The sequence below is a fragment of the Meiothermus cerbereus DSM 11376 genome, assembly GCF_000620065.1.
GTDB lineage: Bacteria > Deinococcota > Deinococci > Deinococcales > Thermaceae > Meiothermus > Meiothermus cerbereus.
Map to the genome: position 1 here is coordinate 1 of NZ_JHVI01000026.1, position 51,956 is coordinate 51,956.

Consider the following 51,956-nt stretch of genomic DNA (forward strand, 5'->3'; position numbering starts at 1 on the left):
AGTTTCAGCAGGAGGTGGACCCAGAGGGGCGGAAGGTTCTGGTGCTGCTTTTGGACAACGCAGGCTGGCACCGGGCCAAAGACCTCCAGGTACCGCCCGGTCTGCTGCTGCTGCACTTACCGCCCTACACCCCCGAGCTCTCCCCGGCAGAGCCGGTGGTGCCTTTGCTGCGGGAAGCGGTGGCCAATGAGAGTTTCCCCAGCTTGGAGGCTTTGCAAGAGCGTCTGGCAGAGCGGTGTGTCTATCTCCAGGAGCACCCCGAGGTCATCCGGGGGGTGGCGGGGTTCGGGTGGATTCCTGAAGAATGACTATCTATCTAAGGTTGGTACAAGATGCCCAGGATGGTGATCACAATGATCAGTTCAATCACGCTCATTCCGCACGCACGCTTCACAAGACCCCCTTATCCAACGCAGCCGGTGTCTGAGGGCTACCCACCTCGATTACAACACCACCCCCTGCCCACTCCCTGCGGACAACCTACCGCTTCACTGGGGTTGTGCAAGTGACCTATAACCCAAAAACTGTGTCCAGGACAAGGGAAAAAACAACATTTGATTAACAGCAATCTGGCGTCGGGCAAAGCGAAATTGCACCCTGGATGGCTTTAGAAATTAACAAACCACCCCCCCAACTGGGGGATTCCGCAGGGCTACTGAAATAACGCCCCAGGTTTGACAAACACACCCATCCACCCGCTACCCTAAAGCTCATGACCTACGGCGACTGGGCCCTGCTGCAAGACCGGCGGGGCCGCACTTATTTGTTTCGCTTGCAGGAAGGCGCTACCTTCAACTATCACCGAGGTTCTATCCGCCACGAGGCCATCGTGCAGGCCGGGGCCGGCCAGAAAATTGCCACCCCCCAGGGAGAGCTGTTTACCATCCACCGCCCCACCCTGGAAGACTACGTGCTCCACATGCCCCGCGAGGCCACCCCCACCTACCCCAAGGATGCCGCCACCATTTGCTTTCTGCTCGACCTGGCCCCAGGTATGCGGGTGCTGGAGGCGGGCTCGGGTTCGGGCGGCCTGACCCTGTACTTGGCGCGTGCCGTGGGCCCAACCGGCCAGGTCTGGAGCTACGAAGCCCGCCCGCGACACCTCGAGCGGGCCAAACGCAACCTGAGCGGGTTTGAAGACTGGGGCAACGTCACCTGGGTAGAAGCCGACCTGGCCCAGGCCGAGCTGCCCCCTAGTGCCTTCGACGGCATCGCGCTAGATCTAATGGAACCCTGGACGGTGCTAGATTCCATCACCCCGGCACTCAAGATAGACCGCTTTCTGGCCTGCTACCTGCCCAACCTCACCCAGGTCATTGCGCTCCTGGAGCACCTCCAAACCCAGGGCCTGCCCTATCTGCTCGAGCGCACCCTGGAGGTACAGCACCGCGAGTGGGATCTGCGCCCCCCCATCGCCCATCCCAAGTTTCAGCAGGTGGGGCATACGGCCTTTCTGGTGCAGCTCAGACGGGTGGAGGGCTGACGGTGAAGCTCAACGGTGCAGCCTAGAGATTACGGTTTAACTCAAGGTTTGGTTGCGTCTTTCGGGAAAAGCCTGGCTATGCCCTTGCAGCGCCTGTTATGTGCGACGCTGAAACTCGACCGAAGGCCTGCCTTCAAGAAGACCCGCAACGGAGATGTCTTCGTCGATTTTGGGCCAGTGAATGCCTTCTCCATTACCCAGCAACTCATACTCGGCGCGCTCTTGCGGGTCGGCTTTTGCTAGCCGAGGAAACCAAACGATAGGTACAGCCAAGCGGCGGCCGTCAGACAGTGTGACGATCAGTTCGTCCTCGGTACACTCGACAGCGCTGGCAAGAATAGGTTTAGCGGCCAAAGAACTCATTCCACGCCTCCTCAATCGCAACCCTGTTCTCCTCTACAAGCCTGAACAACTTCGAGAGCTCCTGCGCCGAAAAGCCACTGCTGCTGGCATAGGCCACAGGTTTAAGCCAGAACTTTGCCAAAGCGCGGTCTCGCTGAACATGGATATGGGCGGGCTCGTCATTCTCGTTGGCGTAGAAGAAAAACCGATAAGGGCCGAGTCGCAAGACCGTAGGCACACATTCATCTTAGCGCATATCAGTTGGGTTCCGCGGCGGGCTGCAAGCGTAAGTCTCGAGCCCCCAAGTGTCTTCACCACCTATACTTGGCCGTGGTGGGGAGGCTTGAATGGAAGGTTTACTGATCCATGCGGTGGTGCGCGAAATAGCCGGGCACCTGCCCTTGCGCAGCCTGGGCTGGGCTTTTCCCGACGAGGGTACGGCGGCCCTGCTGCTGGAGGGCCTGGGCAACCTGGTGCTGCGCTATCGCCCGCCCCATCCCTTGCTGACGCTGGAGCCGGGCCGCCTCGAGGGCCAAGCCAAAACCCCCTTCCAGCGCCTCCTGGAGGCCCGTTGCAAGGGGCGCTTGCTCAAAATGGAGCAGCTCAAGCTCGACCGGGTGGTCATGCTGGAGTTTGAGGGCGAAAAGGGTTTTGTGGACACCGCCCCTACCCGGCTGGTATTCGAGCTGACCGGTCGCAACGCCAACCTGATCCTTTGCGACCAGGAAGGGCAGATTGTGGGCCTCGACCGGCCCGTTACCTCGGCGGTCAATCGCTTCCGGGAGCTCAGGCCTGGCCTACCCTATACCCCGCCTCCCCCCTACCAGAAGCTCGACCCCCGCACCTTGCAGGCAGAGGAACTCGAGCCCTTTGTGGGTCAAACCCTCTCGCAGCTCATCAAAAACCTGGACGGGGTGGGCAAGGAGCTGGGGGCCGAACTGGCCCGCCGGGCCCAGCTCAGCCCCCAAACCCCGCTCAACCCCGAACATCTGCCGCTTATCCACAGGGTTATCCACAGCCTGGTGGAGCAGCCCGGCCTGCAAACCCAGCTCACCGAAGAGCTGCGGCAAGCCTGGGAGCAGGAAGAGACCGAGGCCCTGCGCAAGCCCCTGCGCGAGGCCCTGCGCCGCCAGCTCAAAACCCTAAAGGCCCGCCTGCAGGACTACACCCGGGCCTGGGAGCGGCTAGAGGAAGCCCAGCGGCTGCGTCATTGGGCCGACCTGCTGATGGCCTACGGGCACAGCCTGCCGCCAGGGCCGGTGGCTCGGCTCGAGGACTTTTCCGGCCAGCCGGTGGAAATTCCTCTGGAAGCGGGCCTTTCGCCCATCCAGAACGCCAGCAACTTCTACGCACGGGCCAAGCGGCTGGAGGCCAACGCCGAAAAGGCCCTCGAGCTGATTCCGGCCACCGAGGCCCAGATCGCGGGGCTCGAGCGCGACTTAGACCAGCTCGAGCAACTCCCCCGCCAGACCTTGCTGGAGCAAAACCGCAAAATCAAGGCCAAAGGCCCCCAGGTGGGGCTTCGCTGCAAAAGCCCCGGTGGCTTTGAGGTCTGGGTGGGCCGCAACAGCAAGGAAAACGACCTCCTGACCCGCATGGCCCACTCCGAAGACCTGTGGTTCCACGCCCAGGGCCTCCCCGGTTCGCACGTAATCCTGCGCACCCAGGGCCAGGCCACCAGCCTGTCCGACCTGCTCTTTGCGGCCCAATTGGCCGCTTATTACTCCAAAGCCAGGGGCGAAAAAAACGTGGCGGTGGACTATACCGCCAAAAAGCACGTCTGGCGGCCCCGCAAGGCGGCCCCCGGCCAGGTGCTCTACACCCAGGGCAGGACGCTTTTTGTGGATGCTGAGCTTCCGGACAGTTGAGTGTGGTGGCTTTGCATTTGGCTAGACTGCTTAGTGCTCTGGCAACTTAATTCCTGGGATGGATTTAGCTCCTCTAATACCAGATTCGGTTAGTTCGTCACCGTTCGGTGACGAACTAACCCGACCGAAGGGATACGCTTTCTTCGCCGAGCGCAGCGAGGGGTGTGCTCTAGGATTCAAAAAGATAGCCTCTTAGCGCTTTTTGTTTGAAGATTATCTTTTTGAATCCGGTATAATATCTGGGAGTTGCTTTGAGCGCCTCATTTGGGGGACTTCGTTGCACATCACTTTTTAACTTACCAGACTGCTTAGGGAGAAATCCCAGCCTCATCCTCGGCGCGAACCCGCAACCAACGGGCCGCCAAGGGCAGGGTGGTTCCCTGAACCAGCACCGAGAACAACACCACAAAGAAGGTCACGTTGAAAATCTTTTGTGCCGATTCAACCCCGGCCAACAAGGGAAAGGTAGCCAGTACGATGGGAATGGCCCCACGCAAGCCCACCCAGGAAACAAAAGCTTTCTCGTTGAAGGCGAAGCGCCGGCTGGGTAGGCTGAGGAAAACCGCCACAGGCCGGGCCACCAGCATCAGAAAGAGTGCCAGCAAAATGGCCCCTACCGCCACCGAGGGGAGTTGGGAGGGAAAAACCAGCAGACCCAGGGTGAGGAACATCCCAATCTCCATCAGCCAGGTGTTACCTTCGTGAAAGGCCAATAGCGCCGTCTTGCGGGGAAAGTCGCTGTTGCCCACCACCACCCCCGCCACATAAGCCGCCAAAAAACCACTGCCACCCAGCACGGCGGTGAGCGAAAACACCAGGAGCATCAGCGCAACCGACAAAACCGCATACAGCCCATCGAAGCTAAGCCGGATGTTTTTCAAGGCCCAAGCCGCCGCTCGCCCCAGGCCATACCCCAGTAACAAGCCCAACAGCATCTGCTGGACAAACATGGGCAGAATCTGCCAAGCGTTCATCTCGGGGCGGGTCAGGAGGGCGGTCAGGCCGATGGTAAGAAACACCGCCATGGGGTCGTTGGTGCCCGACTCGAACTCAAGCAAAGGCCGCAGATGCTTGCGCAGGCGCACCGCCCGCTCGCGCAGTACGCCAAAAACCGCGCTGGCATCGGTACTGGAAACAATGGCTCCCAATAGAAGGGCCTCGAGCCAGCCCCAGCTCAGGGCCCAGTAGGCAAATGCCCCGGTCAGCAGCATGGTTAGCAATACCCCAAAGGTGGCCAAGGATAAGCCAGCCCCCAGTACTGGGCGTACCGTGTTCCAGCGACTGAGGAGTCCGCCCGAATAAAGGATGAAGATAAGCGCCACCGTACCTACGAGCTGAGCAGCGTAGTAGTTATCGAACCAAATCCCTCCTGGCCCATCGCTCCCGGCCAGCATCCCGATAACCAGAAACAACAGCAGTCCCGGCACCCCAAGCCGCCCCCCGAGCTTGGTGGCCAGCACGCTGAGGAGCAGCAGAGTGGCGGCAACTAGCAGAAGGGTCTCTGGTCTCGGCAAATACACCTCCACATACCCCGGCAAAACCGCGGGGAACGCTGGTACTTCGGTGCGTGAAGCACCCCGGCTTCAGTATGCAGTTAAGCCAGCCCCAAAGCAGGGCCTCAGTGCCCAATTCGGGTGTGCAGGTCGCCGATGCCCTCGATGGCCACTTCCACGAGGTCGCCGGGCTTCAGCTCGCCCACCCCCTCGGGGGTGCCGGTGAGCACCACGTCGCCGGGTTCCAGGGTCATGAAACTGCTGATGTAGGAGAGGATTTTGGCCACCGGGAAGATCATCAGGCTGGTGTGGGCCTCCTGGCGCAGCTCGCCGTTTATATAGGTGCGCAGGGTGGTGTTTTGCGGATCGAGCGAGGTTACCAGCCAGGGCCCCAGGGGGCAGAACTTGTCGGCAGACTTGGCCCGCACCCATTGCAGGTCGGTTTTTTGCTTGTCGCGGGCGGTGACGTCCAGGGCGCAGGTATAGCCCAGCACGTGCTCGAGGGCCTCGCTTTCGGGCACGTTCTTCATGCGGCTCTCAATCACCACCGCCAGCTCCCCTTCGTAGTGCAGCAGGTTGGTGAAGCTGGGGTAAGGCACCGCATCGCCGGACTGCTCGGGGCGGGCCGGGTTGGCGGGGTGGGCCAGGGCATTGGGGGCTTTCAAGAAGAGCCCCGGCTCTTTGGGAAGGTCGCCGCCAAAATCGTGGCCCATTTCGCGGATGTGATCGAGGTAATTGCGGCCAACACACACAATCTTGCTGGGTGTGGCCGGGGCCAGCAGGGTCACACCCCCCAGATCAAAATGACGGCCCGTGGGGTTGCCCGCCGGGCCGTCGGTTTCGTGAATCAACTCGCCTTCCAGTATGCCCCACTGACCTGCGTCAAACCGTACAAGCTTCATAGTGGCTCAAGTATACCGCTGATCGCAATTCCTGCCTTGGGACGTTTGGCTCAGGCTCATACCCCATTGGCCCCACCCATCCAGGGGAAAGTCCCATCCAGTCGGCGGCTTCTACCCTCGAGGTCACAAAACGCCTCGCAGGTGAAGTGTTAGAGTCTAAATAAGCAACCCCGAGGTTTGCCTCGAGGAAAGTACGAGAGGAGCAGATATGAGCGCACTTTTACTCTGGATTCTGGGCGTTCTGGGTGTACTGATTTTGCTCTGGGGCCTGACCCGCCTGCAAAAGGGCGGGCTGGCCTGGATGGGCCTTGGTTTGCTACTGGGCCTGGCTGGGCTGGGTGGGGCCTGGCTGCACCAGCAGTATGGCACCTCGGTCTTCTGGGGGCTGGGAATGCTGGGTGTTCTTTTGCTGGTCTGGGCCCTGCTCAACCTCAGGAGCCGCCTGGCCGGCTGGACAGCCACTCTGGCCGTGCTGTTGGCGCTAACTGGCTTTGGCAGCATCGTACTCCTAAACAGCAGCAGCCCCAACCTGCTCACCTCGGGCGCCATCTCTGACCCACTAAGTGGCTTCCGCACCAACCCCACTGCCCCTACCTCGTCCGACACCCCTGGGGCTGCGCCCGTTCAGCCGTCGGAGCCCAGTCCAACCCCTGCCAGCCCCGAAACCACCTCGCCTGCACCCGGATCTAGCATCCCTCAACCCTCGCCTGAACCCTCGCCACCACCCTCCGAACCCAGCCCTGCCCTGCCTGCCCCTACCCCACCCTCACCGTCGGCTGTTACTGGAAGCGTACGCGAGCTCGAGCCCACCTGCCCCTGCCTTCTCAACGTACAGGTGAAGGCGCCCAACCCCACGGTGCGGATTTTGCAGGGCACCACCGAGATTGCCAGCAGCAGGCTCGAGCGCTCGAGCTTCTTGCTCGAGGCCGGCGACTACACCCTCCAGGTCGAGGCCCCCGGCTACCGCACCTTTAGTGTGCTGATTAATGTACCCCGCAACCAAAACCTGGAAGTAGAGCTCGCACAATAAGCCCCCCAACCAGCCTCCGGCTTGTGGAAGCTGCCAAAAAGCCGCCGCCCCGGCAGGGCAGGTATGGCGTGAAGCCGACCGGGTGGGTTGCCAGAACGGGCCTTTCACGCATCGCTTGCACATTACACTACACCTCAGTATGGTGTAGATATTGTGGGTGAAGTGAGTACACTCTGGCAAACCTACCTCGAGGCCCTGCGCCCCCACCTGAGCGGGCGGGACCATCGGGGCAAAAAAGGCAGCCTGCGCTGGCTGGAAGCCGCGGTGGCCGAGCGGGGCGGGCGGGCGGGCACCGTTCGCAATATTCTGTACAAAGACCTGGGCAGCCCCGAAGAGAAGCTGCGATTGTTTGAAGTTATTTGCGACCTGTACACCGAGTCGGGCCTGGAGGCCCCCAGCCTGCCCTCGGAGCTGGCCCTCGAGTCGGCCCGGCGGGCTTTGGGGCGCGACAAACGCAGGTTGTTCCGCCGTTTTGTGCGGGCGCTGGAACAGGGCGACAAACCCCAGATGGTGGTGGTGGGGGGCGCTGCTACCGGCAAAGGCGTGCTGCTGGCTGCGGTAGAGCGGGCTGTACCGGGCTGTCTGATGGTGAACCTGGGGGGCGAGCTGGCCCAGCACCTGCACCCCCTGGCCGAAAAACTGGGACTGGAGCTCGAGGGCATCCTCTCCCAGCTCTCCCCTACCCAGCCCTATGCCCTGCAGGCCGCCCTGCAAGACGAGCTGCGCAACGAGCTGGCTCGAGCTCTTAACACCTTTGGCAGGCCTCTGCTTTTGCGGGCCGAAAAAGAAGGGCAGATTGGCGGCCTGAGCCTGCGCGATGCCCAGGGCAACCCGGTAGGTCTAGCGGCCTGGGTCGAACCCCTGCTACGCCGCCTAACCATCCCTTTTTTGGCCGGGCTTTCCGAACCTCCGCCCAACCTGGCCTGGCACCCGCTGTCGGCCCCCAGCCGGGCCGAGGCCCGCCGCTACGTGAAAGACCGCCTGCCCGACCTGCCTCCCGAGCGGGTGGAAGCCCTAGTCAACCAGGCCGGGCGCAACTTTGCCGAACTTTCGCGGCTGGTCTTGTTGGAAGCCGCCCAGACCGAAGGCAGCACCCCCGCGGCCCTGGCCGGCTACAACCTGGCCCAGGACACCACCCTGCGCCCCATTCTGTACGCATTGGCCGTTCTCTCGCCCGAAGCCGACCCCGGTGTACCGGTAGCCCTGCTGGAAAAGGCCATTAACAAAAGCCTCGAGCGCCTCTCCCAGGCCGAGCGCGCCCTCCTGACCCCTATGGGCGAGGGCCGGGTACGCCCGGCTTTGCGCAGCCTGCTGCCCGAGGTGCCCGAAAAAGAGGCCCGCAAGCTGCACGCACTGGCCCTGGATTTTTTCAAGGGCGACCTGTTTCGCCTGCTGCACCACGCCCGCGGGGCCCAACGGCTGGACAAACTGCTCGAGCTGCTCTCACAAGACCCCAGCCGGCTGTCGCTCTTGCCCACCCTGTGGGCCGAGTCGCAAAACTGGCCCCTGCCAGAGCGCGAGAAACTAGCCATGACGGTGGTGCGCTACCGTGCCGTGCTGGGCCAGTATGCCCACCCCGAGGCCCTGGAGGCCCTCGAGCTGCTCTTTGCCTCCAGCGACCTCGCCACCCAGTCCTGGGCCAGGGTCAAAGCCGCCGAGGCACGGGTAGACGCCGGGGATTTCCATGCCGCCCTGACCCTGCTACCCCCTCCCGAGACACTTTCGGGCGAAATTGCAGCCGAGGGGCTTTTGGTCTGGGCCGCGGTCGAGCGCTGGCAGGGCGATTACGCCCAGGCCGAAGCCTACGTCCAGCAGGCCCTTTCACTGCCCATCCCGCCCTTTCTGGCCGACCGGGTAAGGCTGTGGCAGGGCCTGGTCGCTAAGGATGCCGGCCGCTTTGACGAGGCCCTGGAGGCTTTGCGCCAGGTCTCGCACGACCCTTTGCTGGTGGGACGGGCCCGCTACCAGTCAGGCGACCTGCTGCTGCGCACGGGGCGGGTCTACGAGGCCGAGGCCCAGATGCGGCAGGGCCTGGAAGCCCTGGAGTCTTCGGGGGCACCGCCAGAAGAGGTGGCCCGGGTACGGGCCCGCTTCGGTACTGCCCTGCGGCGCATTGGCAATTTTGCAGAAGCCGAGAAATATCTGTATCGCTCTATTCACGAAGCCTCCGACGCATTTGTCCGGGCCCGCGCCATGAGCGAAGCCAGTGTGCTCGAGCTGGCCCGGGGCCGCCCGCTGGAGGCCCTGAACCTGCTGGCCGAGGCCGAGGCTTATCTGCGCGACGTGCGCGAACGCCCCGAGGAAGCCCACTACCGCCACCGCCGCACCCTCTACCGCATTGCCGTGGCCTACTGGGTGCGGGCCAGCGGGCTGCCGTATCTACCCCCTTATATGGGGGGACAAAAAGCCCCCCAGAGCGAAAAAATTCTGCGTGAACTGCGTCAGGAGCTGCTCACCAAGAAGCTTCCCGGCGACCGCTACATCGCCTTAGGCATAGACATCGCCCTCAAGCTCTCCTTGCTGATGCCTGCCGACCAGGCCGAGGCCATGATGCAAGGCTGCTTAGAGCAGAGCGACCCCTACTTCCAGGCCCAGGCCCGCCTGGGCTACGCCGAAACGCTGGCCCGGCAGGAGAAGTGGGCCGAGGCCCTGGCCCAGGTGGTGCAGATTGGGGACTTGCAAGACCCCGGTGTACAGGGCTGGAAGCTGGGCCTGGAAACCCAGGCCCTGTTGGGCCTGGGGCAGGAGGAAGCCGCCTGGAAAAAGCTCCAGTCCTGCGCAGGGCTACCTGTCCCCTACCGCGCCCAGCTGGGCCGGGTGCTGGGGAAAATCTGGCCGCCCGAGGCGCTGCGTCAGCGGCTAAAAACCCAGTCGCCTCTGGCCCTCGACGACTGCCTGGCCTTGCATTTGAGCAAGTTCGCATAGAAAGCCCCGCAGGGCCGTGTTGAACGCCCTGGGGTTCTCCAGGTTGGCCAGATGACCGGCCTCGGGGATGATGAGCATGCGGCTGTCTGGTATCTGGGCGGCCATCAGCCGGGCCTCGGCAGGTGGGGTCAGGGTGTCCTCTTCGCCCACCAGCACCAGGGCCGGAACCGAGATACTGGAGAGCAACGGTACTGAATCGGTCCGGTAGGCTAGGGCCTCGAGGCTCTTGGCCACACGGCTGGGGTCGGCCTCGAGCTGGGCCTGCCGTACCCAGGCCACCAGCTCGGGGCGGCGGGCATGGGTGGTAGCCCCCAGGTGCCCCCCCAGGGTGGCCTGGGGGAAGAAAGGCATACCCTCCTTGCGCACACGCTCGGCCTGCTCCAAGCGCATGCGGACGCCCTCGGGGGTGTCGGGGGTGGCCCGGGTGTCGGCCAACACCATCCCCGCAAAACGCTCGGGCTCGAGGTTCCAGAGCCTAAAAATGAGGTATCCCCCCATGGAAAGCCCCACAAACACTGCCTTCTGCCAGCCACGCGCGTCCATCTCGACCAGCACGTGCGCGGCTGCTTTTTCTAGGCTCTCAAAACCCAGGATATCGGGCAGTAAAACGGGGTGGCCCTCGAGGAGTTTTAGCTGCGCCTCCCACATGGCCGGGCTATAGGGAAAAGCATGGAGTAAGACTACCGGAACGGACATACCTAAAGCATAGCGAAAAGGGCAGGGTCAGGTTTCCCTCTCTAAAGCCTTCAGGGAGGCCTGGTACAGTTTATCGATGTCGGTCTCCCCTGTTTCGAGCTGGTGGTCGTAGGCGGCCTGAAGCATCCGGCTGAAGATCTTGCCAGGCTGGTGTCCCCGCTCAATTAGGTGGCGACCTAGCAAAATGGGCTTTACCGGTATGGGCTGGGGTTCAAAAAACTTCCAGGACTCTTTGGGCCGACGCTCGGCTCCGTCCGCTTCATAAAGGGCTTTCAGGGCAGGCAAATGCGGCCCGGCCTGGGCCTGAAACTTGCGGATGGCCTGAGGGGTGGGCCTGGCAAAGACCGGCACCATGTGTAAAGCGGTGGTAACCACCAGCTCGTCCCGCAGGTGGTTGGGCAGGCGCAGGTCGCGGGCAATGCGGGGGATCAGGGCTGCACCCACCCGCTCATGGCCGTGAAAGCTGTACCAGCCCTCGGGCCTCCATTGGGCGGTATCTTTTTTGCCGATATCGTGCAGCAGGGCGTGCCAGCGATAGGGGGGCGCGGCCCGATCCACCACCTGCAACACATGGGTCAGCACGTCCCCTTCGGGGTGCCAGCGGGGGTTTTGCAAGAGCAGGTGAGTATCTTCGAATTCGGGGATAAGCCGCTGAAGAATATCGAGATCGTATAAGTAGCGCAGGAACCGGCTAGGAACACCGTTCTCAAAAGCCTTGTTGAACTCCGCCGTAACCCGCTCGATGGCTACGTGGGAAAGCACCTCTGGCGCAGCTTCACGGGCGGCCTGTAGGGTGGCCGGTTCTATCTTAAAGCCATAGCGGGCAACAAAGCGACCGGCCCGGATAACCCGCAGATAGTCCTCACGAAAGCGCCGGCGAGGTTCGCCCACGGCCCTGATCAGGCCGGCCTCGAGGTCCTGCTGTCCCCCATAGGGGTCAATCACCCGACCTGAAGCGTTCATGGCGATAGCCCCGATGGTGAAATCACGCCGGGACAGGTCTTCCTCGATGCTTTTGCCCCAGGCCACCCGGGCCCTGCGACCAAAGGTTTCCACGTCGCGGCGAAAGGTGGTGACCTCGTAGGGGTGGTGGTCAATCAGGATTGTTACGGTACCATGTTCGATTCCGGTGGGAATGGCCTCGAGGCCATGGGCTTTGGCCAGGCGCATCACCTCCTCCGGGGGCGCTGAAGTGGCAAAATCCAGGTCTTCGGGCTTCTGGCCCATCAAAATATCGCGCACCGCACCCCCCACCAAGTAGAGGTCGGGCAAAAAAGAAAGCTTTTGCAGTATGGGGCGAAATTCCATAGACCTTCAACGCATATCTTCGACAGGCCAGTCCGCTGGCTACTCTACCAGTGATTTTCCTTTGCGCCATCCGTCGGCGCTCAAGCCCACCCCGCCAGCAGGTCGTCCACCGGCATGGCCGGGAAAGCCCCCCGCAGCCCGCCCAGCACAAAGGTCTCTTCTTCCAGGATACCCGGCCAGTCGCGCAACAGCTCGGCAAAGTTTTCCTCTGGCCCGGCCTGGGAAGCATGGGCCAACACGGCCGCCCGGATGGTCTCGGCATAGGGGCGGACATCTACCCTTACCGCCACCGAGCTGGCCGAAACCCCGTAGCGGTCGGGGTCGAAGCGGGTCTGGGCCAGCCGCTCTTTTGAACGCACGGGGAAGAACAGGCGCAAAGGTGGTGCCGCCATGCGGTTGCCCGCCCGCCAGAAAGCGCCCAGGGTGGCGCGGTGAAGGTGGATGTGGTCGGCATGGCCGTAATAACCATGCGGGTCGAACCCAATGACCACCTGCGGTTCTATCCGGATCAGGTGGTTCAGAAGGGTATCTTCGATCTGCTGTAAGTCCTGGTGGATAAAGCCCGCAGGGTTGGCCAGGGCCACCTCGAGCGGATAGCCTGAGTCCTGGTAGTTCAAAAAGATGGGTGGGCGTATCCCCAGGATGGCGCAGGCGGCCTCGAGCTCCTTCTGGCGCAGCTTACCCAGGGCCTCGCCTTTAGGGTATAGCGCAGCGTCAATGGCCGGGTGCCGGATGCGACCCTGCTCCCCGCGCGTAGCGCAAATCAGGTAAACTTCGTGCCCTAAAGCGGCATATTTGGCAAGGGTTCCCGCACAGAAAAACGATTCGTCGTCGGGGTGGGCGAAGATGGCGAGTAGACGCATACAGGCCCCAGTCTAAAATACCGGCTTCACAGAGATGCCTATCCACCGCGCCTGGGCCAGGCGCCTTCCCTGCGGCCGGGTTTATCTGCGCCCACACCCAGGCTTTTTGCACACAGCCTTCGGCCAAAACCAAAACGTTGCGGGTCTTTGACCCGCCTATGACCCCTGGGCACGCAGCTTGAAGCGCTGGATCTTCCCAGTGGTGGTCATGGGAAGCTCCTCCACAAAGTGGATGGCTCGAGGACAGGCATACTGCCCGACCCGGTTACACACCTCCTGCTGCAGGGCCTGCACCAGCCGCTCGTCCGCATTTTGCCCTGGGTGCAGCTTGACATAAGCCACCACCCGTTGGCCCCGTTCGGGGTCGGGCTGGCCCACCACCGCCGCCATCGCCACCGCGGGGTGCCGGAGCAGGGCCTCCTCTACCTCGAAGGGGCTGATGCGATAAGCGGCAGCCTTGATGAGGTCGTCCTTGCGGGCTTTGAACCAGAAGTAACCCTCTTCGTCCCGCACCGCCAGGTCGCCGGTGCGAAGATAAGGCCCGATGAACTTCTCGCGCGTAGCCGCTGGGTTGTTCCAGTATTGCAAAAAGGCCACCGGGTCGGGAGTCTTCAGGGCCACCTCCCCGACCTCGCCGGGGGGTAGCGGGTTGCCTTCCTCGTCAATTACCACCACCTGATGCCCCGGATAGGGCTTCCCCATCGAGCCAGGGCGGATGGGGTCCACCCTATAGCTATTCCCGATCAGCAGGTTGGCCTCGGTCTGGCCGTAGAATTCGTTCACCAGAAGGCCAAAGTTCTCCCGTGACCACGCCTGTAGCTCCTCACCCAAGGGCTCACCGCCGGCGTGGATGCTTTTTAGCTGGGGCAGCTTGGCAATCGGCCCCAGCCCACGCAACAGCTTGAGCGCAGTAGGGAAAAGAAAGGTGTGGGTCACCCCTTGCTGGCGCATCAGCGCGAGGGCCTCCTCTGGGTCGAAGCGGCTGGCCCGGTAGGCTACCACGGTGTAACCGTAAAACCAGGCCGGAAACAGCACGTCCAGGAGACCACCGATCCAGGCCCAGTCGGCGGGGGACCAGTAGACCGCCTCGCTTTCGGGGAAGTTTGAGTAGAGGTAAAAGCCCGGCAGGTGCCCCAGAAGCGCCCGCTGGGCCAGCAAGGCGCCTTTGGGTTTGCCGGTGGTGCCGGAGGTGTAGATCAAGATGGCCGGGGCCTCGGATGGTGTGGGGGTGGGAAGGAAGTGGGCCGAGGCAGCCTGGGCGAGGGCCAGCAGTTCGTCGGCGTAGATCACCCTCATCCCTTCTGGCAGGGCCTCCTGAAGGGCCTCGAGCACCGCCCGCTCGGCTATCAGATAGCGTGCACCGGAATGCTCGAGGCGGTACTGCAGGGCATCCTGCCCAAACAGGGTGGAGAGCGGCAAGGCGATGGCCCCCAGCTTGTACACCGCCAGGTGCGCCAGGGCGCACTCGAGGGACTGGCGCATCAGAAGCCCCACCCGCTCACCGTCCTTCACCCCCAACCCCCTTAGCGCGTTTGCCAGCCGGTTCGACCACTCCCGCAGCTCACCGTAACGAACCCGCCGCCCACCGGCTTCGATCAGGGCAATTCGGCTTTGGTGGGCTATCGCGACCCGGTCTACCGTATCGGTCGCCAGGTTGAAGCGCGGCCCGATGGTCCAGCGAAACTTCCGGGCCAGCTCGTCCCGTGGGAGAGGCTCGAGCTGGTAGTGAGTAGGTTCAACCCCCATAAAAACCCCCGATTCCCTTCCCTGGAGGCCTGCACCTCCCAGTCTTACCTGCTGTACTCAGGCAACGACCAGCCAGCCCCCGTGGAAAAGGTCTGTCGTAATTTTACCCTCACCACAGGCCACACCGGACTTGAAAAGGTAATCTTCAAACAAAAGACCTTATGAGGCTATCTTTTTGAATCCTACGGTTGCTGAGCTGGTCGAAGCAGAGCACACCCCTCGCTGCGCTCGGCGAAAGCAGCGTATCCCTTCCAAGGGGCGGTATCGCCCCCCGCGATGCGGATAACTTCGGTCGGGTTAAGTTGCGCCAGGGTAGATTGGCAAAACCCGCGGTATGAGTCTATGCGTACCTGGCGCAATTCCTAAAGCGATCTTTCAGAACAGCATCTTGCATTTCAACTATGGAGATACTTGGTTCGCCACCAAAGGGTGTCGAACTAGCCGAATCTGGTATTACCATAGCCAGTGCTTCAGGTGGGGGCCCCAGCAAAAAACCTCATGACGCCCTATGCCGTACTCTGCTCCTGATGCGCGAGGGCAAGCAGGCTATTATCGACTACCTGGGGGAGGTGGGCTACCTGGAAAACGAAGCTTTCTGGAAGGTGGCACAGGCCCTGGTCGAGGTAGGGCAAAGCAGCGAGGAAGGCCGAAGCCTCCAGGAGCTGCTCTCGGTGCGCCAGGGCTTGCCCAAGCCCAGCAGCGTGCAGCTTTTGTAACTACACCTTCACCTTACGCAGTTCCAAAAGCCCCTTCACCGGGTGTTTGCGGTCTATTTCCTGAATCAGGCGCAGCATATACACCACCGCTGCTGCGTCCCAGGCCTGGGGCCTACAGGAGGCCGGATACGGCACCGGCGGCTCTCCTTCGTGCTTGGGGTAGCCCCCCACCAGCTCCGGCAGGCGCCAGTCGGGCTGGGTCATGGCCAGGCGGAAGAGGCCCTCCATGGCCTGCAGGGCTTCTTCATAAAAGCCATAGCGCACCAGCCCCCCGATAAACAAGGCGTTGTCGTGCGGCCAGACCGAGCCGTTGTGGTACGAGAGCGGGTTGTAGCGCACCTCGCCCGCGCCCAGGGTACGCACCCCCCAGCCGCTATAAAGCGCCTCGGAAAACAGGGTCTCGACCAGTTGGGGCGCCACCTCCGCCGGTACGATGCCGCTCCATAGCAGGTGGCCGGGGTTGGAGGTGAGGATGGCCATGGGTCGTTTTTCACCGTCCAGGCCAGCCGCATAGGTGTTCAGTTCGGGCAGCCAGAAGGCCTGGTGGAAGCGGGCCTTGAGGGCCTGGGCTTTGGCCTCCCAGCGCGAGGCCCGCTCGTGCTCGCCCAGCACCCGGTAAAACTCCGCCGCCCCCTGATAGGCCATATAGGCATAGCCCTGCACCTCGCACACCGCAATGGCCCCCTGGGCCAGCGAGCCGTCCTGGTGGCTCTGGGAGTCGAAGGAGTCTTTCCAGGACTGCACCAGATGGCCCTTCTGGGTGTTGGGGGCATACTCCAGAAAGCCGTCCCGATCGGGGTCGGCGTAGTCGGTCATCCAGGCCAGGGCAGCCTCCCAGTTGGGTTGCAACTGGCGCACAAAGGCCATATCGCCGGTATCTTTCCAATACTGGTGCAGCAAAATGACGAAGAGCGGGGTGGCGTCTACGGTGCCGTAGTAGCGGGCAAAAGGCACCTTGCCGGTGCGCGAAAGCTCTCCCTGGCGCATCTCGTGGAGGATTTTGCCGGGGGTCTCGTCCAGAAAGGGGTTCACCTCGCGGCCCTGGTATTTGGCGAGGTAGGAGAGCACCCCTCGGGTCACATCGTTGGCCCAGGGCTGCATCATATAGGCCGTAAGCAGCGAGTCGCGGCCAAAAGGGCATACATACCAGGGAATCCCCGCTGCGGGAAAAAGCCCTTCAGGCAGCGAAAACAGCAGGGCCCGCAGGTCAGCAATGGCCTGTTCCAGAACCTGCTGGCTGCCCTCACGCTCCATCCGCAAGGGGAAGCGCTGCTGCCATTCTTGGTAGCTGGGCAGGGGCGGGGTGTGGGGCTCAAAGGGGCTCTCGAAACGGGCTTGCAGGCGCAGGCTGGCCTTCTCTTTAGGGGCCAGGGTCAAACGCCAGCGATAGGCCTCGCTGGGCAGGGGCTCGAAGCGCAGGTGGGTCGCCAGTTTCAGGCCGTCCTCGGCGGTGTACGAGAGGCCCTCCACCCGCCGCTCCACCTTGTGCCAGCCCTTGGCCTCGAAGAGGTCGGCAAAGTCGGCCTCGAGGCTGAGCGCAATCTCCAGGGTCTGGGCTTCCAGGGAGGTGTTCTCGAACTCCAGTCGTTCTCGGAACCCGCCCCGCTCCATCTGCAACTCCCGCCGCACCCCCACCACCTGGTCGGGGCCCTTAATCCAGCTCCAGTGCTGCACCAGCCGGTCGGGGCGCGGACTTTGTGAGAGCAGCAAGCTAAAACCTGGCAGCTTCCAGATGTAGCTCGAGAGGTAACGGGTATCGTGTCGGTAGAAACCCTGCTCCCCTCCTTCTACCAGGCCTAGGTCGGACAAAACTGCGTAAGTATCGTCTTCTTTGAGCGGAAGCATCGAAAACCTCGTCTACAGGGGGCCAGGTGTCTTCAGCTCGGCAACTCCATGGCGCAGGCTTACCTCCATCGAGCAGCCCAGCCAAGCGCAACACAAAAAACCCTTCTTCATCTGTTTGCCTGCGGGGTTGGCCTCATCCCTTGAGCGCACTGGTGGAGACGCCCTCCACAAAGTAGCGCTGGAATACCACAAACAAGATGATAATAGGGATCATGGTCAGAAAGGCGCTGGCCAGCATCAAACCCCAATCACCCGCCACCCCATAGGCGCTGCGAAAGAAAGAAAGGCCCAGCGGCAGGGTGTAGCTGGCCTGCTGGCCCGAGAGCACCACCGCCGCCTTAAAGAACTCGTTCCACATGCCCTGAAAGGTCAGGATGGTCAGGGCCCCTAAAGCCGGCGTGGCCATAGGCAGGATAATGCGAAAGAAGGTGGTGATGGGGGTCGCACCGTCAATGAGGGCCGCCTCCTCGATCTCGCGGGGGATAGACTCAAAAAACTGCTTCATGATAAACACCGCCCCTGCCCCCACTGCGCTCCACACAATCATGCCCCACAGATTCCCCAGCAAGCCCAGGTCGCGCAGCACTAAGTAGTTGGAGATGAAGGTAGCCTGACTGGGCACAGTCATGGTAAAGACAATGAAAGCAAACAGGTAATTCTTACCCGGCAGGTACATCCGGGCCAGGGCATAGCCCCCCAGCGAAGCAAAAAGTAAGGTGGTAAACACCACCGCGACGCAAACAAAAAAGGTATTGGCCGTCCAGCGCAGAAAGAAGCTGGCCCCAGTGTTGGGGTCGCGGGCCTCATTGAAGACCCGCACATAGTTGCGGAACACGTAGCCAATAAGGCCCGGGGTAACGCTGTCCCAGCTAGCCACCCTTCCCCGGCGCTCGAGGCGGTTGGGCTCGAGGGTAGCCGCATAGTACTGCTGGCCCCGCGGGGCCTCGATATCCAGGGGTAGCCGGGGAACTACCGGTAGGTTGGCAGCCCCTTCAAGTTTGGGATAGGTGATGCTAAAGCCATAGGTCACAACCTGCCCTGGTCTGCCCTGTAGCACCATCGGCCGCCGTCGCAGCTCCTCTACCGCCGAAACCTGGGCAAACTGCGCGGCCTGCACCTCATCGAAAATGGCCCCCAGGCCGGCCCCAGCCCTTCGAACAGGTACCACAACGGTGGGTTTTTCGGGCTCCTGGTCTTCGGGCACAAAGTAGCTCACCTCAAAAGGAATACGGGCCCCCGGAGCAAACCCACCCGTCCAGGGGTTGCCCCCCCCAAGCTGGCCCAGCCGCCAGGCGGCCACCCAGTTTTTGGACTGGGTCTGGGCAAAACTGTAGCGGAAGGGCCACTCCAGCGGGTTATCCTTCAGGCTGCCCAGAAAGGCCACATAAAAAGGCCCAATGAAGAAGACCCCTAAAGCCAGCATGGTGCCGTACACCCAGCCCGCCCGGGCCCAGCGCTGGCGGGCCTGGTAGTGTTCGCTTATCTTGTGAACCTTCAAAGGTCGCGTTGCCATCCACCACCCCCTAGTGGGCCTTCTCCGAGATGCCCAGAGCCCGCTGCAAGAACACAATGGCGAAGGTCAGACCGGCCAGAATCAGGGCCGCTGCCGAGGCCAGACCCACCTTGCCCTCCCCACTAAAAACGTTGTTGTAGACGTAGTAAGCCAGCACGATGATGGAGTCCAGCGGGGCTGCGTCACCCATCAGGGCCACCTGGTCAAACATCTGCAGGGTGCCGATCAGCGAAAGGGTAATCACCAGAAATGTGACCGGGCGCAGCATGGGCACAGTCACGTTAAAAAACTGCTGCAAGGGGGTTGCGCCGTCAATGGCGGCGGCCTCGTAGAGGCTTTTTGGAATGTCCTGCAGGCCCGCCAGAAAGATGAGCATCAGGGTGGGAATGGTGGTGAAGGTGTTCAGGATGATGATGCTCCAAAGCGGGATGGGAATACCCAAAAAGCGGTCGGGGTTGGTGAGCCAGGTAAACTCGGGCGGACGGGCCTCGAGCGGCCGTACCAGCCCCAGTCCTACCAGCCCCCAGGTCAGGGCCAGTGCCACCAGCAGCGAGATGGTAGCCAGGGCCGGGTCGAGCCAGGCTAAAGGCACCCCCCGCCACCGCTCCCAGCCCACCTGCACCACCTGGGCCAGCATGAATACGCCCAAAAAGGTAAACAGCACCGGGCTTACCGAACCCAGGTAGCCCAGAAAGGTGTTCAGGAAGCCGGTTTTCTGGAAAAACCAAATAGCGATTACCGTAACGGCTGCCGAAGAGAGCACGCTGGGGATGTAGTAGACCGTGCGAAAGAAGGTGATGCCCCGCAGCCGCTGGTTGAGCACCGCAGCCAGGGCCAGGGCCAAAAAGGTCTGAATGGTCGTGACCACCAGCATAAAGCTGATGGAGTGGGTGAGGGCCGCCATAAAGCGAGGCTCACGGAACAGCTCGACAAAGTTGGCCAGCCCCACAAAACGACTGGACTGCCCAATCAAGGTGGCGTCGGTAAAGCTAAAGCCCACCGTACGCACAAAGGCAAACACAAAGAAAATGCCCAGGTGAATAAGAAACGGAGCCAGAAACAAAAGCGCATACAGCGCTTCGGTTCGTTGGGCGCGACGCATACATTCCCCCTAGGGGAATGGAGCAGGGCAGCCCCTGCTCCATCCCGTCAAACCGCCTAGCGCACGATGCGGTTTAGCTCGGCCTGGGCATCGGCGATGGCCTGATCAATCGACTTCTTACCACTTATTACCGCCTGCAGGGCCTCGTTAATGGGGCGCATCCAGTTGCCCCCATCCAGCGCGCCAAACTTGAAGGGCAGCACCGCCCCGCCTACGCTGGTCGAACCCTGGAAGACCACCCGGTTGAGCTCGTTCTCCTTGCCCGGGCGCTGGAAGATGGGGCTGTTGGCCAGGGCACTGCGGCTGGGAAGGGCCAGGCCGCGGGAGAGAATCCAGTTCTGGGCTTCAGGGCTGGTTAGCTGGCGCAACACTTTGGCTGCGGCTTCCTTGTTTCTGGAGGCTGCGTTCATGCTCCACGAAACGGTAAAGATGAAGTTGCCCCGCTGCTTGGTAACCGGGTCGAGGGGGATAAAGGTGGTGCCATAGCGCATGTTGGGGGCTTTGTCGCGCAAGAAGCCGCCAATCCAGGCCCCCTCGATGGCTACTGCCGCCTTTTCGGCCCCAAAGCAGCCGCCCGTCCAGCCCTCACCCAGATCCTGGGCGTATTTGCCGGCCCCGTCCTTGACCAGGCTGGTGTACCACTCGAAGGCCCGGCGGAAGTTGGCGTCCAGCACGGTGCGACCCTGGGCGTTAAAAGGACGCCAGCCCGTGGCATGGGCGAAGGCCCCAAAGCGGGCATAATCGGCCACTACGCAAAGCCCGGCCACGTCCTTGAGGGCGCCTTGCACACGCTTTAGCTTATCTTTGAAGGTCTCCCAGGTGTCGGTCTGGTTGGGGTAGGGCACCTTGGCCTCGTCGAAGAGGTCTTTGTTGAATTGCACAGCCAGGGTGTTGAAGTCCTTGGGCAGACCGTAGACGTTGCCGCGCAGGGTAAAGGCGTTAAGCAGGTTGCGATTGAAAACGGCCAGTTCTTGCGGGGTGAAGTACTTGTTCAAAGGCTCGACCCGACCCGAAGCAAACAGCGGCTCCGACCAGAAGATGTCCACATAAAAGAGGTCGGCAGCCGTACCGGCCGAAAGTGCGTTGAGCAGGGTGGCCCGGTAATCACCCTCGATGCCCTGGTACTCGGCCCGAATGCCTTCTTTTTCCAGCGCCGGGTTCACAATCTCCCGAACCAGGCTGCTGAGGATTGCGGTATCGTTGCCGCCGAAGCCCTGTAGCTTTACTACCGTTTGCGCTGAGGCCAGGCTCAGCCAAGCCAGGGCCAGAATTGCCAGTATCTTCTTCATGGGTTCCTCCTAAAAACATCTCGCCATTTGCCGATTCAACCAGTAATGTGTCGCCTAGCCTCCCACCTCCTTCAAGCAGGTTGTGCCCCGCACCACCAGGCGCACCGGCACCCGCACCCCATAGGGGCGAACCCCCGTCAGGGCTTCCTTGAGCAGGCGTGCGGCGGTACGGGCAATTTCTGCGATGTCCTGCCGCACGGTGGTGAGTTGTTCGCCCACCTCGGGCAGGTCGTCGTAGCCCACCAGCGAGACGTCCTGCGGCACCCGCTGGCCCAGATCTTCCAGTGCAGCCAGCGCACCCACCGCCATCTCGTCGGAAGCAGCAAAAAGGGCGCTGAAGCGCAGGCCCCCCTCCCAGGCCTTGCGAACCACCCGGTAAGCGGTAAGGGTAGAGAAGTCGCCGTCTAGGACCAGCTCGGGACGGTAAGGCACCTGGTAGGCCTCGAGGGCCTGTCGGTAACCGCGCAGCCGTTCCCGTCCGGCCTGGTGCTGGGGCTGGCCGGTGAGGTGGGCAACCTCACGGTGGCCTAGCTCGAGCAGGTGGCGGGTGGCTGCATAAGCCCCCCCTTCGTCGTCCGGCGCCACCCAGAAAGCCCCTGGGTATACCCCAACCAACACGTGGGGCGTGCCGGCCTGGGCCAGGGCCTCCAGGCGGGGGTCGTGGTCGTGGGCGCCCAGCAGGATGTAGCCTTTTGCTGGCCGCAAAGGCAACCCCGCGGGATCGGTGGGGGTCTCCTCCAGGCGCAGCCCCGCCTGCCAGAGCGCTTCGGAGAGGTGCTCAAACAACAGCACGAAGTAAGGGATGTAGCGCCGCACCCCAGGGGCCAGCAGAATACCCACCGTGTCGCCTTTGCCAGTAAGCTCCCGGGCAGCCTGCATGGGCACGTAGCCCAGACGTGCCACCACCTCGAGCACCCGTGTCCGGGTCTCGGGGTGTACCCCCGGTCGCTGGTTCAACACCCGGCTGACCGTGCCGGTAGATACCCCGGCCAGGCGGGCCACGTCTTGAATGGTGGGGGTTTGTTGGTTCTCCATAGATCTAATTTTGTAATCGCTTACAGATTTTCGTTTATAATAAACACAGCCTATGAGACTGTCAATACAGCGATAATATCTTGATATGGCGTGAGCTACTGGGAAGATTTTTGTAATCGTTTACAACACCTCTGTTTTTCCATCGCCATCCACCCTGCCTGCAGCTTTTGCACCACGCCACCAGGGGCTGCCTGATAAGATGGGGCCGACATGAAAGGACTCATTCTTGCCGCTGGACGAGGCACCCGGCTTCGCCCCCTAACCCACACACGCCCCAAGCCGGTTATTCGGCTGGCGGGCAAACCCATCATTCGGTATGCGGTAGACAATCTGCTCGAGGCTGGTATTGCCGAGGTGGGGGTGGTGGTCTCCCCCGACACCATAGAGGACATTAAACTGGCCCTCAAAGACTGTTTGGGTGTACAGATTACCTACATTGTTCAGGAGGAAGCCCTGGGTATAGCCCACGCGGTCGGCACCGCCAGGGAGTGGCTAGGACAGAGTCCCTTTGTGCTGTATCTGGGTGATAACCTCTTCCAAAGGGGCATCAAACCCTTTGTGGACGCGTATAGGCCCGGCCTGGGCGCCGTTATCGCCCTGGTGCGGGTGCCTGACCCCAGGCAGTTTGGGGTAGCTGTGCTGGAGGAAGGGCGCATCAAGCAACTGCTCGAAAAGCCCAAAGAACCCCCCTCCGACCTGGCGGTGGCCGGGGTTTATGTCTTTGGCCCCGTCATTATGGAGATAATTGCCAACCTCGAGCCCAGCGCCCGGGGCGAGTACGAGATCACTGATGCCATCCAGGCCCTGGTAGACCAGGGTCACACTGTGCTGGGGCAGGAAATTAGCGGCTGGTGGAAGGACACCGGACGCCCTGCCGACCTGCTGGATGCCAATCGGCTCTTGCTGGTAGAACAAAAAAGTCCTACCCCGGTTATCGAAGGACAGGTGTACGAGAGCCAGGTTACCGGCAGGGTGGTTATCGCCAAGGGCGCGGTGGTCAAAAATAGCACCATCCTGGGCCCGGTTCACATAGCCCCAAACGCCATTATCGAGGGAGCTTACATTGGGCCTTTCACCTCCGTGGGCCCCAACGCCATCGTCCGACAGGCCGAGGTGGAGTACTCCATTCTGGAAGACGGCGCAGTGGTGGAGGATGTACCGCTACGGCTGCACGAGTGCATCCTGGGCGTAGGGGCCAGGGTAACGCGTCGCCATGGCCTGCCCAAAGCCCACAAGCTGGTGTTGGGTGATTTGAGCAGCCTCGAGCTGGCCTGATATGAACCCCGTCTGAAGCTTTCTGTTTAGGGCAACTCTGGGCGCCGCTTCCGGTGGGGCCCCAGCAAAAAAAGCAAATCACAGACATTTCTTATGACGTCTTTAACCTTGCTTGCACACCGCTTTGACATGTGCGGGGTATAGTCGCAGGTGGAGGTGGTTTATGTGGCCGTTTGGAAAGTCATTGTCCGCTCGAGTTCAGGATGCCATTAACCAGTGGCCCCCCCTGCAGGGACTGGGCCTCACCATTGAAGAAAAAGGGGGAAATGTCCGTATTACCGGCGCAGTGCCCCGTCAGCCGCACCTGGCCCTTCTGCAGAGCACGGTGGAGGGTGTCAAAGGGGTTAAATCGGTGGATCTGAGCGGGGTAATTGTTGCCCAGCAAGAGGTTTCCGAGGCCGCAATCGCCGCCGAAGAGGAGGTCATCCGCAAGGCCACCGAGGCCAGCAAGCTAGCCAAAAAGGTGCTCGCCACCCTGGAAGCCAACAACGAGCTCAAGGACGACCCCATCGCGGTGCTGCAAAAAGGCAGCGGGGTGGTGCTGCAAGGCGCGGTGGACAGCCAGCACGAGTTCAACCTGGCCGTCCAGCTTGCTAAACAGGCCGGGGCCACCGAAGTAGACGCCAGCGGGCTGAAGGTGGTCGAGGGCGCTAAAGCCAGGTTTGCCGCCGAGCAGGGTGGGGTCAACATCCCCGACGAGTGGTACACCGTGCAGCCCGGCGACACCCTCTCGGGCATTGCCCTCAAGTTTTATGGTGATGCCTCCCGCGAGAGCTACATGAAAATAGCCCGGGCCAACAACATCGCCAACCCCGACCTGATCCGGGTGGGACAGAAACTGCAAATCCCCCGATAGGGCGCTCTTCACAAATATTGAGCTGTTCACTTGTTGGCTTTGTCCGGCACAGCACAGTTGCCTCCCGGATGGGAGGCAAGGTCTGTGAAGAGTGCGATAAAACTTGGTTGCTACAAGCCCCCGTCTGGGGGCTTTTTTTGTTGGCGGCCTGACCTACCGGCCCTCCCGGTATCGCCGCAGGTTCTCCATATCTTCTTGCACCAGGTCATCGCGCCAGGCCAGCGATTCGAGGTGGTGGCGCAGCTCATGCACCAGGGTTTCCCAGATTTCGCCCTCCCAGTCAAACTCGGAGTCTGCGGCGGCCAGCGCAGCAAAAGAGCCATAGAACAGAATAATGTGCCGTCCAATACCCGCAAAGCCTCCCAGTACCGAAGGGTAGCCAGGGTCGTAGTACTCCCCCAGGCGCAGCAGTTGGGGTTCATCGGGATCGGTTTTTAGCTGCTCCAGCACGTGAACACCCTGCAAGCCACGCTTGTACTCGGATGGAATTTCATCCCATAAACGCGCCGCGGTTTCGACAAAGGCCTCGTAGGTCATCGGGCCCAGTGTGGCACAGGTAGGTGAAACCAAGCGTGAGAACAGGTGGGCCTGCTTGACAAATGTTTAGTCTTGCCTAAAAATGAAGGTCTATCTGGTAAGGCTTGCCTAAATCTCGGGGTAAAAACCATGAATAAAAATGCCAGCCGAACCCCACTCTCTGAAGCCCAGGAAGACTACCTGAAGCAGGTTCTGCTGCTGGGCAGCGGCAGTGAAGGCACCGGCAGGCTGGAGGATACCCACCCGGTGTCTACCCAATCGCTGGCCGACCAGATGCAGGTTAAGCCCGCTTCGGTCACGGGAATGCTCAAAAAGCTGGCCGAGTTGGGGCTGGTGGAGTACGAAGCCTATCGGGGAGTACGGCTTACCAGGGCCGGTTATAGGGTAGCTCTCGAGGTGCTGCGCCACCACCGGCTGATTGAGGCCTATTTGCATCAGGCCCTGGGCTATGGCTGGGAAGAGGTTCATGTCGAAGCGGAGAAGCTCGAGCACCACATCTCCGAAGCCTTTGAGGCCCGCATTGCCGAGTGGCTGGGCCACCCCGCCTACGACCCCCACGGCGACCTGATCCCCAGCGCGGCCCTCGAGCTTCCCCCCGCCGCCCCCAACCGCTGCCTGAGGGCCCTGGAAGAAGGCACCCGCGGCCTGGTGGCCCGGGTCGCCACCCAGGATCAGGACGCGCTCAACCTGCTGGCCCACCTGGGTCTCAAGCCCGGCGCTTCCCTTTTGCTGCTCGAGCAGGTACAAGAGGGCAGCCGCATCCAGGTGGGAAGCCAGCGCTATTTGCTGCCAGCCAGCCTGGCCCAGGTGCTGTGGATACAGCTCGAGGGAGAACACCATGCACATCGGTAGCTATCTCAAATCTTCTGTGCTGCTAAGCCTGCTAACGCTGGGCCTTTCTCCGCAAGCCAGCGCCCAGCAACAGGACAAAATCGCCCAGCTTCTACCCCTACAGCAAACCCCCGTGCAGGTTGTAACCACGGTCAACTTCATCACCGACTTAGTGCAGCAGGTGGGCGGCAACCGGGTGCGGGTAACAGGCCTGATGGGGGCCGGGGTAGACCCCCACCTGTACAAGGCTTCGGCGGGGGACGTGCGCCGGCTGCAGCAAGCTCACCTAATCTTCTACGGGGGATTACACCTGGAAGGCAAGATGGTGGAGTTGCTGGAACGCCTGCCCAGGGCCATTGCCGTAACCGACGCCATCCCCCGCGAACGCCTGATCCGCCCCCCCGGCGGCTTCCAGGGCCAGTACACCTACGACCCCCACGTCTGGTTCGACGTGACCCTCTGGCAGCTCACGGTAGATCGGGTGCGCGATGCCCTCAGCCGGGTCGACCCGGCAGGTAGCGCCTACTACCAGGCCAGCGCCGCCGCCTACCGCCAGCGTTTAGCCCAGCTCGATGCCTTTATCCGTCAGCAAATCGCGCTGGTTCCACCCCAGCAGAGGGTACTGATTACCGCCCACGACGCATTTGCCTATCTGGGGCGGCGCTATGGCCTCGAGGTGCGCGGCCTGCAAGGGATCTCCACCGTCTCCGAAGCCGGCGCCCGCGACGTACAGGAGCTGGCCGAGTTTATCGTTCAGCGCAGGATTCGCGCCATCTTTGTGGAGTCCAGCGTACCCCGGCGGCCCATCGAGGCGGTGGTGGCAGCAGCACAGGCCAGAGGCTGGAACGTGGTTATTGGGGGCCAGTTGTTTTCCGACAGCGCTGGAAACCCTGGTACCCCTGAGGGAACCTATGTGGGCATGATGGAGCACAACATCCGCACCATCGTAAACGGACTTTTGGGGAGGCAGCTGTGACCACGCATCCCAACCAAGCCGCCCCGCACTGGAGGCTGGGGGCCCCCAGCCCCCTCAGCGTGCGTGACCTTACCGTGGTCTACCGCGAGAAACCCGCCCTGTGGGATGTGGATCTGGAAATCCCGGCGGGGCAGCTATGCGCCATTGTGGGCCCCAACGGTGCGGGCAAGTCCACCCTGATTAAGGCCGTGCTGGGGCTGGTACCCAGAGCCTCGGGACAGGTTCGCTTCTTTGGTCAAAGCCTGGCGCAGGCCCGCAAACGCATTGGCTATGTGCCGCAGCGGGGGTCGGTAGACTGGGACTTCCCCACCAGTGTGCTGGACGTGGTGATGATGGGGCTTTATGGCAAGCTGGGGTGGTTCAGGCGGCCCGGCCCGCGCGAGCGTGAGGCCGCCCTGCGCTGTTTGGGGCAGGTCTCGCTGCTCGAGTACGCCCATCGGCAGATCTCGCAGCTATCCGGCGGCCAACAGCAACGGGTATTCCTGGCCCGGGCTCTGGCCCAGGACGCCGACCTCTACTTTATGGATGAGCCCTTTGCCGGAGTAGACGCCGTTACCGAGGAAGCCATCCTGCGTGTGCTGCACGAACTTAAAGGGCACGGCAAAACCGTCGTGATAGTCCACCACGACCTTCAAACCGTGCGCGACTACTTCGACCACCTGACCCTGCTTAACGTGCAGGTGATCGCCAGCGGAGCTATGGACGAGACCTTCACACCTGAGAACCTGAAACGAACCTATGGCGAGCGGATGCGCTGGGGAGAGGGGGAAGCTAAGGAAACACCCTGAGCTCAGCCAAAGCCCCCTACCTGAAGTCTTCTTTTGCATCTTCCCTACCCTGCTATGTCCGATTTGCTGCTTATCTTCACCGACTACACCCTGCGCAACGTGGCGCTGGGCTCGGCCATACTGGGTGTGGTGGGCGGGGTGCTGGGCACTTTTGCCGTGTTACGCCGCCAGAGTCTGATGGGAGACGTGCTGGCCCATGCGGCGCTGCCGGGCATCTGCCTGGCTTTCATCCTTACCGGCAGCAAAACCCCGCTAATTTTGCTTTTAGGTGGGGGCCTGGCTGGCTGGCTGGCGGCCTTGCTGGTGCTGGCCGTTTTGCGGCACAGCCGCCTGCCCGAAGACTCGGCCTTAGGGGTAATGCTGAGCAGCTTTTTTGGGTTCGGTGTGGCCCTGCTTACCTTTATCCAGCACAGCAACAACGCCAGCCAGGCCGGGCTGGATCACTTTATTTTCGGGCAGGCCGCTACCATCGTGGCCTCGGATGTGTTGAACTTTGTGGTGCTGGGCGGAATTGCTCTCTTGTGTGTGGGCCTTTTCTACAAAGAGTTCAAACTGCTCTCCTTCGACCCCGCCTACGCCCACAGCCTGGGGCTGCCGGTGCAGGGCCTCAGCACCCTGCTCACCTCGCTAACGGTGCTGGCAGTCATGGTAGGGCTACAGACCGTAGGGGTGGTCTTGATGGCCGCCATGCTGATCGCACCGGCGGCAGCCGCCCGCCAGTGGACCGACCGGCTCAGCAACATGATTGGGCTCTCGGCGCTGTTTGGGGCCCTGGCCGGGGTTAGCGGAGCCCTGATCTCGGCCAGCCGCGAAAACCTGCCCACCGGCCCGCTGGTGGTGCTTACCATGAGCGCGATTCTGCTGATCTCACTCCTGCTGGCCCCACAACGGGGACTGGTGTGGGACTGGGTACGTACCCTGCAAAACCGCCGCCGGGTTCGCCTCGAGCGCCTGCTGTTGGAAGCCCAGATGCTCCACCAGCACCAGCCCCTCACCCCCCAGGCCCTGGCGCTACACCGGCATGAATCGCAATCGGCGGCCCAGCAACACCTGGAGGAACTACAGTCGCGCGGCTGGCTCGAGCCAGGCCAGCAAGGCTTCCGCCTGACCCCGGCGGGCCAGCAAAAAGCCCAGGAGCTCGAGCAAGCCATGCGGGTCTTGCCCAAATCCGCTGAGGACAGGTGATATGAGCGCCGATCTGGTTATCGTACTAACCGCCATTTTGGTCTCTGTGGCCTCGGCCCTGGTAGGCACTTTTCTGGTGTTGCGCCGCATGGCCCTTCTGGCCGATGCCATCTCCCATGCGGTGCTGCCGGGCATCGTACTGGCCTACTGGCTTTCTGGCGGTGGACGGGCAACCCCAACCGCCTTACTGGGGGCTGCGGCTGCTGGCCTGGTAACCGTAACCCTGGTAGAGTGGCTCACCCGCAGCGGTAAGGTCAAAAACGACGCCGCCATCGGAATTGTCTTCCCTGCCCTGTTTAGCCTGGGGGTGCTGGTGGTTTCGCTTTATTTCCGCCAGGTGCACCTCGACCTCGACGCAGTGCTCTACGGCGAAATTGCCTACGCCCCCTTCAACACCCTGACCCTGTGGGGCCAGGAAATCCCCGAGTCCTGGCTGATGATGGGGTCGCTAACCCTGCTTAACCTGCTCTTTGTGCTGCTGTTTTACAAAGAGCTCAAGCTTTCCACCTTCGACCCCGGCCTGGCCGCCGCACTGGGCTTTGCTCCTGGAGCGCTGCACTACGGGCTGATGACCCTGGTCTCGCTTACCTCGGTGGGCGCCTTCCAGTCGGTAGGAGCCATACTGATTGTGGCCTTCCTGATTATTCCCCCCGCCACCGCCTATCTGCTCACCCAGCGCCTGCCGGTCATGCTGGGCCTGGCGGTGGGGGTGGGGGTGGTTTCCAGCCTGGTGGGCTATGGGTTGGCCATCTGGTTCGATGCTTCCATAGCTGGCATGATGGCCACTGTAGCCGGCGTCTGTTTTGCCCTGGCCTTCTTGTTTTCACCCCTGGAAGGCCTGCTCACTACCCGGCTGCGCCGGAAGGCTGAGCGCCTCGAGGTGGCCGCCTGCCTGCTGGTGGCCCACCTGGCCCACCACGACCAGGCGGTCTCCGACCAAGAGGTACTGGAGGAGTTTGGCTGGAACCCCCGCTTTTTGCAGCAGGCCAAGGAAAAAGCCCTGCAAGCCGGCTGGCTCGAGGTGTTCCAGGAAGGCCTACGCCCAAGCCCTGCTGGCCTGGCCATAGTCGCAAGCCGCGCGCCTCATAAGAAATGTCTTTGATTTGTTCTTTTTCTGGGGCCCCCGCCTGAAGCACGGGCAGCAACAACCTGAAAAACGATGGTGCTCAAGCCTGTCCCTAGCGGAACGATTCAGGCGGGGTTCATATCAGCGGCGCACCTCCACGCTGCTGCGGTTGCCCGCTGCGTCCACGGCGATCAGGGTCACGCGGCGCACCGGCAGCTCCACATAAAAGCTCACTTCTTTGCCCTTGGGCAGCGACAACGGGCTAAAGGTGCGGTCGTACTGCAAGGTCACCCGGTCCACCCCGGTGTCGTCCAGCACCCGCCCGGAAATTTGCAGCGTAGACTCGGTGCGGGCCGGGATTTCTTCTTCGGTACCATCGGGCAGCGTGCGCTTGCGGGCCGGTTGCACCACGGTGACGACCCGCTCGGCCCGCTCGAGGACAATCTGCGGCGGGCGGGCATCCAGCACCATCGGCAACCGCACGGTGCGGGTCTGCCCACTCGTATCGGTGGCATCCACCCTGATTTCCACCTGCCCCGACTGCGGGGCCTGCACCCGGAAGCTGAAGCGCACCAGCTTCTGCCCTCGGTTGGCTTCGGAAAGTAGCTCCTTTCCGCCCGCCTTCACGCTTTGTACCCCCACATCATCGAGGGCATAGCCCTGTACCTGCAACGAGCGCTGCGAAAGCACGCCGCTCTTGGGCTGGGTGATGCCAATCAGAGGTGGCTGGGTATCGCCGGGCCTCTGGCAGGCCGAAAATAGCGACAAGAATAAAAAAAGAAGGGGCGCGTACCGCACCCCTCCAGTCTACATTCAGAGTTTATTTGAAGATTAGGCCAGCTCGCCCATTAAAGTCGGGCCGAAAACCGCCTGGGAATAACACCGCCGCACCGACTTGAAACTCGCTGTAAAACTTCAGACCTCTCAGCCCAAGAGCACTCGGATCCCACTCGAGACCCACCAAGCCGTGAGGGAAAAGGTAAATCTCGTTGGCAACGAAAAACCAATAACCCAACGAAACACCGGCCCCGTAGTACCAACTAAGGGCAAGATTGGTTTCACCCAGAGCCTGTTTCCCAAGGATAAGATCCGCACTTGCACCAAGTCCCCAGAAGCCCAGACCTGCACCAAGACGGAGGTTATTTGTTTGGGTTTGGATCCCAATCCACTCAGGATAACCCGAGTAGAGGCCAAAGCCATCCGACTGGGCCTTACCAAGAGAGCCAAACATCAAAGCAAACAGCACAACCAGGGGCATTAAACGTTTCATTTCTTGCTCACCTCCAAGGGTAGTCTAGCACCTCGGCGTTATATTTGCGTTACTTTAGGTAGTATAGTGCGCATTTATTCGCACATAGCCCTCGGTCAGGTCGCATCCCCAGGCCATTCCCTGGCCCTCACCCAGCCCCAAATCGGCCTCTACCAGCACTTCTTCGGTCTGCATGGCCTGGCTGGCCTGGGTTCGGTCGAACTCGAGCACCCTTCCGGCGTAAAGGGGGATGCCTTGAAGGGAAATGCGAACTTTATCCACCTCGAGCGCCACCCCGGCCTTGCCCAAGGCCATCATGATGCGGCCCCAGTTGGGGTCGTTGCCGTAAACGGCGCTTTTCCACAAGGGGCTGGCCGCTACCGACAAAGCCGCTTTACGGGCTTCCGCATCGCTTTTGGCCCCCGTAACCCTGACGGTCAGGAGCTTGGTAGCCCCCTCGCCATCGCGGGCTAGCTTGCGGGCCAGTTCCACACAAACCTGCTCCACCGCCTGCCAGAAGGCCTTTAGGTCTACCGGCCCCGCCGCGCCGTTGGTCATCAAAACAGCCATGTCGTTGGTGGAGGTGTCGGTGTCCACCGTAACCTGGTTGAAGCTTCGGTCCACCACCCCCTGCCAGCCCCGGCGCAATTCCTCTTGCGAGACCGCCGCATCCGAGACGATATAGGCCAGCATGGTTGCCATGTTGGGGGCAATCATCCCGCTGCCCTTACAAACCCCCACCACCCGCGCCCCACCCTGCAGGGTGGCCTCGGCCATTTTGGGCACCAGGTCGGTGGTCATGATGGCTTCCATGAAGGGGTCGATGTCTGGGCCCAGCCGAATGTTGGGTAGCGCAGCCTCTATTTTTTCCACCGGCAATGGCTGCCCAATCACCCCGGTGGAGGCGGTTAACACCAGCTCGGGCACAAGCTGCTGTTGCGCCGCCACCAGTTCGGCCATACGCCGGTCGGCCCAGACCCCATGTTCGCCGGTAGCGCAGTTGGCATTGCCCGCATTGACCACCACGGCTTGCAAAGCCTGGCCGGAGGCCAGCAGCATGCGGCCTCGAGCCACACAGGGCGCGGCGGCTTTGTTCAGCGTTCCCACATAAGCCCAGTTACAGGGCCTTCCCGAAATCAAAAGGGCCAGATCGGGCTTACCCGAAGGCTTGATGCCAGCCTGGGTTGCACCCGCACGAAAACCAATGGGCAGTCGCATAGCAGCAGCATATCTTTTTGGCGGCGCTTGGAAAAGCAAGCCCTTACTGCTGCGTAGCCTTACCTCCAAACAAAAACCGTATCATCTCAGGAAAACGCCGCGCCCAGTGGCCCTCGTTATGTACCCCTTCCGGGTCTTCCAGGTACAGGTAGTCCTGGCCGGGCTGCCAGCCTTTTTGCAGCAACAAGCGGTGCATGCGGCGCACCCCCTCCAGATAACGGCGGCTGCTCACGTGGGAAAGGGTAATCTCACGAAAGCCCACGTCCATATAGAGCCTGCCCGGCACCTGCTGCGCCCTCTCGACAAAGCTGTAGATGGCCCCGTCGGCAAACCAGAAGGCCGGGCTTACCACGCCCGCCAGGCCAAAAACCTCGGGGTGCAGGTAATAGGCGCACAAACTGATAAAACCGCCCATCGAAGAGCCCATTACACCGGTATGCTCACGGCCCGGCAGGGTACGAAACTCGTCGTCTATAAAGGGTTTGACGGTTTCGACCAAAAACTTGAGGTATTTGTCGCCCTTGCCGCCACCGTGCTTGGGGTCGCGGAAGGGGCTGTATTCGCCCAGGCGCTCCACCCCCATGTTGGGAATGCCCACCACTATGGCTTCCAGGCCCTCCTGGGCCAGCATTTCCATGCTCTCGTCCACCTGCCACTCGCCCACGTAGCTGGTGGCCTCGTCGAAGATGTTCTGGCCGTCGTGCATGTAGAGCACCGGGTAGTGGCGGCTGCTCTTGCGGTAGGAAGGGGGAAGGTAGACCAGAATGTCGCGCTTGTTGCCCAGCTGGGGGCTGCGCATGTCTTTGTACACCAGCACCTCGCCCACCACGGTGTGGCCGGGGCCGGTAGGGTGCGGCTTCCATACTTGTGTTTGAGCAGAATAGCCCATTGGGGTATTGTAAGGGCTCAACGTCAAAAGTCGAGGTCATCCCAGACCTGCACCCCTCAGGGCTTGCGTACCCTGCCGCTTCCTCTTCCGGGTGGCAGCGTGCGGATAACCAAGCTGACCAGCGTTGTTATTCCCAGCGGCGAAACCTGGCGGGTAGGCGGACGCTAGGCCTACCGTTATGAGCTCAAAGGCCGGATTGTGGTGTTTGACCTCTAGGGCTTCCTCGAGGTCGAAAACCGCATTGTTGCCAGGGAAACCATCACGGTAGCGGCAGGCCAGTTTGAGGCACTCAGGGTTGAAGCTATTTTCCGGGGTGAGTTCGGCATCGCCCTTAGCGGCAAGGCCACCTACTGGTTTACCGAGGAGGTGGGGGTGGTAAAGCAGGTGAGCGATAGTAATTTTGGCGGGCAGAGCAGTGAGTTGCTGGAGTTCAGGCGCAGTGGATAACTAAATGAAGCTCCATTGTCAGTCAAAATCTGCACAGGGCACTTAGGTTCAAGCTACCTAGAAGCCTCACTAGCAAGCATCTTTCCAATGGCCTGCTCCAGAGGCTTGAGTTCATTCTCAATCACATCCCAAAGCACCCGGCTATCCGCAGAGAAATAAGCATGAACCAGCACATCGCGCATCCCCGCAATGACACGCCACGGAATTTCGGGCTGCTTGAGGCGCAGCTCGTCGGGGATTTGCTTAACTGCCTCACCTATGACCAAAAAATTGCGAATACATGCATCTAAAACCAGTTCATTTTGGTCAAACTCCTCAAATACCAGCCCCTGAGTGTAGCGGCGGATGCGTGCCGCAGCCTCGAGAATATCCTGCAAATACAGATCTAGCCTACGCGACACGCCTCAGGTCTCCCTCGAGTTCCTTACGAAGCTGCGGTTTGAGGCTTCTTAGGGTAGTCAAATCAACAGCCACGCCAAGCCAATCCTCGAGCGCCAGCTTAAGCCCCACAAAATCACGCAACGTGTAGCGCTCCAGTTCAACCACAAAATCAACGTCGCTGCCGGGCCGTGCTTCACCCCTGGCCACCGAACCCGCAACATACAGCTTTTGAACACCAAAAGTACGCAGTTCGGCTAGGTGTTGGCGCAGGACATTTTGCAGCTCTGCAAGCGTCACAAGGTTATTTTAGCAAGCAAAACCCGAAAAAATCACCCGACCCGGACAAACCAGAGCAAGAAGGGGCTCAAATCCCCAGACCGCCCACCCGCGCCTTCTCCACCGGCACCCCGGTCAGGCCGTTGAAAGCGTCCACCTCTTCCAAAAAGCGGTGGAACAGGTAGATCGAGTCGTGCGGGCCGGGGCAGGCCTCGGGGTGGTACTGCACGCTAAAGACCGGGTAGCGCAGGTGGGCCATGCCTTCCAGCGTCCCGTCGTTCAGGTTGATGTGGGTGGGCTTGAAGTCTTTGAGGGAGTCGGGGTCTACCGCGTAGCCGTGGTTCTGGCTGGTGATCTCGATCTTGCCGGTGAGCAGGTTCTTAACCGGGTGGTTGGCCCCCCGATGCCCAAACTTGAGCTTGAAGGTGCGCCCCCCTGCGGCCAGGCCCAAGAGCTGGTGGCCCAGGCAGATGCCAAAGGTGGGCAACAAGCCCATCAGCTTCCAGAGGGTCTCGTGGGCGTAGCGGGGCATGCTGGGGTCGCCGGGGCCGTTGGAGACGAAGAGGCCGTGGGGCTCCAGGGCCATGATCTGCGCGGGGCTGGTCTTGCCCGGCACCACAATCAGCTCGAAGCCTAGCTCGGCCATGTAGCGCATCTGGGCGTGCTTGATGCCAAAGTCCATCACCACCACCCGGCGCTGCCCCTTGAAGGTAGGGAACTGGTAGGGCAGCGGAGTGGAGACCTCTGGGGTCATGTCCCGCCCGTCAATATCGGTCCATTTGCGGGCCTCTTCGCGCAGGGCGGCCAGGTCTTCGGGGGTAAAGCGGTAGCCGGGCGAACCGAAGTGGGTGGCATGGGCAATCACCCCTTTCATCACCCCGCCCTCGCGGATTTTGCGCACCAGGGCCCGGGTATCGATGCCCTCGAGGCCAATCACCCCGGTATCGCGCATAAACTCTTCCAGGCTCTGCTGGGCGCGGGGGCCGGCGGTGTATTTGCTGAACTCCCGCGCCACAAAGCCCCGCACCCAGGGCCGGTTGGACTCCATGTCGAAAACATTCACCCCGTAGTTGCCCTGGTGGGGGTAGGTCATCACCACGATCTGGCCGTGGTAGCTGGGGTCGGTCAGGATTTCCTGGTAGCCGGTCTGGGCGGTGTTGAACACCACCTCTCCCACGCTCTTACCCCGGTGACCAAAGGCGTAGCCGTGGTAGGCGGTGCCATCCTCGAGTACCAGCACTGCGCGTTCTCTCATGCCCTAAGCCTCGCTTCCCAAACTGACAATATACACGCTTTTCGCATTTATATACAGCCAACCTTCGAAAGTTGCATGAACCCCGTACTGGTGTGGACTCGTTCCGGCTGCTCAGACCCGCTTATAGGCATTTTCGACGTCCAGCACCTTGGTCACCCCAATCTCGCGGCAGTTGTCGTAAAAGGGGCAGGCGCTGCACTCGGCAAACACCTTGGGGGGCAGGGCCTCGCGGGTGGTCACCTGGTAGCCCAGGTTGGTGAAGAACTTGACCTGCAGCGTCCAGGCAAAAATCTGGGGGATGCCCAGGTCCTTGGCCTCACGCTCGGCGGCCAGGGCAATCCAGCGGCCCAGGCCCTGCCCCTGGCGGTCGGGGTGGATGGCCAGACCCCGCACCTCGGCGATGTCGTGCCAGAGGATGTGCAGGGCCCCGCTGCCCACGATCTGGCCGTCTTCGTCTTCCAGCACAAAAAAGTCGCGCAGATTTTCGTATAGGTGGTTGTGGCTGCGTACCAGCATCAGGCCCCGCTCGGCCCAGTACTTGATGAGGGTGTAGATGGGGTCTACATCCTTCATGCGGGCCTTGCGCAGCTCCACATTGGCATCCCACCGCACCCTGGGCAACACGGTGGTTCCAATCTCAATGGTGTTCATCTTCCCCCAAACCTCCCAATATCATTCTTCGACCTCGAGCCGCGCTACCTGCAGGGCTTCCCGCACCGCTTCGGGTGCTGTACCGCCGTAGCTTCGTCGTCGGTGGATGGCCGTCTCCAGGCGGGTGAGCGGCAGGGCGTCCTCGCCAAATAAGGGGTGAAAACCTTGCAACTCGGACAGGCTCAAGTCGCGCAGTTCCTTGCCCGCTTCGGCGCAGTGCCGCACGATACGCCCGACCACGTGATGAGCTTCGCGGAAGGGCAAGCCCCGTTCAGCCAGATAGTCGGCCAGCTCGGTAGCCAGCGAGAAGCCCGACTCGGCGGCCCGGAACATGATCTGGGGGTTCCAGCGCAGGCCCGGCAGCATGGCGGCCAGCAGCTTGACCGAGGCCCGGTAGGTGTCCACCGCATCGAAGAGGGGCTCTTTGTCCTCCTGCAGGTCTTTGTTGTAGGTCAGGGGCAGGCCCTTGGTGAGGGTGGCCAGGGCCACGAAGCTGCCCAGCACCCGGCCCGCCTTGCCCCGGATCAGCTCGGCGTGGTCGGCATTTTTCTTCTGCGGCATGATCGAACTGCCGGTACTAAAGGCGTCGGGCAGGGTGGCAAAGCCGAACTCGAGGGTGGTGTAGAGGACAATCTCCTCGGCCAGGCGCGAGAGGGTGATCTGAGCGATGGCCAGGGCCGCCAGCACCTCGAGCACAAAGTCGCGCGAGGCCACCGCATCCATGGAGTTGCGCATGGGGCGGGCAAAGCCCAGGGCCTGTGCGGTGGCGTGGCGGTCGATGGGGAAGCCCGTACCGGCCAGGGCCGCGGCCCCCAGGGGCGACTCGTTGAGCCGGTTCAGGGCGTCCTGCAGGCGGCCTGCATCGCGGGAGATCATCTGGTAGTAGGCCAGAAACCAGTGCGAAAGCAAAACCGGCATGGCCCGTTGCAGATGGGTGTAGCCCGGAAGGATCAGGGGGGGCTCGAGGTACTTCTCGGCCTCCTGCACCAGCACCTTACGCAGCGCCTTGAGTTCCTCCAGCAGTCGGGTTAGCTCGCCCCGCACCCACAGGCGCAGGTCGGTGGCCACCTGGTCGTTGCGGCTGCGGGCGGTGTGCAGCTTGCCCCCTACCGGGCCAATAAGCTCGATCAGGCGGGCCTCAATGTTCATGTGCACGTCTTCCAGCTCTTCGCGCCACTGAAAGGTACCCCCCAAAATCTCCTGCTCTACCGCCAAAAGGCCCTGGCGAATCTGGGCCTCTTCCTCGGGGGTAAGGATGCCCTGCTGGGCCAACATGGCCGCATGGGCCAGCGAGCCCTGGATATCCACCAGGGCCAAGCGACGGTCAAAGGTCCAGGAGGCGTTGAACTCTTGCGCGATTTTGCTGGGGGCCTCGCTGAAGCGGCCTCCCCAGGTTTTTTGAGCGGTGTCCTGGCTCAAAAATCCCCCCTCTCCCCCCGAAGATTACGCGGGAGTGTAAATACAATCTTGCGCTTGCGCTTCACGATAGCACCTCGAGCTTTTTCGACATCACAAATGGCGCTGGGGTTTTGGGGTTGGGTGTGCTGTAGCGCAGGCTGGGATCGTAGGAAAAACCAAACTGGGTGTACCACTTCAGCAGTTTGGGCTGGTCGTGGCGCACGGCCAGGCGCAGCTCCCTGGCCCGAAGCTCAAAGGCCTGGCGGAACACAGCTTCCATCAGCCGATGAGCCACCCCTTGCTGGCGGTACTCAGGAAGCACCCCCAGTTTTTTGACCTCCCACACCCCCCGCTCCAGCGGGTGCGGATGCCGCACCAGCCGTACTGTACCCACCACCGCTTCCCCGTCCAGCGCCACCCAGGCATAGCCACGCTCGAGGTCGGCCCGTACCTGCGCGGGGCTTTCTTGGTGACCGGAGGAGTCGGGGGCCACCCGGTCGGCCCAGGCCCGGCGCACCACCTGGGCCACGGCCTCCGCATCGGCGGGGGTGGCAGGGCGAATCTGCACCAGGGCGGACATACTCGGCTCCTTCAGTCCTTGGGCTGGGCCTTGGCCCGCACCCGCAGCCGCAGCGAGTTGAGCTTGATGAAGCCGTCGGCATCGGCCTGGTTGTAGCCGCCTTTCTCATCGAAGGAAACCAGGCTCTTATCGTAAAGTGAGAGGGGCGAGATGCGCCCAACCATAATGATATTGCCCTTGTATAGCTTGAAGCGCACCGTACCGGTAACGCTCTTGGCCACGTGATCCATGTAGGCCTGCAGGGCCTCCCGCTCGGGGGCGAACCAGAAACCGTTGTAGACCAGCTCGGCGTACTTGACCCCAAGCTGGTCGCGCTGGTGCATCACCTCGCGGTCGAGGGTGAGGCTCTCCACCGCCCGCCGGGCGTGGTACATCAGGGTGCCGCCAGGGGTTTCGTAAACCCCGCGCGACTTCATCCCCACAAAGCGGTTTTCCACCAGGTCTACCCGCCCGATGCCGTGCCGCCCACCAATTTGGTTGAGCTTGGCCAGTAGAAGAGCCGGGGAAAGACGCTCACCGTTGACGGCCACCACATCACCGCCTTCAACCTGAATCTCCACCAGCTCGGGCTCGTCGGGAGCACGCCAGGGGTCCTGGGTCAGACGGAACATCCCCGCGGGCGGCTCGGCCCAGGGGTCTTCCAGCACCCCGCCCTCGAAGGAGTTATGCAGCAGGTTGGAGTCTACGCTGTAGGGCTTCTCGAGGGTGGTGGGCACCGGAATCCCGTGCATGGCGGCATACTCCATCATCTGGGGCCGGCTCACCAGGTTCCACTCGCGCCAGGGGGCAATCACCTTGATGTCGGGCTTGAGCGCGTAGGCGGTCAGTTCGAAGCGCACCTGGTCGTTGCCCTTGCCGGTAGCCCCGTGGGAGATGGCCTCGGCATTTTCTTCCTGGGCGATCCGCACCAGGTGCTTGGCGATCAGGGGCCGGGCAATGGAGGTACCCAGCAGGTAGTAGCCCTCGTACAGCGCACCGGAACGCAGCATAGGGTAGACAAAGTCGCGCACGAACTCCTCGCGCAAATCCAGGGCATAGGCCTTGCTAGCGCCGGTCTGGAGGGCCTTGACCCGGGCTTCCTCTACTTCCTCGCCCTGGCCGATGTCGGCGGTGAAGGTGATGACCTCGGCGTTGTAGTTTTCAATGAGCCACTTCAGGATGATGCTGGTGTCCAGGCCGCCGGAGTATGCAAGCACGATTTTCATTCATTCACCTCGAGGGGCTTTGGGCCCCACACAAAGCCATACAGTACCGCCAAAGCGCATTCGAAACAACCGCTGGGGCGCTCGAGCATACCGTATAAGGATACATACCGCAGCAAACCCGGTCAAGGCAGATTATGTCAAAATTCTAGAAGAAAAATCTCGAGTTCACAACCTGTCCTCCGGTGCAATATAGCTGCATGTTCATGCCGTGGCTCGCCGATGCAAAGCGAATAAATGTAGGGCATTTCTGCATAAATGTTCGAGCAGGTGGTCTTCGCGGGGCAGTCCGCCATCTGGTAGCCTGGGCGCTATGGAATGGCTTTACGCGGCCCTGGCCGGCTATGGGCTCGGTTCGCTGCCCTTTGCCTACTGGTTTGGCCTGCTGCAAAACAAAAACCTGCTGGCCGAAGGTTCGGGCAACGTCGGAACCCTCAACGCCTGGCGGGTGCTGGGGGCGGTGCCAGGGCTGATGGTGATGGTGCTGGATGTGGCCAAGGGCCTGATGGCGGTGGCCCTGGGCGAGTTTTTGGCGCGTGACCCGAACGGTGGGCTGCTGGCCGGTGCGCTGGCAGTGCTGGGGCATTGCTACTCGGTCTGGCTCCTGGGACGAGGTGGTAAGGGCATTGCCCCCAGCATCGGGGTTCTCTTTGCCATCAACCCGTGGCTTCTGGCCGCTGCCGGTGGGGCTTTTGGTCTGGCCTACCTGCTAACGCGCCACCCCTACCGCAGTGTGGCGCTGGCGGCGCTGGCCTTTCCGCTGGCCTCGAGCGCAGTCGGCGGCAGCCTTAGCTACTTGTGGTTTGGCTTTGGGGTGGCGTTGCCCGTGCTGCTCAAGCACCTGGCCGAGTGGAACCGCCCGCCGGGGCAATTGCCCGCTCGAGCCGGCAAAGGCAAGCCCAGGCCCTGAGCCAAACTGGGTTGGGGCAAAGGCAATTTTTCATCCGGAGGGCTCCTGCTTCTCCTCTGCCTGTCTTCCTGGAACCTTTGCCGCAAGGTACAAAACTGCCCCCAGCGCACCCACCGCCAGCGCGGTGGCCTGCAGGGTCCCAGCAGCGCCCAGGGCGCTCGAGAGCGGCCTAACCAGCCCCAGCACTGGCAGCACCCCCAGCGCCAGGCTCACGTTCACCAGGCTGAAGACCCGCCCCAGAAACGGCCTGGGCACTGTCGCCTGCAACAGCGACTGGGTGGCCACCCCGGAGATGTCGAAGAGGATGCCGCTCAAGAAGAAAACCGCCAGAAGCATGGGAAACGTGGGGAAAGTCGCGCCCAGCAGCATGGGGGCGGCCAGCAGGGTGTTGAGCAAGACCACCAGCGGAAGGCTGGGAATGCCTTTCTTTAGAGCCCCCAGCATAGCCACCCCCACCACGCCCCCCAGGGTGAGGCTGGTATACAAGAGCCCCAGGCCCGCGGCCCCGATCTGGGCCACCTCCAGCGAGATGGGCACCATCACGATCTCCACCACCCGCCAGAACAAAGAGGTGAGCATGGAAAGTAGCAAGATGGTCAGCACTGTTTTGCGGATCACGGCAAAACGCATTCCCTCGGCGGCCTCGGCCCAGAGGGTGCTGCCCCAGCGAGGCGGTGACCTTGCCCAAAACCATCCGCAGGGCGTTGGCAGAGACCGGGGCCTCTTTGGGCACCAGGGAGGGTACCACCGCGGCCATGGTGGGGCTGACCAGGCCCTCTACGGTCTGGATCAGGAAGACCAGCGGGTAGACCAGCAAAGGCTCCAGGAGCACCAGCACCAGGCTGGCCGAGAGCAGCGCGCTCAGCAGGTAACCCCCCACCAGGGTTTGACGCCGATCCCAGCGATCGGCCAGGGCGCCGGTGAAGGGCTGGATGAGGAGCCTCGAGGCCACCCGCACCGCCCAGATCCCCGCCAGCGAGGCCACCGACCCGGTGGCGCTGAAAACCGCCACACTCAGGGCCAGTACCGTGAACTGACTGCCCAGGCTGGAGAGGGCCGTGGCCCAGAGCAGCCGGGCGTACGGGGGGTGCTCCAGCGCGGGGTAGTGGCGGCGCAGCCAGGCCAGCAAGGGCATTCCCGCCTCCTTCAGCCGGGCTGGTAGAGTCGAGCCTGCAAGCCCCAGAGCTCGGCATAGGTTCCGCCTCGCTCGAGCAGGGCCCGGTGGGTTCCCTCCTCCACCAGGCGGCCCTCCCGCAGCACCAGAATCCGGTCGGCCATCTGCACCGAGGCCAGCCGGTGGGTGATGAGCAGCACCGTCTTGCCCTGGGCCAGCTCTGCAAAGCGTCCGTAGAGGTGGGCTTCCTCTTTGGGGTCGAGGGAGGCGGTGGGCTCGTCGAGGATCAGAAGCTCCGCCTGACGGAAAAAAGCCCGGACAAGGGCGAGCCGCTGCCACTCCCCTAAAGACAGCTCCGTACCCCCGAAAGCTTTGGAGAGAAGAGCCTCGGCACCCAGCCGCCGCAGCAGTTCCGAAGCGCCCCCGGCGCGGGCAGCCTCTTCCAAACGCCCAAGGTCAGATTGGTGCTCTAAATCCGCAAGGACAATGTTTTCCCGCAGCGTCAGTGCGTAGCGACCAAAGTCCTGGAACACTGCCGCCACCAGGCGCCACCAGGCCTCCAGGTCTAATTCCCGCAGGTCTACCCCATCCACCAAAATACGGCCCTGGCTGGGGTCGTAGAAGCGGAGCAGAAGCTTAACCAGTGTGGTTTTACCGGCCCCGTTCTCCCCCACAATGGCCAACCGCTCCCCCCGACGCATTACAAAGGAGATCCCCTCCAACGCGCGCCGGCCATCTGGGTAGTTAAACCCCACGTTTTCAAAGCGAATCTCCTCAAAGCCCCGCACCATTCGGCCTGCGTTTGAAGGGGCCAGCGCAGAGGAGCGGGCCAGGAAGCCCTCGAGCCGTTCGAAGTACAGAAGGCTCTCGTATAGCATGCCCCCGTCCTGCACCAAGCCGTAGAGGTTTTGCTGCAGGCTCCCCACCGACTGTAACAAGAGCACCAGGCTCCCCAGCCCGCTCGCGCCCGAGAGGGCCTGACGCAGGCCTAGGTACAGCGCTGCCGCCGTGGCCAGAGCGCTGACAAAAACCAAGCCGCTGGCCCCCAGGGCCTGCCGCCCGCGCGCGCGGCGGAGCTCTTGGTATAGCCGCCCAAAAGCCTCGAGATAGCGCCCACGGAAAAAAGGAAGCAGCCCAAACAGGCGCACCTCCTTGGCCGCCTCGGGGTTGAGCAAAGTCTCGGCATAGTAGCGCATCCTGCGGGCCTCGGGAGCGCTGAAGAGCACCGCCTCCCACACCCCTTTTTGCAACCTGAAGGTCAGCAGCGCTTGGGGCAGGGTGGCCAGCAGCAACAACAAGGGGAAAACAGGGGCCAACGTCAGGAGCAAGAGCAGCACCCCGGCCACAGCAATACCCCCACGAAAGGCATTGCCGAAAAAAACCAACAGATTGAGCGGCTGATAGGGTGCTTGATCGCGCAGCACCTGAAGCTCATCGTAAAAACCAGCGTCCTCAAAGGGGGTGAGATCGGGCAGGCCGGCTGCTTTCTCCATCAGCAGTAGGTGTACCCGGGCGGTGAGCTTTTCGTTCACCGAACCCTGTAGGTAGGCCACCCAGGGCACCAGCAAAAAGTCGAGGGCAAACAGCAAGGCCAGCCCTAAGAGCGGCCCTAGCAACGCAGTTGTAAAGGCGCCGCTGCCCAACCCATAGGCCAAACCGTCTACCAAAGCCCGCGTCGCGCTTAACACCCCCACCGGTATCAGGCCGCTTGCGGCAAGGAGGCCCACCAAGAGGGTGGCCTCGAGGGGGGCCGCTCGAAAAACCTGCCGCAGCGCCGGAACGATTTGGCGTAACAGGGAGCGCCTATGAGCCAGTCGCAACCACCTCCCGGTTTGCCTCTCTAGCCCAACGCCCAGGGTTTATGTAGTTTGAGGCAATATGGGCCCACTCTTCAGAGGTAATCGGGCAAACTTCCTCGACAATATACCTTTTCCGCATGGGCTTTGCGGAGTCGTGACGCAGGATTGCCTTATGCCCCTCAGGAACCTCTACTATCACGAAAGATTCACCTTCTTCATCCCACTCCCAAATCGGTACCCTGCCTGCCAAGGCATAAAAGGCACCCCTGTTCTCATCAAGATTTCGAGCATGCATGCTTGACGGACAAAGCCAACAAGACGTGCGGTATTTCCCGCAAGCCACTACCTCGAGGGGTCGAACGTAGTAGCGAAACTTGTACACTTCACCAAAGAAGATCAAAGAAGGCTGCTCAAATGGATGAGCAATGTTGCCCCCTTGTGGATCAAGGACGTAGGCAAGTTCCGAGCTAGGTTCTAGACGAACAACCAGACCAAAATCGTCCCGCACTTCAACCCAACCGTTCAAAGTTCTGAGCTGGTCTCCGACGCTCAGCACCGTGTCCTACGCCAAATGTACCTCCTTCCCTCGGCGAAGAAGGATTGGTTGGTTGTTCTGGTCTTCCCAAATGATCCTGTTGATCCAGTATTTCATGGCCGTAAACCCCCTTTCACTTTTAGCCTGTACTAAAGGCACTTTCACCCTAGCACCCCCCACGTAACCAAACCCCCTCTCAGAATGGTTACGTTCTTAACTCATTTTGGTTACCTTCCCTCTCATATTGGTTACCTTGCCCTTGCAAGGATGGAGGTATGCGCAGGGTGAGGTGGTTTTTGTTGTTGCTGATTCTGCTGGCTTTGGGTTGGAAGGAGTTGGGCTACGCCTGCACCCGCCCCGACTGTGTTCCACCGGGGGTGGTGCGCTCGGGGGAGGCTAGCGGTACTGGGCGCTGAGCCGCCGCACCCAGGCCCGCAAAGCGGTGGCGATGCTCAACCACCTTTTGCTTGCGTTACGAGCCTTTCTGAGGTTGGAGCTGTATCGGTTGAAGACGGGAGTGAGCTGGTATGAGGCCAAGACCGCGATAGTTCGCGACGCCATCCGAACCTACCTGGCTCGTCCTATCTATGAGCTTGTCTCAACTGCGTAAGTCCTACTGGGTAGTGGGAGTGCGAAACTTTTCTAAGTCTTCTGGCACCACCCAGAGGGCGGCAAGTCCCTTTTGTATCGGCATCCCCATGATGAGTTCATTCGCTGTTGTTTTTAGTGGGTTCCCAGCGTGCCTTGTCGCCGCGCGCTGCGGAGCGCACGTCGAAAGAATACAAGCCCCAGCACCAGGTACGCCAGGGCGTTGACCCCCGACAGCACCAAGAGGCTCCACTCGGGAACCTGCTCCCGCCCAAGGATGAGGCGCAAGGCACCCACGGAGGGGGTTAGGGGCAGGAGGTAGCCGAGGTCGCCCCAGGGCCGGGCCAGGGCTTCGAAGCGGATGAGGAAAAGACCCAACAGAGGGAACTGCAAGATGCTGATGAGCTGGCCCAGCCGCTTATAGATCAAAGCCAGACCGCCTAGCAGAAGCCCCAGCCCCAGCGCGCCCAAGGCCAAGGTCAACAGCGGTAACAGAATGAGCCAATCGAAGTCCAGCCGGGCTCCCGAGACGAGGGTGACAGCCAGGAAAAGCGGGATGTTCAAAAGGCCCATCTGCAGCAAGGAGAGTGCAGATCGCGTCAAGACCACACCCAACAGGCCAGGGCGGGTGAGGGCCAGCTGCTCCAGGATGCCGGACAAAGCCTCCTCTGCCAGGGTGGAGGCGATATGGGAGAGAAGGGAGAGGGCCAAAGTCCAGGCCAGGAGGCTCACCACCAGGGTCTCCAGGCGATCTCCGAAAAAGGCGGGGCCGGCCAGGTAACGGGCCCCGTAAATAAAGAGGGTGAAGACCATCAGCACGCCCAGAAAGCCCCCAAGTAATTCCATCGGATAGCGACTAAGAGCCTTCAAGAAGCGCCAGAGCTCTATGTAGACCCACTGGAGCACGGCTTCCTCCTCTCCCTGAGTACGCGCCAGAAAAGCCCTGCTAGGGATAGGCTCTCTCGCTCCACCCGGTCAATGGGCAAGGGGTCCAGGACTCTGAGGACCTCCCAAAGGGTTTCTTCACCCACGATCCGAACCACCCTTCCCTCCACTTCGGCCCCCAGGGCTTGCAGCCGCCCCAGGCGCAAATCGCCCTCGTCTAGGAGGAGTGCCAGCTCTATGCGGTAGACCGCCCGTGGGGAGCCTTGCAGCACCTTTTGGGTCTCTCCCTCCAAGGCCACCTCTCCCTCCAGGAGGATGGCCACCCGGTTGGCCACCGCCTCGGCCAGATCGAGCTGGTGGGTCGTGAGGAGGATCGCCTTGCCGTCTATTCCCAGCTTTAGAAGCCAGGAGCGTATGGCCTCCTGAGCCTCGAGGTCCACCCCCAGGGTGGGTTCATCCAGGAAGAGAACGGGGGGGTCGTGCACCAGCGCAGCAGCCAGGGCGACCCGCTGCTGCTGGCCTCGAGAGAGGGTGCCTACGGTCTGGTGGGCTTTATTCTGCAGACCGATCACCTCCAGGAGTTCCAGGCCCCTCCGCCGGGCCTCTTTGGGGGCGACGCCGCGCAGGGTGCCGAAGTAGATGAGGTTCTCCAGGGCGGAAAGGCGCCAATACAGGTTGCGGTTACCCTCCAGCACCGCTCCCAACCAGGTTCCCTGGCCTTCCCGCAAAAGCTCCACCCTCCCCTCGTCGGGCTCTACCAAGCCCGCCAAGATTTTGACCAGGGTGGTCTTTCCGGCTCCGTTGGGTCCCAGAAGGGTTAGGATTTCCCCCTGACGGAGTTCCAGGTCGACCCCCTTCAGGGCCTCGATCCAGCTCTTTCCCTGAGGGTAGCGCTTGCGCAGGCCGCGGGCCCATAGGGCTGGGCTAGGGGAGGACCGTACGCTCGGGTGCATAAGCAGCTCACGCGACGAGGACGTCCTTCATGCCTGGGCATATGAAATCTATGTGGGCGCCTGTAACCCCGTCACCTACGGCGAAGTGGACACCGCGGGCGCCCTCATTGAGAACAGAGTTCACGCTCCAGTCGAGTTCCGAAGCCTCTAGACCAGGATTGTTGCTGATTGCCATCTCCACCAACATAAGTTCAAGCTGAGGATTGGAGAGTTCCGCTATTTCATCTGTTAAATTTGTTCCATCCGAAGATCGTACCTGTTTCACTTGAGAATTCTCAATTGTGACGCTCAGTGGGAATCTTCCATCCCTGACGAGTCCACCCAACAACTCCCATGCTCTTTTTGGAAGAATAGTGAGTGGCTCGGGCATGATTCTATGGTGTGCAATGGCGACCCCTGGAACCGTCACTTCGCCATTTACCAAAAAGCCGGGATGGAAGAAATCTTCATTATCTGGGATCATCGCTATTTCGAAGAACATACCTATAGCTTCCCACTCACCTGGTAGCAAGCCTGCTTGTGTGCGAGGCAGCATGAGGTCTAATCCTTCCTTAAGGATAACCTCTAGCTCACCGTACATCCCCTTGAAGACAAGGCGCTTGATGTCACTGTTCTCCAAGACAGAAACCCACCTATTGTTTTCCTTAGTGGCCGCAGCGAAATCTGAAGAGGCAATCAATTTGACTGTATATTTAGCTGCCTCAAAAGAAGGATCAAAAGCAACCAGAGGCACAATAAGAACTCGGCTACTTTTGAAAAAGCGCTCTAGCTTGAAGAAAGAGAGGCCGTTGCCGGTAGTGGGCAAGAGAACTATGTTCTTGCGCCGATGTTTTGGTAAGTCGGCAACTTCATCCAGGAGGAAGGCTCCTATAGCGTGACTTTTCAGCCAGGAAGCAATGTCGATGGAGTCCGTGACTAGAAGGGGTTTAGCAGAGCCGAAAACGTGGGCCAAAGCCTGTTCTAGTTTGACCTTCAATCCTTGTTCCATCACTGCCTCCTAGGATGGGACTGCAGCCGCAACACCGCAACAATAGAGCCTTATCTAAATCCTTAGATCCCAGCCGTACAAGGGCAGCTCACCAGGGGGGCACGGGGAGAGCCTACACCATTGGCCTGCGAAAGCCACTTGTAACTGACCGTGTAGCCGTAACCAAAAACGCCCACTATAGGCTTGTTTGAAGGTGCCTCTCCAACACTGCAAAGTGGATCGGAATAAGGCCTTGAGGTCTTCGTGTGGTGGCCCTCTGCGACGAACCTAAGCAAACGTGGGGCATTTAGCTTGAGCTCCAAAGTTTTCTCCATCAGGATCACCTCTCTAACTTGGTTGCGACTGCAATCCCATATTAATGCTTAGCATCCTTCACGTAACCAAACCCCCTCTCAGAATGGTTACGTTCTTAACTCATTTTGGTTACCTTCCCTCTCATATTGGTTACCTTTTGACGGTTTTGGTTACCTTGCCCTTGCAAGGATGGAGGTATGCGCAGGGTGAGATGGTTTTTGTTGTCGCTGATTCTGCTGGCTTTGGGTTGGAAGGAGTTGGGCTACGCCTGCACCCGCCCCGACTGTGTTCCACCGGGGGCGGTGCGCTCGGGGGAGGCTAGCGGTACTGGGCGCTGAGCCGCCGCACCCAGGCCCGCACCGCAGGATGGCGGGGGTCTTGCGGGGACAGGCGATGTAGGAGGGCCTCCCAGAGGGTAAGGTCGTCCGGGATTTGCTGGGCCAGGCGGTAGAGCAGCTCGAGGTCGGGGTGTTGCAGCACGGCCTCTTTGAGCTGCTCTTCGATGCGGTGGCGCAAAAGCTCGATGCCCGGGGCCTGGCTTCTGGGCAGGAGGGGGCCCTGGTAGAGGTTGAGGGCCTCGGAGAGCCGGTTTTGTTCCAGGGCTTCCTGGAGCTTGAGGAAGTCGGCCCCGATGGGGCTAAGGAGCCGGTAGGGGCGGCTCTGCACTTCCAGGCCCTGCTGGCGCAGGCGGCAGAGCTCGCTCCGGAGGGCCTGGGGGTTGGGCGTGGGGTAGAGCGCCTGGGCCAGCTTCTCCCCTTCGATCCCCTCAGGGTGGGCCAGCAGCAGGGTGATGAGTTCCAGGCTGCGGGGCCTTAGGGCAGGGTAGCCCTGGAGTTGGGCTTTGCCCAGGGTTTGCAGGTAGGGGGCGGCCTGGGTAAGCGGGAGTTCCGCCGGCAGGAAGAGGGCCCGGGCCTCGGGGCGGAGGGCCTGGGCCAGGCGGCGGTAGGGCTCGGGAAGGGGCTCCCCGTTGAGTGCACAGAGGTGGGCCACCGCCCGCAGGGCCTCCTCCGCCCCCTCGGCTTCCAGGGTGGGGAGGCTCTCCTTCAGAAGGGGGCGGGCCTCGGGCGCTGGGTAGCGGTAGAGCCCTTCGGCCAGCAAGAGCAGGGCCTGGGGCAGGGCTTGGCTGGAAGGCTGGGCTTTGGCCGCCCGCAGTCGGCGGGCCACGAGCGTCTGTTGGGAGGAATGGCCTTTGCAGAGCCGCACCAGGAGGGGCAGGTCGTAGGCCAGCAGGTGGGGGTTTGGGTTATGTTCCCAGAGGGTCTGCAGCAGTTCCGGGCTGGCCTCCCCCTGCATCCCCTGCAGCAGCAGGCTGAGCCAGAGGGCGTAGTAGCGCACCCCCGGGGACGGATGGGCCAGCAGCGGGGGGAGGGTCTGCGCCAGCGCAGCGAGGGGCTCCTCTCCGGCGTAGGCCAGCAGGGTGAGCTCCTCCAGGCGGTAGTAGGGCTGCCCGGGGGCCAGGAGGGCGGCCAGGCTGGCGTAGGAAAGAGCCTCCGCAAAGCGCCCCAGTCCCCGCAGGGTGTGGGCCAGGGCATAGGCCAGGCGAGCCTGCTCCTCGGCGGGGGCGCCCTGGGCTTGTAGCTGCTGGAAGGCTTCTCGCAGGGCCAGCAGGCCATCGGCGGGCGGGAGCGAGAGGCCCAGGTGGTAGAGCGTCAGGGGGGTCTGGGCCGCCTGGGCGGCGGCCAGGGCCAGGCGGCGGTAGGCGGCGTGGTCGCCCTGCCGGAAGGCGGCGAAGCCCAGGAGGGCCAGGCGTTCGGCGCTTTCTGTCTCCTCCCGCGGCGGCCAGGCCTCCAGCAGGGCTGCGGCCTCGGCAGGCTTTCCCAGGGCCAGCAGGGCCAGCGCGGCGGTCTTGGGCTCGCCCTGCTGCTGGGCCAGGGCCAGGGCCTCGGCGTAGTGGCCCCGATGGTAGAGGGCCAGGGCGTCCATGGGGGGAGTATAGCAAGCCGTACCCCTCCCCACTTGAGGCTCGGGAACGAATGCAAAACTTTTGTCTGGTGCGGTTGTGGAGAGAACAGGAACAACCAGCTCTGCCAAGGCCAGCATCAGCAAAGTGGAACATTTCAGAATGTGGTACGATTTCATTATGAAACACCCCGTGGTGCAACAAGCCGTACAGCTAGGGGTCAAAGGGCGCCTGGTGCTACCCGCTGGGGTGCGTAGGGTTTTACGGCTGCGGGAGGGGGATCGTCTGCTGTTGCGGCTCTGGGACGATGGGGTGATCGAGCTGGTCAAGGCGGAGGAAGTTGTGCTGGGAAGCAAGGGTCTTTTGCAACGCCTCTACCCTGCTTTGAAGGAAAAAGCGCTGGCTCAAGAGCTGATCCAGGAACGGCGCAGGGAGGCCCGGCAGGAATGAGCGTGGTGCTGGATGCCTCGGCCTTGCTGGCCTACCTCAACCAGGAGGCGGGGGCCGAGGAAGTCGCTCGGCAGATGGTTGGAGGCGGCTTTATTAGCGCCGTCAATCTGGCCGAGGTTTACAGCAAGGTGACCGAGTGGGGCCAGGACGCGCACCTGCTGGAGCAGGCCCTGGTGCGGCAGGGTTTGCTGGGGGGTGTGTTGGAGGTGGTGCCCTTCGGCCCTGAAGACGTTCACCTCGTGGCAACGCTACGACCCCTGACCAAAGCCCAGGGGCTATCCCTGGGGGATCGGGTCTGTCTGGCCTTGGCTATGCGGCTGAAACTGCCAGCCATCACCACCGACAGCGCATGGAACAACCTGGAGGCAGGAGTTGAGGTGCGGGTCGTGCGTTAGGGCAAACCCCGCCGGTAGGTCAGCGCCTCCGCCAGGTGGGCCTCCTGGATGCGCTCCGACCCCGCGAGGTCGGCGATGGTGCGGGCTGTCCGCAGGATGCGGTCGTAGCTCCTTGCGGTGAGGGCTAAGCGTTTAGTAGCCGCTTGCAAGAGGGCTTCACTGGAGGGGGAAAGCACCGTGTGCTGGCGCAGCGCTCTACCGAAGAGTTCGCTATTGAGCTTCCCCTGGCGGGCCTTCATCCTCTCCCTTGCCGCCAGCACCCGTTCCCGCACCGCGGCGGTGGACTCCCCTTCGGGGGCCCGGGACAGCTCCTGCGGCGTCAGGCGCGGCACCTCTTCGCTTCCTAAGGGCAGCCAGGTCAGGGCTTGCAGGTCGGGACCAAGAAGTTGACGGTCTTTACAGCTCTTTGCCCTAGATGGAAGCTCCAAAGCCACGGGTGCGATAAGCCCGATTTTGTGCACCTCCAGGGCCTTGCTCAGGGGTTGCTTGACCCGACCGGCCCCACTGGGATGATTAAGACTCAATCCAGGACGAGGTATCTACATAAAATGCGGGTCACTAGCGGGTCTCTTGCAGCGCGCGCAAGGTTTCCTGGGTGAGCTCGAGCTCCACCTACCCGACGTGAACCCGGATGGCCCGGCGGCGCTGTTGGCGCACCAGCTCCTGCAAGGCTCGTTCGATGGCCTCGCGTTTGGTGTGCACCCCTAGAACCCGGCGGGCCTCTTCCAGCAGGGCTTCGTCGGTCTCGACGGTGATGCGGGGCATGGTGTCCTGACTATACACGCTCTTGGGTGCATTTAAGTGTGCTTCTAAGTCGGATGTAACAGTCAAGACCCCAACCAGCCCGTGATCCGCTTATGGGTGAGCATCTACAGTGGGCTGGATGGTAGAATGATGGCCTAGGTCAACGTCCTGGGGATTAACCTAAATGGAGACATCATCTCCCAGGGCGCAATTGTCCCCGAAACCCCCCTGCTGCCCGAGTTTTCCAGGTGCTGGCGCGGAGTTGGGATCACCCCTTGTCCCTAAGGAGGTGTTGTGAGAGCTGCAACCTTGATATTGCTAATCCTTAGCCTAAGCGCGTGCAGCTTGGTGTACCCGGCTTACCCCATCGAGGCCGAGGTGGTGGGCGGCACTTACTCCCGCTCCATTTTGGAGAGTGACGGCTACTGGGTGGTCACCAAACATTTCGATAGCGATATCTTCTATTTCACCCTGAGCAAGACCGAGGCCGCCGACCTTGCTCTTGATAATCAGTGGTTCTGGCTCACCGCTGAGTCCTCTGGGTACGACGTTAGCCTCTATCCCCGGCAAGTGCAACTAGGCCAGATGGTATCGCTTAGGGTCAGTAACAAGCCCGGTCAGCCACCCCCTCCTGCAGATCGGCGGATCGTGGGAGTCTTGGTGAGTTGGCAAGAAAAAACCCGATCCATACGCTTCTTGGTGAACGACCTCAGCGCGAGAAGGTAAGGTCGGCATGTTTAGGAGGAGAACGGTGAAAGCAGTGGGTTTGGCGGTGTTGGCGGGTTTGGCCTTTTTGGTGGCCGGTTGTGGCACGCAAAAGGCCACGGACTCGGTGGGCAAACGGGTGATGACAGCCTCGGATTCCCTCGACTATTTCAACGTCAAAGACATTGGAGAGGTAAAACCACTCCCTAAGGGCAAGCTTTACCTGACGGCACAGGACATCCGCGCCAGGGGCGATCTCAGCACCCAGTCGCTCCACGTCCTCTCGACCAACCCGAACGAGGGATATATCGAGGTCGGAGACTGGTACATACCAAGCGGTGTGTACCAGGGTTTGCAGGAGACCACCCCGTATAACGTGAGTGTGGAGGCGATGAACGTGCTCGAGGGGTCGGAGCTCCAGTTCCTGTTCAACGCCACCCCCGACGAGATGCGATCGGAGCTGGAAAAGGTCGGGTTGAG

53 protein-coding genes and 3 pseudogenes are annotated in these 51,956 nt (G+C 61.7%); 21 read left to right on the top strand and 35 right to left on the bottom strand.

Annotation, left to right across the window (positions count from 1 at the left end):
* Positions 1 to 308, top strand: a 308-nt coding sequence (locus Q355_RS0110390) for a transposase (RefSeq protein WP_027877743.1), incomplete at its 5' end; no start/stop codon positions are given.
* An 8-nt stretch (positions 309 to 316) separates the two neighbouring features.
* Here Q355_RS0110390 and Q355_RS17310 read toward each other — a convergent pair.
* Entirely contained in the window at positions 317 to 394 is a 78-nt protein-coding gene (locus Q355_RS17310; RefSeq protein WP_425411861.1) for a prepilin-type N-terminal cleavage/methylation domain-containing protein, read from the bottom strand.
* Positions 395 to 712: 318 nt separating this feature from the next.
* Between Q355_RS17310 and Q355_RS0110395 the strand changes: the two genes are divergently transcribed.
* Positions 713 to 1,483 (top strand): tRNA (adenine-N1)-methyltransferase, encoded by a 771-nt coding sequence (locus tag Q355_RS0110395; RefSeq protein ID WP_027877744.1) that lies wholly within the window; start codon positions 713 to 715, stop codon positions 1,481 to 1,483.
* 96 nt (positions 1,484 to 1,579) lie between these two features.
* On the opposite strand, the gene Q355_RS16475 is transcribed toward Q355_RS0110395, so the two are convergent.
* Together Q355_RS16475 and Q355_RS0110405 are read right to left on the bottom strand one after the other, a co-directional pair.
* Positions 1,580 to 1,846, bottom strand: coding sequence for a DUF2442 domain-containing protein (locus Q355_RS16475; protein ID WP_084496108.1), 267 nt, complete (start codon positions 1,844 to 1,846; stop codon positions 1,580 to 1,582).
* The gene (locus tag Q355_RS0110405) at positions 1,827 to 2,063 is read right to left on the bottom strand and encodes a DUF4160 domain-containing protein (RefSeq protein WP_027877746.1); all 237 of its coding nucleotides are present in this window, start codon (positions 2,061 to 2,063) and stop codon (positions 1,827 to 1,829) included. Before Q355_RS0110405 ends, Q355_RS16475 begins: the two co-directional genes overlap by 20 nt.
* Before the next feature lie 109 nt (positions 2,064 to 2,172).
* On the opposite strand from Q355_RS0110405, the gene Q355_RS0110410 reads away from it, so the two are divergent.
* A complete protein-coding gene (locus tag Q355_RS0110410; protein ID WP_027877747.1) occupies positions 2,173 to 3,693 on the top strand; it encodes an Rqc2 family fibronectin-binding protein in 1,521 nt (506 codons plus the stop codon).
* Positions 3,694 to 4,001: 308 nt separating this feature from the next.
* Here the strand turns inward: Q355_RS0110410 and Q355_RS0110415 are convergent, their stop codons facing one another.
* Both Q355_RS0110415 and Q355_RS0110420 read right to left on the bottom strand, forming a co-directional pair.
* Positions 4,002 to 5,213 carry a potassium/proton antiporter gene (locus Q355_RS0110415; RefSeq protein WP_245597553.1) on the bottom strand — a complete coding sequence of 404 codons (1,212 nt, stop codon included), beginning with the start codon at positions 5,211 to 5,213 and terminating at the stop codon, positions 4,002 to 4,004.
* Between the two features lie 98 nt (positions 5,214 to 5,311).
* Entirely contained in the window at positions 5,312 to 6,088 is a 777-nt protein-coding gene (locus Q355_RS0110420; RefSeq protein ID WP_027877749.1) for a fumarylacetoacetate hydrolase family protein, read from the bottom strand.
* 208 nt (positions 6,089 to 6,296) lie between these two features.
* Between Q355_RS0110420 and Q355_RS0110425 the strand changes: the two genes are divergently transcribed.
* Together Q355_RS0110425 and Q355_RS0110430 are read left to right on the top strand one after the other, a co-directional pair.
* Positions 6,297 to 7,118: a PEGA domain-containing protein gene (locus tag Q355_RS0110425; protein WP_027877750.1), complete on the top strand. Its 822-nt coding sequence runs from the start codon at positions 6,297 to 6,299 to the stop codon at positions 7,116 to 7,118.
* Positions 7,119 to 7,271: 153 nt separating this feature from the next.
* Positions 7,272 to 10,043, top strand: coding sequence for a YfgM family protein (locus Q355_RS0110430; RefSeq protein WP_027877751.1), 2,772 nt, complete (start codon positions 7,272 to 7,274; stop codon positions 10,041 to 10,043).
* On the opposite strand, the gene Q355_RS15740 is transcribed toward Q355_RS0110430, so the two are convergent.
* The 4 genes from Q355_RS15740 to Q355_RS0110450 form a co-directional block, all read right to left on the bottom strand.
* Entirely contained in the window at positions 9,978 to 10,739 is a 762-nt protein-coding gene (locus Q355_RS15740) for an alpha/beta fold hydrolase (RefSeq protein WP_051529385.1), read from the bottom strand. The genes Q355_RS0110430 and Q355_RS15740 overlap by 66 nt on opposite strands.
* 27 nt (positions 10,740 to 10,766) lie before the next feature.
* Positions 10,767 to 12,047, bottom strand: a complete 1,281-nt coding sequence (locus Q355_RS0110440; protein ID WP_027877752.1) for a CCA tRNA nucleotidyltransferase — start codon at positions 12,045 to 12,047, stop codon at positions 10,767 to 10,769.
* Between the two features lie 80 nt (positions 12,048 to 12,127).
* Positions 12,128 to 12,910, bottom strand: a complete 783-nt coding sequence (locus tag Q355_RS0110445; protein ID WP_027877753.1) for a PIG-L deacetylase family protein — start codon at positions 12,908 to 12,910, stop codon at positions 12,128 to 12,130.
* A gap of 156 nt (positions 12,911 to 13,066) precedes the next feature.
* Positions 13,067 to 14,656 carry an AMP-binding protein gene (locus Q355_RS0110450; RefSeq protein WP_051529386.1) on the bottom strand — a complete coding sequence of 530 codons (1,590 nt, stop codon included), beginning with the start codon at positions 14,654 to 14,656 and terminating at the stop codon, positions 13,067 to 13,069.
* A 527-nt stretch (positions 14,657 to 15,183) separates the two neighbouring features.
* Between Q355_RS0110450 and Q355_RS0110455 the strand changes: the two genes are divergently transcribed.
* Entirely contained in the window at positions 15,184 to 15,372 is a 189-nt protein-coding gene (locus Q355_RS0110455; RefSeq protein WP_027877755.1) for a hypothetical protein, read from the top strand.
* Here Q355_RS0110455 and Q355_RS0110460 read toward each other — a convergent pair whose 3' ends face one another.
* The 5 genes from Q355_RS0110460 to Q355_RS0110480 all read right to left on the bottom strand — a co-directional run bounded on the left by Q355_RS0110460 (position 15,373) and on the right by Q355_RS0110480 (position 22,156).
* A complete protein-coding gene (locus tag Q355_RS0110460; protein WP_027877756.1) occupies positions 15,373 to 17,217 on the bottom strand; it encodes an amylo-alpha-1,6-glucosidase in 1,845 nt (614 codons plus the stop codon).
* 133 nt (positions 17,218 to 17,350) lie between these two features.
* Positions 17,351 to 18,730 carry a carbohydrate ABC transporter permease gene (locus tag Q355_RS0110465; protein WP_036259256.1) on the bottom strand — a complete coding sequence of 460 codons (1,380 nt, stop codon included), beginning with the start codon at positions 18,728 to 18,730 and terminating at the stop codon, positions 17,351 to 17,353.
* Between the two features lie 10 nt (positions 18,731 to 18,740).
* Complete coding sequence (locus Q355_RS0110470) at positions 18,741 to 19,832, bottom strand: carbohydrate ABC transporter permease (protein WP_027877758.1); 1,092 nt, start codon at positions 19,830 to 19,832, stop codon at positions 18,741 to 18,743.
* 56 nt (positions 19,833 to 19,888) lie between these two features.
* Entirely contained in the window at positions 19,889 to 21,121 is a 1,233-nt protein-coding gene (locus Q355_RS0110475; protein ID WP_027877759.1) for an extracellular solute-binding protein, read from the bottom strand.
* A 54-nt stretch (positions 21,122 to 21,175) separates the two neighbouring features.
* Positions 21,176 to 22,156, bottom strand: a complete 981-nt coding sequence (locus Q355_RS0110480) for a LacI family DNA-binding transcriptional regulator (RefSeq protein ID WP_027877760.1) — start codon at positions 22,154 to 22,156, stop codon at positions 21,176 to 21,178.
* Positions 22,157 to 22,366: 210 nt separating this feature from the next.
* On the opposite strand from Q355_RS0110480, the gene Q355_RS0110485 reads away from it, so the two are divergent.
* Positions 22,367 to 23,431 carry a glucose-1-phosphate thymidylyltransferase gene (locus tag Q355_RS0110485; RefSeq protein ID WP_027877761.1) on the top strand — a complete coding sequence of 355 codons (1,065 nt, stop codon included), beginning with the start codon at positions 22,367 to 22,369 and terminating at the stop codon, positions 23,429 to 23,431.
* Between the two features lie 163 nt (positions 23,432 to 23,594).
* Positions 23,595 to 24,287 carry a LysM peptidoglycan-binding domain-containing protein gene (locus Q355_RS0110490; protein WP_027877762.1) on the top strand — a complete coding sequence of 231 codons (693 nt, stop codon included), beginning with the start codon at positions 23,595 to 23,597 and terminating at the stop codon, positions 24,285 to 24,287.
* A gap of 153 nt (positions 24,288 to 24,440) precedes the next feature.
* Here Q355_RS0110490 and Q355_RS0110495 read toward each other — a convergent pair whose 3' ends face one another.
* Positions 24,441 to 24,824, bottom strand: a complete 384-nt coding sequence (locus Q355_RS0110495) for a metallopeptidase family protein (protein WP_027877763.1) — start codon at positions 24,822 to 24,824, stop codon at positions 24,441 to 24,443.
* 129 nt (positions 24,825 to 24,953) lie between these two features.
* On the opposite strand from Q355_RS0110495, the gene mntR reads away from it, so the two are divergent.
* From mntR to Q355_RS0110520, 5 genes are read left to right on the top strand one after another with little or no spacing between them, the layout of a single operon-like run.
* Positions 24,954 to 25,676, top strand: coding sequence for a manganese-dependent transcriptional regulator MntR (mntR, locus tag Q355_RS0110500; RefSeq protein ID WP_027877764.1), 723 nt, complete (start codon positions 24,954 to 24,956; stop codon positions 25,674 to 25,676).
* Positions 25,663 to 26,631 (top strand): metal ABC transporter solute-binding protein, Zn/Mn family, encoded by a 969-nt coding sequence (locus Q355_RS0110505; RefSeq protein WP_027877765.1) that lies wholly within the window; start codon positions 25,663 to 25,665, stop codon positions 26,629 to 26,631. Before mntR ends, Q355_RS0110505 begins: the two co-directional genes overlap by 14 nt.
* Entirely contained in the window at positions 26,628 to 27,419 is a 792-nt protein-coding gene (locus Q355_RS15745; RefSeq protein ID WP_281172018.1) for a metal ABC transporter ATP-binding protein, read from the top strand. Before Q355_RS0110505 ends, Q355_RS15745 begins: the two co-directional genes overlap by 4 nt.
* 54 nt (positions 27,420 to 27,473) lie before the next feature.
* Positions 27,474 to 28,604 carry an iron chelate uptake ABC transporter family permease subunit gene (locus tag Q355_RS0110515; protein ID WP_027877766.1) on the top strand — a complete coding sequence of 377 codons (1,131 nt, stop codon included), beginning with the start codon at positions 27,474 to 27,476 and terminating at the stop codon, positions 28,602 to 28,604.
* 1 nt (position 28,605) lies between these two features.
* Positions 28,606 to 29,706, top strand: a complete 1,101-nt coding sequence (locus Q355_RS0110520) for a metal ABC transporter permease (RefSeq protein ID WP_027877767.1) — start codon at positions 28,606 to 28,608, stop codon at positions 29,704 to 29,706.
* Positions 29,707 to 29,811: 105 nt separating this feature from the next.
* Here the strand turns inward: Q355_RS0110520 and Q355_RS0110525 are convergent, their stop codons facing one another.
* From Q355_RS0110525 to Q355_RS0110540, 4 genes are read right to left on the bottom strand one after another with little or no spacing between them, the layout of a single operon-like run.
* Positions 29,812 to 30,468, bottom strand: a complete 657-nt coding sequence (locus tag Q355_RS0110525) for a hypothetical protein (RefSeq protein WP_027877768.1) — start codon at positions 30,466 to 30,468, stop codon at positions 29,812 to 29,814.
* Positions 30,469 to 30,490: 22 nt separating this feature from the next.
* Positions 30,491 to 30,940 carry a hypothetical protein gene (locus Q355_RS0110530; protein ID WP_027877769.1) on the bottom strand — a complete coding sequence of 150 codons (450 nt, stop codon included), beginning with the start codon at positions 30,938 to 30,940 and terminating at the stop codon, positions 30,491 to 30,493.
* A gap of 54 nt (positions 30,941 to 30,994) precedes the next feature.
* A complete protein-coding gene (argJ, locus tag Q355_RS0110535; RefSeq protein ID WP_027877770.1) occupies positions 30,995 to 32,137 on the bottom strand; it encodes a bifunctional glutamate N-acetyltransferase/amino-acid acetyltransferase ArgJ in 1,143 nt (380 codons plus the stop codon).
* A 43-nt stretch (positions 32,138 to 32,180) separates the two neighbouring features.
* The gene (locus Q355_RS0110540) at positions 32,181 to 33,026 is read right to left on the bottom strand and encodes an alpha/beta hydrolase (RefSeq protein WP_027877771.1); all 846 of its coding nucleotides are present in this window, start codon (positions 33,024 to 33,026) and stop codon (positions 32,181 to 32,183) included.
* A 240-nt stretch (positions 33,027 to 33,266) separates the two neighbouring features.
* On the opposite strand from Q355_RS0110540, the gene Q355_RS17260 reads away from it, so the two are divergent.
* Entirely contained in the window at positions 33,267 to 33,473 is a 207-nt protein-coding gene (locus Q355_RS17260; protein ID WP_342665524.1) for a TapB family protein, read from the top strand.
* A 53-nt stretch (positions 33,474 to 33,526) separates the two neighbouring features.
* Here Q355_RS17260 and Q355_RS0110545 read toward each other — a convergent pair whose 3' ends face one another.
* The 7 genes from Q355_RS0110545 to Q355_RS0110575 all read right to left on the bottom strand — a co-directional run bounded on the left by Q355_RS0110545 (position 33,527) and on the right by Q355_RS0110575 (position 39,219).
* Positions 33,527 to 33,850: a HepT-like ribonuclease domain-containing protein gene (locus Q355_RS0110545; protein ID WP_245597554.1), complete on the bottom strand. Its 324-nt coding sequence runs from the start codon at positions 33,848 to 33,850 to the stop codon at positions 33,527 to 33,529.
* Positions 33,851 to 33,863: 13 nt separating this feature from the next.
* Entirely contained in the window at positions 33,864 to 34,151 is a 288-nt protein-coding gene (locus tag Q355_RS0110550) for a nucleotidyltransferase family protein (protein ID WP_051529387.1), read from the bottom strand.
* Between the two features lie 67 nt (positions 34,152 to 34,218).
* The gene (gene carA / locus Q355_RS0110555) at positions 34,219 to 35,385 is read right to left on the bottom strand and encodes a glutamine-hydrolyzing carbamoyl-phosphate synthase small subunit (RefSeq protein ID WP_027877774.1); all 1,167 of its coding nucleotides are present in this window, start codon (positions 35,383 to 35,385) and stop codon (positions 34,219 to 34,221) included.
* 111 nt (positions 35,386 to 35,496) lie between these two features.
* Positions 35,497 to 36,036 (bottom strand): N-acetyltransferase, encoded by a 540-nt coding sequence (locus Q355_RS0110560; RefSeq protein ID WP_027877775.1) that lies wholly within the window; start codon positions 36,034 to 36,036, stop codon positions 35,497 to 35,499.
* 21 nt (positions 36,037 to 36,057) lie between these two features.
* Entirely contained in the window at positions 36,058 to 37,455 is a 1,398-nt protein-coding gene (argH, locus tag Q355_RS0110565) for an argininosuccinate lyase (RefSeq protein WP_027877776.1), read from the bottom strand.
* A 61-nt stretch (positions 37,456 to 37,516) separates the two neighbouring features.
* Positions 37,517 to 38,014: a GNAT family N-acetyltransferase gene (locus tag Q355_RS0110570; protein WP_027877777.1), complete on the bottom strand. Its 498-nt coding sequence runs from the start codon at positions 38,012 to 38,014 to the stop codon at positions 37,517 to 37,519.
* Between the two features lie 11 nt (positions 38,015 to 38,025).
* Positions 38,026 to 39,219, bottom strand: a complete 1,194-nt coding sequence (locus Q355_RS0110575; protein WP_027877778.1) for an argininosuccinate synthase — start codon at positions 39,217 to 39,219, stop codon at positions 38,026 to 38,028.
* Between the two features lie 310 nt (positions 39,220 to 39,529).
* Between Q355_RS0110575 and Q355_RS0110585 the strand changes: the two genes are divergently transcribed.
* Positions 39,530 to 40,126 carry a glycerol-3-phosphate acyltransferase gene (locus Q355_RS0110585; RefSeq protein ID WP_027877779.1) on the top strand — a complete coding sequence of 199 codons (597 nt, stop codon included), beginning with the start codon at positions 39,530 to 39,532 and terminating at the stop codon, positions 40,124 to 40,126.
* A 30-nt stretch (positions 40,127 to 40,156) separates the two neighbouring features.
* Here the strand turns inward: Q355_RS0110585 and Q355_RS17145 are convergent, their stop codons facing one another.
* The 3 genes and pseudogenes from Q355_RS17145 to Q355_RS0110600 form a co-directional block, all read right to left on the bottom strand.
* On the bottom strand, positions 40,157 to 40,705 hold the full coding sequence (locus Q355_RS17145) for an MFS transporter (RefSeq protein ID WP_027877780.1): 549 nt from the start codon (positions 40,703 to 40,705) through the stop codon (positions 40,157 to 40,159).
* A gap of 142 nt (positions 40,706 to 40,847) precedes the next feature.
* A pseudogene (locus tag Q355_RS17315) lies at positions 40,848 to 41,261 on the bottom strand (MFS transporter); the annotation flags it as partial.
* An 11-nt stretch (positions 41,262 to 41,272) separates the two neighbouring features.
* The gene (locus Q355_RS0110600; RefSeq protein WP_027877782.1) at positions 41,273 to 43,060 is read right to left on the bottom strand and encodes an ABC transporter ATP-binding protein; all 1,788 of its coding nucleotides are present in this window, start codon (positions 43,058 to 43,060) and stop codon (positions 41,273 to 41,275) included.
* Positions 43,061 to 43,849: 789 nt separating this feature from the next.
* Between Q355_RS0110600 and Q355_RS16730 the strand changes: the two genes are divergently transcribed.
* Positions 43,850 to 43,990 (top strand): hypothetical protein, encoded by a 141-nt coding sequence (locus Q355_RS16730; RefSeq protein WP_156941911.1) that lies wholly within the window; start codon positions 43,850 to 43,852, stop codon positions 43,988 to 43,990.
* Between the two features lie 5 nt (positions 43,991 to 43,995).
* Positions 43,996 to 44,184: pseudogene (locus tag Q355_RS16915) on the top strand (IS701 family transposase); the annotation flags it as partial.
* 113 nt (positions 44,185 to 44,297) lie between these two features.
* On the opposite strand, the gene Q355_RS0110615 reads toward Q355_RS16915, so the two are convergent.
* The 3 genes from Q355_RS0110615 to Q355_RS0110625 are packed head-to-tail and all read right to left on the bottom strand — an operon-like array spanning position 44,298 to position 46,988.
* On the bottom strand, positions 44,298 to 45,068 hold the full coding sequence (locus tag Q355_RS0110615) for a hypothetical protein (protein WP_027877783.1): 771 nt from the start codon (positions 45,066 to 45,068) through the stop codon (positions 44,298 to 44,300).
* Positions 45,047 to 46,000: an ABC transporter ATP-binding protein gene (locus Q355_RS0110620; RefSeq protein ID WP_036259261.1), complete on the bottom strand. Its 954-nt coding sequence runs from the start codon at positions 45,998 to 46,000 to the stop codon at positions 45,047 to 45,049. The genes Q355_RS0110615 and Q355_RS0110620 overlap by 22 nt, the downstream gene beginning before the upstream one ends.
* A 7-nt stretch (positions 46,001 to 46,007) precedes the next feature.
* Positions 46,008 to 46,988 (bottom strand): CgnE/CgnB domain-containing protein, encoded by a 981-nt coding sequence (locus Q355_RS0110625; protein WP_027877785.1) that lies wholly within the window; start codon positions 46,986 to 46,988, stop codon positions 46,008 to 46,010.
* A 491-nt stretch (positions 46,989 to 47,479) separates the two neighbouring features.
* On the opposite strand from Q355_RS0110625, the gene Q355_RS16735 reads away from it, so the two are divergent.
* Positions 47,480 to 47,620 (top strand): hypothetical protein, encoded by a 141-nt coding sequence (locus Q355_RS16735; RefSeq protein ID WP_156941912.1) that lies wholly within the window; start codon positions 47,480 to 47,482, stop codon positions 47,618 to 47,620.
* Here Q355_RS16735 and Q355_RS0110630 read toward each other — a convergent pair.
* On the bottom strand, positions 47,601 to 49,205 hold the full coding sequence (locus Q355_RS0110630) for a hypothetical protein (protein ID WP_051529389.1): 1,605 nt from the start codon (positions 49,203 to 49,205) through the stop codon (positions 47,601 to 47,603). The genes Q355_RS16735 and Q355_RS0110630 overlap by 20 nt on opposite strands.
* A 157-nt stretch (positions 49,206 to 49,362) precedes the next feature.
* Here Q355_RS0110630 and Q355_RS0110635 point away from each other — a divergent pair, with 157 nt between their 5' ends.
* Together Q355_RS0110635 and Q355_RS0110640 are read left to right on the top strand one after the other, a co-directional pair.
* Positions 49,363 to 49,632 (top strand): AbrB/MazE/SpoVT family DNA-binding domain-containing protein, encoded by a 270-nt coding sequence (locus Q355_RS0110635; protein WP_027877787.1) that lies wholly within the window; start codon positions 49,363 to 49,365, stop codon positions 49,630 to 49,632.
* Positions 49,629 to 50,027, top strand: a complete 399-nt coding sequence (locus Q355_RS0110640; protein WP_027877788.1) for a type II toxin-antitoxin system VapC family toxin — start codon at positions 49,629 to 49,631, stop codon at positions 50,025 to 50,027. The genes Q355_RS0110635 and Q355_RS0110640 overlap by 4 nt, the downstream gene beginning before the upstream one ends.
* Here the strand turns inward: Q355_RS0110640 and Q355_RS17265 are convergent.
* Positions 50,024 to 50,362: pseudogene (locus tag Q355_RS17265) on the bottom strand (magnesium chelatase subunit ChlI family protein); the annotation flags it as partial. The gene Q355_RS0110640 and the pseudogene Q355_RS17265 sit on opposite strands and share 4 nt — an antisense overlap.
* Before the next feature lie 277 nt (positions 50,363 to 50,639).
* Positions 50,640 to 50,792: a type II toxin-antitoxin system VapB family antitoxin gene (locus Q355_RS16505; protein ID WP_084496112.1), complete on the bottom strand. Its 153-nt coding sequence runs from the start codon at positions 50,790 to 50,792 to the stop codon at positions 50,640 to 50,642.
* 730 nt (positions 50,793 to 51,522) lie between these two features.
* Here Q355_RS16505 and Q355_RS0110660 point away from each other — a divergent pair.
* A partial coding sequence (locus Q355_RS0110660) for a hypothetical protein (protein WP_211247173.1) occupies positions 51,523 to 51,956 on the top strand: 434 nt, incomplete at its 3' end.

What these genes read in the sequence shown, in the direction of transcription:
- Q355_RS0110395 (WP_027877744.1), top strand. Translation starts at nt 713, where the DNA reads ATGACCTACGGCGACTGGGCCCTGCTGCAAGACCGGCGGGGCCGCACT.
- Q355_RS16475 (WP_084496108.1), bottom strand. Translation starts at nt 1,846, where the DNA reads ATGAGTTCTTTGGCCGCTAAACCTATTCTTGCCAGCGCTGTCGAGTGT.
- Q355_RS0110410 (WP_027877747.1), top strand. Translation starts at nt 2,173, where the DNA reads ATGGAAGGTTTACTGATCCATGCGGTGGTGCGCGAAATAGCCGGGCAC.
- Q355_RS0110420 (WP_027877749.1), bottom strand. Translation starts at nt 6,088, where the DNA reads ATGAAGCTTGTACGGTTTGACGCAGGTCAGTGGGGCATACTGGAAGGC.
- Q355_RS0110425 (WP_027877750.1), top strand. Translation starts at nt 6,297, where the DNA reads ATGAGCGCACTTTTACTCTGGATTCTGGGCGTTCTGGGTGTACTGATT.
- Q355_RS15740 (WP_051529385.1), bottom strand. Translation starts at nt 10,739, where the DNA reads ATGTCCGTTCCGGTAGTCTTACTCCATGCTTTTCCCTATAGCCCGGCC.
- Q355_RS0110440 (WP_027877752.1), bottom strand. Translation starts at nt 12,047, where the DNA reads ATGGAATTTCGCCCCATACTGCAAAAGCTTTCTTTTTTGCCCGACCTC.
- Q355_RS0110445 (WP_027877753.1), bottom strand. Translation starts at nt 12,910, where the DNA reads ATGCGTCTACTCGCCATCTTCGCCCACCCCGACGACGAATCGTTTTTC.
- Q355_RS0110450 (WP_051529386.1), bottom strand. Translation starts at nt 14,656, where the DNA reads ATGGGGGTTGAACCTACTCACTACCAGCTCGAGCCTCTCCCACGGGAC.
- Q355_RS0110455 (WP_027877755.1), top strand. Translation starts at nt 15,184, where the DNA reads ATGCGCGAGGGCAAGCAGGCTATTATCGACTACCTGGGGGAGGTGGGC.
- Q355_RS0110460 (WP_027877756.1), bottom strand. Translation starts at nt 17,217, where the DNA reads ATGCTTCCGCTCAAAGAAGACGATACTTACGCAGTTTTGTCCGACCTA.
- Q355_RS0110465 (WP_036259256.1), bottom strand. Translation starts at nt 18,730, where the DNA reads ATGGCAACGCGACCTTTGAAGGTTCACAAGATAAGCGAACACTACCAG.
- Q355_RS0110470 (WP_027877758.1), bottom strand. Translation starts at nt 19,832, where the DNA reads ATGCGTCGCGCCCAACGAACCGAAGCGCTGTATGCGCTTTTGTTTCTG.
- Q355_RS0110475 (WP_027877759.1), bottom strand. Translation starts at nt 21,121, where the DNA reads ATGAAGAAGATACTGGCAATTCTGGCCCTGGCTTGGCTGAGCCTGGCC.
- Q355_RS0110480 (WP_027877760.1), bottom strand. Translation starts at nt 22,156, where the DNA reads ATGGAGAACCAACAAACCCCCACCATTCAAGACGTGGCCCGCCTGGCC.
- Q355_RS0110485 (WP_027877761.1), top strand. Translation starts at nt 22,367, where the DNA reads ATGAAAGGACTCATTCTTGCCGCTGGACGAGGCACCCGGCTTCGCCCC.
- Q355_RS0110490 (WP_027877762.1), top strand. Translation starts at nt 23,595, where the DNA reads ATGTGGCCGTTTGGAAAGTCATTGTCCGCTCGAGTTCAGGATGCCATT.
- Q355_RS0110495 (WP_027877763.1), bottom strand. Translation starts at nt 24,824, where the DNA reads ATGACCTACGAGGCCTTTGTCGAAACCGCGGCGCGTTTATGGGATGAA.
- mntR (WP_027877764.1), top strand. Translation starts at nt 24,954, where the DNA reads ATGAATAAAAATGCCAGCCGAACCCCACTCTCTGAAGCCCAGGAAGAC.
- Q355_RS0110505 (WP_027877765.1), top strand. Translation starts at nt 25,663, where the DNA reads ATGCACATCGGTAGCTATCTCAAATCTTCTGTGCTGCTAAGCCTGCTA.
- Q355_RS0110515 (WP_027877766.1), top strand. Translation starts at nt 27,474, where the DNA reads ATGTCCGATTTGCTGCTTATCTTCACCGACTACACCCTGCGCAACGTG.
- Q355_RS0110520 (WP_027877767.1), top strand. Translation starts at nt 28,606, where the DNA reads ATGAGCGCCGATCTGGTTATCGTACTAACCGCCATTTTGGTCTCTGTG.
- Q355_RS0110530 (WP_027877769.1), bottom strand. Translation starts at nt 30,940, where the DNA reads ATGAAACGTTTAATGCCCCTGGTTGTGCTGTTTGCTTTGATGTTTGGC.
- argJ (WP_027877770.1), bottom strand. Translation starts at nt 32,137, where the DNA reads ATGCGACTGCCCATTGGTTTTCGTGCGGGTGCAACCCAGGCTGGCATC.
- Q355_RS0110540 (WP_027877771.1), bottom strand. Translation starts at nt 33,026, where the DNA reads ATGGGCTATTCTGCTCAAACACAAGTATGGAAGCCGCACCCTACCGGC.
- carA (WP_027877774.1), bottom strand. Translation starts at nt 35,385, where the DNA reads ATGAGAGAACGCGCAGTGCTGGTACTCGAGGATGGCACCGCCTACCAC.
- Q355_RS0110560 (WP_027877775.1), bottom strand. Translation starts at nt 36,036, where the DNA reads ATGAACACCATTGAGATTGGAACCACCGTGTTGCCCAGGGTGCGGTGG.
- Q355_RS0110570 (WP_027877777.1), bottom strand. Translation starts at nt 38,014, where the DNA reads ATGTCCGCCCTGGTGCAGATTCGCCCTGCCACCCCCGCCGATGCGGAG.
- Q355_RS0110575 (WP_027877778.1), bottom strand. Translation starts at nt 39,219, where the DNA reads ATGAAAATCGTGCTTGCATACTCCGGCGGCCTGGACACCAGCATCATC.
- Q355_RS0110585 (WP_027877779.1), top strand. Translation starts at nt 39,530, where the DNA reads ATGGAATGGCTTTACGCGGCCCTGGCCGGCTATGGGCTCGGTTCGCTG.
- Q355_RS17145 (WP_027877780.1), bottom strand. Translation starts at nt 40,705, where the DNA reads ATGCTCACCTCTTTGTTCTGGCGGGTGGTGGAGATCGTGATGGTGCCC.
- Q355_RS16730 (WP_156941911.1), top strand. Translation starts at nt 43,850, where the DNA reads ATGCGCAGGGTGAGGTGGTTTTTGTTGTTGCTGATTCTGCTGGCTTTG.
- Q355_RS0110620 (WP_036259261.1), bottom strand. Translation starts at nt 46,000, where the DNA reads ATGCACCCGAGCGTACGGTCCTCCCCTAGCCCAGCCCTATGGGCCCGC.
- Q355_RS0110625 (WP_027877785.1), bottom strand. Translation starts at nt 46,988, where the DNA reads ATGGAACAAGGATTGAAGGTCAAACTAGAACAGGCTTTGGCCCACGTT.
- Q355_RS16735 (WP_156941912.1), top strand. Translation starts at nt 47,480, where the DNA reads ATGCGCAGGGTGAGATGGTTTTTGTTGTCGCTGATTCTGCTGGCTTTG.
- Q355_RS0110630 (WP_051529389.1), bottom strand. Translation starts at nt 49,205, where the DNA reads ATGGACGCCCTGGCCCTCTACCATCGGGGCCACTACGCCGAGGCCCTG.
- Q355_RS0110635 (WP_027877787.1), top strand. Translation starts at nt 49,363, where the DNA reads ATGAAACACCCCGTGGTGCAACAAGCCGTACAGCTAGGGGTCAAAGGG.
- Q355_RS0110640 (WP_027877788.1), top strand. Translation starts at nt 49,629, where the DNA reads ATGAGCGTGGTGCTGGATGCCTCGGCCTTGCTGGCCTACCTCAACCAG.
- Q355_RS16505 (WP_084496112.1), bottom strand. Translation starts at nt 50,792, where the DNA reads ATGCCCCGCATCACCGTCGAGACCGACGAAGCCCTGCTGGAAGAGGCC.